We start from the raw sequence: 56812 nt of genomic DNA, 5'->3' as shown, positions 1-56812 counted from the left end.
GGCACGCCGGGCGGGTTGGGCGGCCACCCGTCGGTGGGCGCTCGGGGGTGGGTACTGCGGACGGGCCGAAAGGCGAGCCCTGTCGGGGGCGCGTCCGCGTCTCGTCGGCACGCCGGGCGGGTTGGGCGGCCACCCGTCGGTGGCGGGTTGGGGGCTGCCGGGGACGGTGTCATGTGGCCGGTCTCTGCCGGGTGGGTGTGGCGGCTTGTACCTGGTGGCAGGACGCGCGCGGGCGATGCGAGGTAGCCGGGCAGGGATGGCGGCACGTCCGAGGACAGGCGACGCGCGCCGGGGGAGGGCGCATGGCGGAGCCGCGCAACACACACCACACCGGTAACACCACCCCCATCACCCTCACCAGCCCCCTCAAACGGCACTGCACCCCACCCCACGAGCCCCGTGAGTCACACCAACACCACCCCACCAGGGAAAAGGAGGATCCCGGCCACCTTCAGGCGGGGACGGGCAGGTGGCAGGGGGCGGAGTGGCCCAGATCCTCCAAACACCACCCTGACACCCCGGACCACCACCACCTGAGCCCCACCAACACCACCCCTCCCCCAGGACACACCCCAGCCCCAGCCTTCAGCAGCCGAAACCCACTCACCCACACGCCGCGCCCCGCCCCGCCCCGCACGCAGGCGAGGCGATGCCGTGCCCGTCCCCAGGGCACGGCCCCTAACCCCCCACCGGCGGGTGGCCGCTGAGCCGTCCCGGCGTGCTAGCGAGGCGCGGATGCGGTGGCCGTCCGGTCGGGTCGATGCTGCGCAACGCTGCTGGGGCGTGAGTGCTGCCTGGCCCCCGCTTTCTCCGGGCCGTTCGCTCGCTTCTCTCCGCCGTGTGGCACGGGGCGGTTTAGGGTGGCCGCAGGGCCATCGCCGCAGGCGACGCGAAGCCGAAGGCGCAGCGCCCTTGACCCGCCCCGCGCAAGCACGACACTGCGAAAGAAGCGGGCGGCCCCACCCGGACTCCTCCCACACCGCCCCACACCAACACCCCTTCCACCCGCCTCGCGTCTCCCGGCCCGAACCCACGGCGAACGGCCCGTGCATCCAGCCCAGCTGCCCGGCCCTCACCGCCCAGCCCCGCCTCCACCGATGCTCCGCCCCGCCCCGCCCACGGCCCGGGAGTCGTCGCCGAACCCGCCGGGCGTGTCGGCGAGACCCTGATGCGCCAACCCGGCGGGGACCTGCCGCGCGATGCCCGCTTTCGGCTCTCACCCCCGGACGTCCCACCGACGGGTGGCCGCTGCACCCACCAGCGTGCAGGCGAGACGCTGATGCGCCTGCCCGGTCCGCTGCCACCTTTCGGCGCCCATTCCCCACGCTCATCCCCGGACGTCCCACCGGCGGGTGGCCGCTGAGCCGTCCCGGCGTGCTAGCGAGGCGCGGATGCGGTGGCCGTCCGGTCGGGTCGATGCTGCGCAACGCTGCTGGGGCGTGAGTGCTGCCTGGCCCCCGCTTTCTCCGGGCCGTTCGCTCGCTTCTCTGCCGTGCTGGAGCGGGGCGGGTCAAGGGTGGCCCGCAGGGCCATCGCCGCAGGCGACGCGAAGCCGAAGGCGCAGCGCCCTTTACCCGCCCCGCGCAAGCACGACACTGCGAAAGAAGCGGGCGGCCCCACCTGGACTCCTCCCACACCGCCCCACACCAACCCACCCGAACCTCACGTCCGGCGCGCCCGCCTCGTCCGGCGCGCCCGCCCCGTCCGGCGCGCCCGCCCCGACCCGCTGCCTCGTCGCGCGGAGTCGGCGCGGCCGGCCTTTGCGGCAGGCCGGCTTCGTCTCTCAGGCGTACCGCCGTGTGATGCCGAGGTCAGGAGGCATCCCGTGGCGGCAACTGCAGATGCGGGCGGTCGTACGTGCCGATGATGTCGCCGTCGGTGCCGTAGGCCACGCCCTGGAAGCTCAGCGACGCGTCTTCTGCCACGTGCCGGAAGCGCAGGATGATCCCGTCCGGGTCGGTCACGTCCACGAAGGTCCCGTCCGGGTCGGCCACGGGTCCCCGTGGGCTCAGCCCCATACCGCGTAGCCGTTCGGCCACGCCGTCGACGGACGCCCGCGACGGGAGAGCGAGTACGACCGGGCGGGCGCCCCGCAGGTCCTGTACCCCCGGCATGGTCCGTTTGTCCTGGAGGACGAACACGAAGTTCGCGTCGGTGTCGAGCAGAACGCCGCCCCAGGGTTCGCCGTCCACGGTGAACTCCCTGATGAAGTCCAGGTCGAGCACGTCGCAGTACCAGCGGGTGCTGACGGCGAGGTCGGTGACCAGGATGGTCACCGCGGCAACGCCGGAGACGCCGACTCCCATATGGCTCCTCCTTGGCAGCGGCAATGGCAGCGGCGGCGGCAGCGGCGGCGGCAGTGGCAGTCGTCCCCGGTCGGGGACGACTGCATGACCACTTCCCGGCCCGCGGCAGAGCCGCGATCAATGCAGTACAGCGTCCCCCGGCCCATCGCCGCGGGCTCTCCATTACGCCTTCAGCGGTATGTCGCGGGCACAGAGCCGCGGGCACAGAGCCGCGGGCACACACAGGTGCCCGTCAACCTCCAGGCTTCGCCCTCACCCGTCACCTTCTCCCACCCTCCCCACCACCGACCCGCACCTCCCCACCGCCAACCCCTACCGCCAACCCCCACCACCGACTCCCACCGCCGACCCCCACCCACCCCAGCCGCCCCGCCCGGTTCTACGATCACGGTCATGCCTCCGGCCAAGAAGCGTGTGCGTAGTTACGACCCCGTCAGGATCCGGGCTGCGGTGCTCGCGCAGTTCGGGCACGTGCGCCGGGCGGCGGGTGGGCTCACCGCCGAGCAGCTCGCGTTGCCGACGAGGCTGGGCGGGTGGACCGTACGGGAGCTCGCCGCGCACGTGGCCATGGCGGTGGAGGCCGTGTCCCGCGGGCTTGAGCAAGGGCACGCCGAGGGCGATGTCTCCGGTGCTCCGGCCCGGCCTCGGCTCGCTCTGCTGCAGTGGCCCGGGGCCACCGCGGCCCGTGCCGTCGGTATCGACGAGGCGACCCGCGCGCTCGCCGAGGCCTCTCCCGCCCCGGACGCCCTGGCCGACCTGTACGCGCGCACCGAGCAGCGGCTCACCGAGCACCTCGCCGCAGCGCCCGGCACCGCGCCGGTCACCTCACGCACCGGGGTGATGTCCCTGGACGACTACCTCGTCACCCGCACCGTGGAACTGGTCGTCCACAGCGACGACCTGAACGCCGCGGTTCCCGGGCTGGACATCGCGTACGACCGCCAGGCCCTCGCCGCGTGCACCCGGCTGCTGGCCGACGCGTTCGCGGCGAAGGCCCCCGGCGGGGCGACCGAGCTGCGCATCCCGCCGTACGCCGTCGTGCAGTGCGTGGAAGGGCCCCGGCACACGCGGGGCACCCCGCCCAATGTGGTCGAGGCCGACCCGATGACCTGGGTCCGGCTGGCCACAGGCCGCCTGACCTGGGCGGACGCGCTGGATGCGGCACAGGTCAGCGCCAGCGGCGAGCGCGCCGACCTCGGTGCGCTGCTGCCCCTGATGGGCTGACGGCCCCGCACCTGAAGGGTCTTCCCCCGAGCGGACACGCGGGAGATCTCTGCGGACGAGAGGAAGGCCTTCGCGGACACGCGGGAGGCCTTCGCGGACACGCGGGAGGCCTTCGCGGACGCGCGGGAGGGAGGCCTTCGCGGACGCGCGGGAGACCCGTGGGGAACCGTCCTTCCGCTCTCTCCGTCCGACCGGCATGGACAAGCAGAGGCTGACCCTGGCGTTCCTCACCGTGCTCCCTCTCCTCGCCGCCTGCGGCACCGAACACGCGGCCGGTGGCGCGGGGAGCGGCGGGTCGGGGGGCGGGTCGCGGGGAGGGAGCGGGTCCGCGGCGACCCCCGCCGTGGCCGGGGTGCGCTGGACGGTCGAGGAGGTCGTCGCCGACGGCGCGACGACGAAGGCCCCGCCCGCGGCGCAGCTGCGGATCGGTGAGGACGGCAAGGCCAAGGGCAACCTCGGCTGCAACGGCTTCGGCGGTGACGCGGTGCTGGACGGCACGCGGGTGTCCTTCCGCCGGCTGGAGGCGACGGAGATGGCCTGCGTGGACGTTCCGGCCGGTTTCGAGGAGACCCTGGCCGGAGTCCTCACCGACGGTGACCTCACCGCCCGCCGCGACGGGACGGTGCTGACCCTGACCACCGCGGGCGGCGACCGGGTCCGGCTCACCGTGCGGCGGCCGGTGCCGCTGACGGGGACGCGATGGACCGTGACCGAACCGGCTGCCGACGGCCGGGCGCATCTCACCTTCACCCGGGCCGACGGACCTGCGGCCGACACCGCCGCCTCGGCGAGCGCCACCGCCCCCACAACCCCCGCAGCCGACAGCCCCGCAGCCTCAGCAGCCCCCACAACCCCAGCAACCCCCGGAAGCCCCGGAAGCCCCGAGATGCAGGCGACCGTCTCCGGCTCCACCGGCTGCAACCGCTTCAACGCCCGCGCGACGGTCCGCGACGGCCGTATCACGCTCAGCTCGGCCGCCACCACCCGAATGGTGTGCGAAGCCTCACTCATGGATGCGGAGCGGCGTCTGCTGCGGGTCCTCGACGGCCCGGTCGGCTACCGGATCGATCAGCGCACCCTCACGCTGACCAGCGCAAACGGCGAGAGTGTGACCACGGTCGCAGCGGAGTGATCCACGGGCGGCGGTTTTCGTCAATTCGGACCAGTGGTCGATCTCGCCTACACTCGATGCCGTGCCACGTGGTGACGGTCGACTCAATCACGATCTGCTCCCCGGCGAGAAAGGCCCCCAGGACGCGTGTGGCGTCTTCGGTGTCTGGGCTCCGGGCGAAGAGGTCGCAAAGCTCACGTACTTCGGGCTCTACGCCCTCCAGCATCGGGGTCAGGAATCCGCGGGAATCGCGGTCAGCAACGGCTCCCAGATCCTCGTCTTCAAGGACATGGGCCTCGTCTCCCAGGTCTTCGACGAGACCTCGCTCGGTTCGCTCCAGGGTCACATCGCGGTCGGTCACGCCCGCTACTCGACCACCGGCGCCTCCGTGTGGGAGAACGCCCAGCCGACGTTCCGGGCCACCGCGCACGGCTCGATCGCGCTCGGCCACAACGGCAACCTGGTGAACACGGCGCAGCTGGCCGAGATGGTCGCCGCGCTGCCGGAAGGCAACGGCAACGGCAGCCGTTCCGGCCGGGTGGCCGCCACGAACGACACCGATCTGCTGACCGCGCTGCTCGCGGCGCAGGTCGACGAGGACGGCAAGCCGCTGACCATCGAGCAGGCCGCCCACCAGGTGCTGCCCTCGGTGCGGGGCGCGTTCTCGCTGGTGTTCATGGACGAGCACACCCTGTACGCGGGCCGCGATCCGCAGGGCATCCGCCCGCTGGTGCTGGGCCGGCTGGAGCGGGGCTGGGTGGTGGCGTCGGAGTCGGCGGCGCTGGACATCGTGGGCGCGAGCTTCGTGCGGGAGATCGAGCCGGGCGAGTTCGTCGCGATCGACGAGAACGGCCTGCGCACCTCCCGATTCGCGGAAGCGAAGCCCAAGGGCTGTGTCTTCGAGTACGTGTACCTGGCCCGTCCCGACACCGACATCGCCGGCCGGAACGTGTACCTCTCCCGGGTGGAGATGGGCCGCCGTCTGGCGAAGGAGGCCCCGGTCGAGGCCGATCTGGTCATAGCGACCCCGGAGTCGGGCACCCCGGCCGCGATCGGCTACGCGGAGGCGTCCGGCATCCCGTTCGGCGCCGGTCTGGTGAAGAACGCCTATGTGGGCCGGACGTTCATCCAGCCCTCGCAGACGATCCGCCAGCTCGGTATCCGGCTGAAGCTGAATCCGCTGAAGGAAGTCATCAAGGGCAAGCGCCTGGTCGTCGTCGACGACTCCATCGTGCGCGGCAACACGCAGCGGGCCCTGGTCCGCATGCTGCGCGAGGCGGGCGCGGCCGAGGTGCACATCCGGATCTCCTCGCCGCCGGTGAAGTGGCCGTGCTTCTTCGGCATCGACTTCGCCACCCGCGCCGAGCTCATCGCCAACGGCATGACCATCGAAGAGATCGGCACCTCGCTGGGCGCCGACTCGCTGGCGTACATCTCCATCGACGGCATGATCGAGGCGACCACCATCGCCAAGCCGGACCTGTGCCGCGCGTGCTTCGACGGCGAGTACCCGATGGAGCTGCCGGACCCCGAGCTGCTCGGCAAGCAGCTGCTGGAGACGGAGCTGGCCGCGGGCCCGGCCGCCACGGCCGCGGCCGACGCGATCCGTCGCCCGTAAGCCTCGTAGAAACCAACCCGAAAGATCCCAGGCAATGTCTGAGACTGCTGTTCCCGGTGCTTCCTACGCGGCTGCCGGAGTCGACATCGAGGCGGGCGACCGCGCCGTAGAGCTGATGAAGGAGTGGGTGCGCAAGGCCCGGCGGCCGGAGGTCCTGGGTGGCCTCGGCGGCTTCGCCGGCCTCTTCGACGCCTCCGCGCTGAAGCGGTTCGAGCGCCCGCTGCTGGCGTCCGCCACGGACGGTGTGGGCACGAAGGTCGACATCGCGCGGCAGATGGGCGTCTACGACACCATCGGCCACGACCTGGTCGCGATGGTCATGGACGACATCGTGGTGTGCGGCGCGGAGCCGCTGTTCATGACCGACTACATCTGTGTCGGCAAGGTGCACCCGGAGCGGGTCGCCGCGATCGTCAAGGGCATCGCCGAGGGCTGTGTGCTGGCCGGCTGCGCCCTGGTGGGCGGCGAGACCGCCGAGCACCCGGGCCTGCTGGGCGAGGACGACTTCGACGTGGCCGGCGCCGGCACGGGAGTGGTGGAGGCCGACCGGCTGCTGGGCGCGGATCGTATCCGTACGGGTGACGCGGTGATCGCCATGGCGTCGTCCGGCCTTCACTCCAACGGGTACTCCCTGGTGCGGCACGTCCTGCTGAACCAGGCCGGTCTCGCGCTGGACGCCCGGGTCGAGGAGCTCGGCCGCACGCTCGGCGAGGAGCTGCTGGAGCCCACCAGGATCTACTCGCTGGACTGCCTGGCGCTGACCCGCACCACCGAGGTGCACGCCTTCAGCCACGTCACGGGCGGCGGCCTGGCGGCCAACCTGGCCCGAGTGGTGCCGGACCGGCTGCACGCGGTCGTCGACCGGTCCACGTGGGCCCCTGGCGCGATCTTCGACCTGGTCGGCCGGACCGGCCGGGTGGAGCGCCTGGAGCTGGAGAAGACCCTGAACATGGGCGTCGGCATGATCGCCGTCGTGCCGCAGGAGTCGGTGGACGTGGCGCTGGCGACGCTGGCGGACCGCGGCGCGGACGCCTGGGTGGCGGGCGAGATCACGGACCGCGGCGACCACGGCACGGGCGCCGCGCTGGTCGGCGACTACGCGGGCTGAGCCCCGGAGGGCAGCACAGAACCCGGTCGGTGACCGAGGTCACCGACCGGGTGGGTGCTCAATGCGAGGTCAAGCGCCGCGACGCTGTTGTGAGGGACGCTCGTCCCCGTCGTCCTCGTCGTCGTCCTCATAGAGGTCGGCGTACCGGGAGTACAGATCGTCGTCGTCCTGCTCATCGTCCTCGAAGCGATCGCCGTTCGGCGACTGGTTCGACGTCGATGCGCCCAGCTCCTCGGCCAGGCGTGAGAGGTCCGTCCCACCGCTGTTGTACTTCAGCTGGCGGGCGACCTTCGTCTGCTTGGCCTTGGCCCGGCCGCGCCCCATGGCTCGACCCCCTCAACGACGGGGCTCGACGGCCCCAGAGTCTGACACGCGTTCATGATCCGGCACGGACTCTCCGCGGAGAGGCCGGTCCGTAGGGCTTCCACGGTACCTGAGCCCGCGCCCATACGGTACGTCGCCCGCAGCACGCGCGTGTGCACAGGACCTTCGAGGCGCCCCGTCCTCGCTGGTCAGTGGCGATTTTAACCACTTCTGCGCGGACGACCCGCCGGTTGAAGTGAGAGTTCTCTCTAACCGGTCCCCGGCGGGTACCGCGTGAACCCTTGGCCCACGCTCTCCGGAACGTCAGCGTCCGCGCGCGGCGGCCGCCTCCTGCATCCGCTGCTCGGCGATCCGGTCGGCCGCGGCGGCCGGCGGAATCCCATCAGTCTTCGCACGTGCGAATATGGCGAGCGTGGTGTCGAAGATGCCCGCCGCCTTCGCCTTGCATCGGTCGAAGTCGAAGCCGTGCAGTTCGTCGGCGACCTGGATGACGCCGCCGGCGTTGACCACGTAGTCCGGCGCGTAGAGGATGCCGCGGTCGGCGACGTCCTTCTCCACGCCCGGGTGGGCGAGCTGGTTGTTGGCCGCGCCGCAGACCACCTTGGCGGTCAGCACCGGCACCGAGTCGTCGTTCAGGGCGCCGCCCAGCGCGCAGGGGGCGTAGATGTCCAGGCCTTCGACACGGATGAGCGCCTCGGTGTCGGCGACGGCCGTCACACCCCGCGGATGCCGGTCGAGGATGCGGCGCACGGCGTCCTCGCGCACGTCGGTGACGACGACCTCGGCGCCCTCGGCGAGCAGGTGCTCCACGAGGTGGTGGCCGACCTTGCCGACGCCCGCGATGCCGACCCTGCGGCCGCGCAGCGACGGGTCGCCCCACAGGTGCTGCGCACTGGCCCGCATGCCCTGGTAGACGCCGAACGCGGTCAGCACCGAGGAGTCACCGGCGCCGCCGTTCTCGGGCGAGCGGCCGGTCGTCCAGCGGCACTCGCGGGCCACGACGTCCATGTCGGCGACGTAGGTGCCGACGTCGCAGGCGGTGACGTAGCGGCCGCCGAGGGAGGCCACGAAGCGGCCGTAGGCGAGCAGCAGTTCCTCGGACTTGATCCGGTCCGGGTCTCCGATGATCACGGCCTTGCCGCCGCCGTGGTCGAGACCGGCCATGGCGTTCTTGTACGACATTCCGCGGGAGAGGTTCAGCGCGTCGGCGACGGCCTCCTCCTCGCTCGCGTACGGGTAGAAGCGGGTCCCGCCGAGCGCGGGGCCGAGGGCGGTGGAATGGACGGCGATGACGGCCTTGAGGCCGCTGGCACGGTCCTGGCAGAGCACGACTTGCTCGTGTCCGCCCTGGTCCGATCGGAACAGGGTGCGCAGAACATCAGCAGGTGCGCCGGTCACGTCGGTCACGGTGGTGACTCCCGGGTAAGTAGCGGCGGACGGGACGGGGGTCCCGTGCGGGTGGCGGGCCCCGTTGGGCTGAAGAGTAGAGCCTGTCCCGGTGCGGCCACCCCGCAGTGCCCGGGATCACCTCCGCACGGAGTACCCCGTGCGACGATTCGTCGGGATTTCCCGCCTCCTCACCGGCGGGTCCGGCAGTTTTCCCCGGCCGGCGACGGGGGAGGGAGCAGGCGTGCCCAAGGTGTCCTCGGTGATCGTCCCCTACGCATCGTATCTGCGCGTGTACGAGCCGCTGGCCGCCTTTCCCGAATCCGAGCGCCGCCACTGGGCCCGCTACGCCCGCCGCGCCGAGCACCCGGGCTACCAGGACGAACTCCGCCGGTCCCTGGCCGATCTGCTGCCCACGCCGCCCATCGCGGTGCCCGTGCAGGAGAGCGCCGACGCCTTCCTCCTGGAGGTCGACGGCGTGGTGCACGTCTGCCCCTGGCGGACCCGGCTGCGCGGCTGGCAGGCGCTCGGCGAACTGGGCGAGGAACTGCCCGCGCCGGTCCTGGACGCCGTCCTGCCGCCGCTCGTGCGCCGCCAGGCCGCGCAGGACTACGAGCGCTGGCTGACCCGCAACCCCGACGCCCGCCCCTGGATCCGCACCGCGACCTGGCACGTGCCGCTGAACTGGTTCGTGCTCGTCGCCGACGAGGAGCGCGAGTACGCCGAGGGCTCGGCGCAGGAGGCGCCGCTGCTGCGCTACCGCACCCCGATGGTCCAGGCCCGGCGGCGGGTCGCGCGGGGGCTGCGGACGCTGAAGGACGCCATCGACGAGGGGCCGCTGATCGACGGCCTCGTGGACGTGGGGCGCTGGCTGGAGGAGTTCCACCCGCGCTCCCGGGTCGAGCTGGACTACGGCGGTCTCGTGCACGCCGTGCCGGCCGGCGAGCTGGAGGACGACCACTCGGCCGCGGACGTCGCCCGGGGCATCGACGCGCTGCGCCGGGGCGACGGGGAGGCCGCGGGGGAGGCCTACGGGCGGCTGGTGGAGCGCTGGCGCTCGGTGCGCGACCTGAGGTCGGCGAACTGAGGTCCGCGAACTCGGGGCCGGGACCCGAGGCCTGTGACCTGAGGCCTGTGACCTGAGGTCCGCGATCCGGAGTCCGGGGAACTGACCTGGCGGCAGCAGTGACGCACGTCACGGCCTGAACGGGCTCGGGCGGCGTACGGTCTACCCCACTTCAAGTAGTTGACGGGACGTTGGTCCCTATCCGGGCGTATGCCTCAAGCGTGACGGACCGCACGTACGCGGCCCTTGCATCCCTTGCCCCTCCTCGTGCCAAAATAGGACAAGGAGCCCGGGGAGGGCTCCGTCTCTGCATTGCATGCTTTGGGGGGTCTGGTGCCTCCTGATCGCCCTGTGACTGATCGTCACAGTGGCGTGACTGTCCGCTATGGCATGGTCCATCGGCTTCCGTCGCTGATGAACACCTGGGAGGGCAATTCCATCGGTTTGGCCGACGCGGCTGGACAGATGGTGTAGTTGTAGTGCCGAGGACAAGCCGTTCGTCCTATAACCGACTCGACTCGCGTCCGCCATTTCGGGCAACGCGGGTCAAGGTGCAGAATTTAGAGGAAAGAACCGAGAAGGTTCGGTTCTCCCGAGGAGGCCGCTCATGACCGCTCGCACCCCTGATGCCGAGCCGCTGCTGACCCCGGCTGAGGTCGCCACGATGTTCCGCGTCGACCCCAAGACGGTCACGCGGTGGGCGAAGGCCGGCAAGCTCACGTCGATCCGCACGCTCGGCGGGCATCGCCGCTACCGCGAGGCGGAGGTCCGCGCTCTGCTCGCGGGCATCCCGCAGCAGCGCAGCGAGGCCTGAACAACTTCATAACCGGACAAACCGGCTGGACCCCCAACCCCGCCGAGGCGTCCGGGCACCGCTAGCTCCAAGCGACGCGGGACCTGCCCCAACAGGCCCCACGCCCGAGCCACTCAGAACTTCACAGGCACAGCACAGGGTGCGTCGTCGATCGCGCTGGACTCCGCCGGGTCCAGCGCGATCTTTGCGTGCACGCAGTGTGACCGTGCTCGTCCCGGCACCGGCGTGAGAGGTGCGGATGCGGCCGCCGAGGGCGGCCGCCGGGTGGCGGAGGCGTGACCCGCGGGTGCCGGGCGGGTGGCCCGCCGGCGCTCCCAGGGTGTCCCGCGGGTGGCTCGGAGGTGTCTCACCTGTGGCCTGTGCGGGGCCTGGGTCGGGCCTGAGAGGCGCCTTCGGGGGGCCGGGGCACCCCTTCGGAGACTGGTGCAATTGCACATATTAAATTGACCAGTTGTAGGAGCAGGGTAAGAACCGCGCTTGCCGAAACCGGTCCGGTGACTCCCGTCACATGCCGGAGTACTTGTTGCCCCGGTGTCGCTGCGCTAAGGGAAGCACACGCTCCAGTGTGCCGCGCCCGCACGGGTGTTGGGGTGGCCGAACGTCACGACGCGCTGGGACCTTCGGCCCTGACCTGCTCCTCGGGCGCCTCTCCGCCCTCGGGCCCGGAGTCCATGGCCAGCCGCAGCAGTTGATGGCAGACCGGACAGTGCCGTGTCAGATGCCGGTACGACGACGCGGCCGCCAGATGCGCCCGCAGCAGCGCCCGCGTCTCATGCCTGGCCCCCGCACCCATAGGCCCCTCCCACGCCCCCACGGCCACGAACCTGTCCTTACACGGGGTACCGACAGGACGCCGGGCCGTCAAGGGGGACACGGAGCGGCGCCGCGGGCCGGGCGCACCGGACGGACCGGGCGGGACGGACCGGGCGGGACGGACTGGACTGGCGGGCCGGACCAGGCGGAGCGGACCGGGCCGAGGCCCGTGTGCTGCCCGGCAGGGCGCAGACGCGGGCGCGTGCGGGCGGGTGGGGCTCCTCGGTCGGCGGGGGCCCCGAGCGGAGGCGACGGCGGCGTCCGCGCCGCGGGTCGGCGTCGCCTGGCGGGGTGCGGGCGGAATCGGCAGGGCGCCCGGCGGGGCGCCCGGCAGGGCGCGGACGCGCGGGCGCGTGCAGGACGCGGACGGGGCGGAGCCGGGTTCCGGGACCCGGGACCCGGGGAGGAGGCTGCGCCGTGCACGCAGAAGGCCCGCTTCCGTTACGGGAAGCGGGCCTTGCCGATGACGCGGTCCTGACGGGATTTGAACCCGCGGCCTCCACCTTGACAGGGTGGCGAGCACTCCAAACTGCTCCACAGGACCTGGTTGCGCGGCGCTCGCTGCTCCGCGTTGCGCTGCGAGAAGGACTGTACAGGAGGGTGCGCCCGCTGGTCGAACTCACCCTGCGTCAGGGACCCGTCACGGTGCCGCCGCGTCGATCGCCTTCACGATGCGCTTGTCCGACACCGGGTACGCCGTGCCGAGAGCGTGGGCGAAGTAGCTCACCCGCAGCTCCTCGATCATCCAGCGGATCTCCCGCACGGCCTCGGGCACGGGCCGCCCCTGCGGCAGCTGCTCCAGCAGCCAGGCGTACTCGTCCTGCATGTCGTGGACCTTCTCCATGCGGGTGGTGTCCCGCTGGACCCCGGTCGGCATCTGCTGCAGACGCCGGTCGGCGGCCACCAGATAGCGCATCAGGTGCGGCAGCCGGGCGATCCCCGACGCGGTCACGAAGCCCGGCTTCACCAGCCCGTCCAGCTGGGTCCGTACGTCCGTCAGGTTCGCCAGCAGGGCGGGGCTGCGGACGGCCTTCAGGCGCCGTTCGCAGGCCTGCCAGGCCGCCAGCACCTGCTGCACCTGTGCGACCGTACGGACCGTCGTGTCCACGATCTCCGCCCGCACCGTGTCGTAGAGCTTGCGGTACGACTCCTCGTCCCACGCCGGACCGCCGAAGTCGGCGATCAGCTTGTCCGCGGCCGCGGTCGCGCAGTCGTCGAACAGCGCCTGGACCGAGCCGTGCGGGTTCGCCGACAGGGCGAGCTTCTGGGCGTTCGTCAGCCTGTCCGACGCGAACTTCGCCGGGTTCACAGGGATGTTGCGCAGGATCAGCCGCCGGGTGCCCTTCCACATGGCCTCCGCCTGCTCCGCCTCCGTGTCGAAGAGACGTACCGAGACCGTGTCGCCGTCGTCCACGAGTGCCGGGTACGCCTTCACCGGCTGCCCCGCCCGGCGCGTCTCGAAGACCCGGCTGAGGGTGCCCACGGACCAGTCGGTGAGCCCCGCGCGCTCCAGCGACGGGCCGCCCTCGCGGGACGCGGTCGCCGCCGCTGCCTGGGACAGCGCCTTGCGGGCCTTCGGCTTCAGCTGCAGCCGCAGCGCCTCCAGGTCCTTGTCCTCGGCGAGCTTGCGGCGCCGTTCGTCCACGATCCGGAAGGTGATCCGCAGATGCTCCGGGACCTTCGCCCGGTCGAAGTCCTCCGCCTCGAAGGGCACCCCCACCATGCGTTTCAGCTCGCGCGCCATGGCCGCCGTCAGCGGCTCCCGCGGCGCCGGCGATCCGTCGGGCCCCTGCGGGAGGGACACCGCGTTCAGGAAGCGGGCGGCGAAGTCCGGAGCGGGCACGTAGTTGCGGCGGATCGGCTTGGGCAGGGAACGGATGAGCTCGGTGACCAGCTCCTGCCGCAGGCCCGGGATCTGCCAGTCGAAGCCCTCGTCGGTGACCTGGTTGAGTACCTGGAGCGGGATGTGCACCGTGACGCCGTCCGCGTCCGCACCCGGCTCGAACTGGTACGTCACCCGGAACTTCAGCCGGCCCTGGCGCCACGAGTCCGGGTAGTCGGCCTTGGTGACCGCCTCCGCCGACTCGCGGATCAGCATCTCCCGCTCGAAGTCCAGGAAGTCGGGCTGCTCGTGCCGCTTGCGCTTCCACCAGGAGTCGAAGTGCGCCCCGGACACGACGTGCTCGGGGACCCGCTGGTCGTAGAAGTCGAACAGGGTCTCGTCGTCGACCACGATGTCCCGGCGCCGCGCCCGGTGCTCCAGCTCCTCGACCTCGCTGAGGAGGCGCCGGTTGTCGGCGAAGAACTTGTGGTGCGTGCGCCAGTCGCCCTCGACCAGCGCGTTGCGGATGAACAGCTCCCGCGAGAGCTCCGGGTCGATCCGGCCGTAGTTGACCTTGCGCTGGACCACGATCGGGACGCCGTACAGGGTGACCTTCTCGTACGCCATCACCGCCGCCTGGTCCTTCTCCCAGTGCGGTTCGCTGTACGTGCGCTTGACCAGGTGCGCGGCGAGCGGCTCGACCCACTCCGGCTCGATCCTCGCGTTCACCCGCGCCCACAGCCGGGACGTCTCCACCAGCTCCGCCGACATCACGAACCTCGGCTGCCTGCGGAACAGTGCCGAGCCGGGGAAGACCGCGAACTTGGCGTTGCGGGCGCCGAGGTACTCGTTCTTGTTGCCGTCCTTCACGTCCTTCATGCCGACGTGGGAGAGCAGTCCGGCGAGCAGCGAGACGTGGATGCGGTCGGCGGGGGCGTCGTCCTCGTCGAGGTGGATGCCCATCTGCTTGGCGACCGTGCGCAACTGGCTGTAGATGTCCTGCCATTCGCGAATGCGCAGGAAGTTGAGGTACTCCTGCTTGCACATGCGCCGGAACGAGCTGGAGCCGCGCTCCTTCTGCTGCTCGCGCAGGTACCGCCACAGGTTGAGGTAGGCGAGGAAGTCGCTGGTCTCGTCCTTGAACCGGGCGTGCTGCTGGTCGGCCTGGGCCTGCTTGTCCGCGGGCCGCTCGCGCGGGTCCTGGATGGACAGCGCGGCCGCTATGACCATGACCTCCCGGACGCAGCCGTTGCGGTCGGCCTCCAGCACCATGCGCGCCAGCCGCGGGTCCACCGGCAGCTGGGCCAGCTTGCGTCCGGTCTCGGTCAGCCGCTTGCGCGGGTCCTTCTGCGCCGGGTCCAGTGCGCCGAGCTCCTGCAGGAGCTGCACGCCGTCGCGGATGTTGCGGTGGTCCGGCGGGTCGATGAACGGGAACTTCTCGATGTCGCCGAGGCCGGCCGCGGTCATCTGCAGGATGACGGAGGCGAGGTTGGTGCGCAGGATCTCCGCGTCCGTGAACTCCGGCCGGGCGAGGAAGTCCTCCTCCGAGTACAGCCGGATGCAGATGCCGTCGGAGGTGCGGCCGCAGCGGCCCTTGCGCTGGTTGGCGCTGGCCTGCGAGACCGCTTCGATCGGCAGGCGCTGCACCTTGGTGCGGTGGCTGTAGCGGGAGATCCGGGCGAAGCCGGGGTCGATGACGTAGCGGATGCCCGGCACGGTCAGCGAGGTCTCGGCGACGTTCGTCGCCAGAACGATCCTGCGCCCGCTGTGCGGCTGGAACACGCGGTGCTGCTCGGCGTGCGACAGCCGCGCGTACAGCGGCAGCACCTCGGTGGAGCGGTACTGCTTCCTGGTGAGCGCGTCGGCCGTGTCCCGGATCTCGCGCTCACCGGACAGGAACACCAGGATGTCGCCCGGCCCCTCGGCCGTCAGCTCCTCGACGGCGTCGGTGATCGCGGTGATCTGGTCGCGGTCGGCGTCCTCGGAGTCCTCCTCCAGCAGCGGCCGGTAGCGCACCTCCACCGGGTACGTCCGACCGCTGACCTCGATGATCGGTGCGTCCCCGAAGTGCCGCGAGAACCGCTCGGGGTCGATCGTCGCCGAGGTGATGACGACCTTGAGGTCGGGCCGCTTCGGCAGCAGCTGTGCCAGGTAGCCGAGCAGGAAGTCGATGTTGAGGGACCGCTCGTGGGCCTCGTCGATGATGATCGTGTCGTAGGCGCGCAGCTCGCGGTCGGTCTGGATCTCCGCCAGGAGGATGCCGTCCGTCATCAGCTTCACGAAGGTGGCGTCCGGGTTCACCTGGTCGGTGAAGCGGACCTTCCAGCCGACGGCCTCGCCGAGCGGGGTGCGCAGCTCCTCGGCGACGCGTTCGGCGACGGTGCGCGCCGCGATCCGCCGGGGCTGGGTGTGCCCGATCATGCCGCGCACGCCCCGGCCGAGCTCCATGCAGATCTTCGGGATCTGCGTGGTCTTCCCGGACCCGGTCTCACCGGCGACGATCACGACCTGGTGGTCCCGGATCGCCTCGGCGATGGCGTCCTTGCGCTGGCTGACGGGCAGCTGCTCCGGGTAGGTGACCGCGGGCACCCGGGCACGGCGCGCGGCCATCCGCTCCTCGGCGCGGGCGACCTCCGTCTCGATCTCCCCGAGCACGGCGGTCCGGGCCTCCGGCTTACGGATCTTGCGCGCACCCTCCAGCCTCCGGCCGAGCCGGTGCGCGTCGCGCAGGGACAGCTCGGTCAGACGGGAGGCGAGGGAGCCGAGGGCGGGGGCAGGCTGCGTAGACATACGGGTCCCAGGATCTCATCCCCGTGAATTGCGTGGCGAACGCTTTTGACCGGGCCCTTCCCGGGGTGCGGCTCCGGGACGCGGACCCGCGGCTCAGGGTGCGGACCTGCGGTTTCGGCGCCTGTGGTCAAGGCCTGCGGTTCGGGGCCTGCGGTTCGGGGCCTGTGGTTCAGGGCCTGTGGTTCAGGGCCTGTGGTTCAGGGCCTGTGGTTCAGGGCCCGTGAGTCCGGTGGGGCTCACCGCCCCGGGGGGAGCCCCGTGCCCCGGCCGGTGTGCCCGCGGCGCCGTGCCCCGCCCGGCCGGCGCACCCTCGCCCTCCCGCTCAGCCGACCGGGTGCGGGCCTCGGGGGCCGGCCGGGCTGGGCACGGCGCCGGGGCCGCCCGGCGGGGCGGCCGCGGGCGGTGTCTCCCCGCCGGCCGGTGCGGCGGGGCTCACCGGCTCTGCCGGTCCTGCCGGTCCTGCCGGTCCGGTCGGCGCGGACAGCGAGGTCGGGCCGGACGGTGCGGGCGGGGTGGACGCACCGGGGTTCTGGAGCGGCCGGGTGCCGCCGGTCATGGCCATGTTCTGCGCGGTGTTCGACACGGCCTTGATGCCGAGGTAGGCCGTGGTGACGCCGGTGATCGCGGTGAAGGCCGTGGTCAGCACCCCCACGATCACGGCCTTCTCCCCGTCGAGCTGCCACACCCCGAACAGCGCGACGGCGACGATCGCGAGATTGCTCCCGATCACCGCGTGCAGCCCGTACCGGGCGCGCTGCTTCTCGACGTCGCCGGTGCTGCCCTCGATCTGACCCGCCACTGTCCCGTTCCCCCTCGGATGGTCGGTCGCCGACATCGTGTCAGCCCCGAGGGGGCGGAGGCGCAGGTTTCGCGGGGCGCGCCGGATGCCCGGGGACGGGCGTACCCGGCGGTGCCGGTGACAACGCAAAGCCCCTCTCCATCCACGATGAAGAGGGGCCGATGCCCTGCACTCAGGGCTGTGGTGGCTGGGGCCGGGGTCGAACCGGCGACCTTCCGCTTTTCAGGCGGACGCTCGTACCAACTGAGCTACCCAGCCACGAGGTTTCCGGGGAAACCTCAGCGGTCCTGACGGGATTTGAACCCGCGGCCTCCACCTTGACAGGGTGGCGAGCACTCCAAACTGCTCCACAGGACCAAGGATGCGTACGACAGTGTCGCACACGTTCTTGCGTGCCCCCAACGGGATTCGAACCCGTGCTACCGCCTTGAAAGGGCGGCGTCCTAGGCCGCTAGACGATGAGGGCTATCGGCCCGCCTGGGCGCTTCTCAGCGCGTCGGGGACGTGAGAAGCATATGGGATGGCGGGAGGTATCGCCAAAACGGTTTACGGGCGAGGCCGGGAAGGGGCACGGCCCTGGCCGGGGCAGGAGGCTCGGGACGGGCGTGGGAGGGGCGCGGGAAGGGCCTCGGGGGCGGGCGAAGGGCGCGGGGGGAGGCGAGGGAAAGGCGAGGGGGAGGCGAGGGGGAGGTGCCGGGAAGGCGCCGAGAAGGCGCCGAGAAGGCGCCGGGAGCCGCCGGACGGGCGTGGGCCGGGGCCGGCCTGGGCGCGGTTCGGGCGCGGCCGGGGTTGCCGGGTGCGGAGCCGCGGTGCGGAGCCGCGGTGCGGAGTACGGACCGGGAGTGGCGGGTTCGGACCGGGGGTGCGGAGTGCGGACCGGGGTGCGGTGTGCGGACCGGCCGCGGGCGGAGTTCACCGGCCCGGGTCGGGGGAGGGGGTGGCGCCGGGGTGGTTCTCCTCGGGCAGGTGTCTGCTCACCTCGGCCGTCGTGAGGCCCAGACCGCCCAGGCGGATGGCGTCCCAGGCCTGGAGGTGGCGGGTGTCCCGGTCGAAGTAGAGGATCGACGCCTCGATGGGGTCGGGGTGGTCGTCCTCGACGGCACGCAGCCCGCTGCCGCCGGTGGAGCCCTCGATGCGCAGCCGGGTGCCGTACGTGAGCACTTCCATCTCCTGGTGGTGCAGATGCCCGGCCAGGACCAGCGGGACCTCGCCGTCGGTCGCGCGGGCCGCGGACGGCTCGTGGGCGACGGCCACGTCGACGGGAGTGCCCGCCGCCCGCTGGTCGCGCAGCGCCGAGGCGAGGCGGGCGCCGGCCAGTTCCTCGGAGGCCTCCGCCCCGGGCTTCGAGGAGCGGTCCGGCGTGAACTGCGGGTCGCCGATGCCCGCGAAGCGCAGGCCCCCGACGGTCCTGGCCCGGCCGTCGTCGAGGACGTGCACGTTCCTCAGGCCCTCCAGGTAGCGCTGGGTGCCGCGGGAGTCGTGGTTGCCGCGGACCCAGACGTAGGGCGCTCCGAGATCCTCGATCGGGTCGAGGAAGCCGTTCTCGGCGGCGGTGCCGTGGTCCATGGTGTCGCCCGAGTCGACGATGACGTCGACCCTGTACTGCTCCACCAGCGAGGCGATGATCTTCCAGGCGGCCGGGTTGAGGTGGATGTCCGACACGTGCAGGACCCGGATGGTGCCGGGGTCGGGCGCGTAGGCGGGGAGCGTGGAGGTGGCGTCGTAGAGCTTGGTGACGTTGGTGACCAGGCGGGCCAGTTCCTGCTGGTAGACGTCGAACTCGGTGACGATGCTGCGCGCGTTGCCGACCAGCGAGGGCGCCGAGGTGAGCAGGCCGGAGAAGCGGGGCTCCAGAACGGACTTGGGGTTCCAGGTGGCGTACGCCGTCGCTCCCGAGGCCGCGAGCAGGGTGAGGGCGAGACCGCCGGCGGCCAGGGCGCGGCGCGGACGCCGGTAGACGACCAGGCCGAGGGCGGTGGCACCGGAGACGACGGCCACGCCGGAGCGCACCGCCAGCTCCCGCGCCCCGCGGGCGACGTCCTGGTCGACCTCGTCCTGGAGTCCGGACAGCCGCTCCGGATGGTCCACCAGGGCCTGGGAGCGGACGGGGTCGAGCTGGTCGACGTTGACGTCGAGGCGGACGGGTGCGACGTGGCTGTCCATGTCCAGCGCGCCGAGCGGCGACACGTTGATCTTCGTGCCGCCGGTGAGGGAGGGGCGCAGCGCCATGGTCGTGTCCATCGGTCCGACCGGGACCCGGACGTTCCCGACGACGAGCAGGCCCAGCCAGGCGCCGGCCAGGACGACGGTGAGCAGGCCGAGGGCGCGTATCCAGGGGTGGGAGCGGGCGCCGAGTTCCAGCCGGGGCGGGCGGCCGGTGCGGCGGCGAGGGGCGGTGACGCGGAGCATTGGGCTCGTATGCCCCGGGCCGTCGGGCCGTATGCGCCGGCGGCCGCGCGGAGCCACGGCAGGGTTCCGGGGGGAGCCGCGGGGCGGCCGGGCGGGACCGGGGGGCGGCCGATGACCGGACAGAATCCGCCACGAGCAGGCGAGCAGGCGAGCAGGCGAGCAGGCGAGCAGGCGAGGAGGGGGCGGAACGTGCGGCAGGCACGGCAGGCACGGCGGGCACGGCGGGGGCCGTAGGGGCTGTCGGCAGCGGTGGCAGCGGTGGCGGGGGTCGCAGGGGTCGCGGGGAGCGGAGGAGCGGCGCAGCAGAGGGCGCACGGCGTGCGGGCGGGCCGCAGGAGGGTGCGGGGCGGGGGCCGTGCCGGACAATGGCCGTGTGCTGGAGATGACGCGCGAGGAGTTCGAGGAACTGGTCGCGGAGGCGCTGGACCGCATCCCGCCGGAGCTGACGCGGCTGATGGACAACGTCGCGGTGTTCGTCGAGGACGAGCCGCCCGCCGACGATCCGGAGCTGCTCGGGCTGTACGAGGGGACGCCGTTGACCGAGCGCGGCGAGTGGTACGCCGGGGTGCTGCCGGACCGGATCACGGTCTACCGGGGTCCGACGCTGCGGATGTGCGACACGCGGGAGGACGTGGTCGCGGAGACCGAGATCACCGTGGTGCACGAGATCGCCCACCACTTCGGCATCGACGACGCCCGGCTGCACGCGCTGGGCTACGGCTGAGCCGCGCCTGCCGCCGCCCGCGTGTCCTCATGCGGGCGGCGGTAGTTGGGCAGCGTGACGTGTCGCCGTGCCCCCGGAGGTGGCTGCCGTGCGCCCCTTGTACGTTCCCGTCCGCCTGGCCGCCACGGTGGTGGCCGTGGCGGCCGCCGCCGGCTGCATGAGCGTGGGTGACGACGACGGCAGGCGGGCCCGGCCCGACCACTCGGCGGACGACCGCGGCGGCGACGCGCAGGACGCCGCCGTGCCGGTGCCGGGCGGGGGCGGCGCAGAGTACGGCGGTACGGCGGGCGGCGCGCGGGATCCGCGGCCCAAGGGCGGCGGCTCGGCGGAGCCCAGCGTGTCGGCGTCGCCGTCCGTCACGCCGTCCGGCAGCGCGAGCCCGTCCGTGCCGGTGTCCGCCCGCACGGTACGGCCCGACCAGCCGGGCGTGCCGGCGCCGACCCGGGTGGAGCCGACCCCGACGCGGACGGAGCCCTCGCCCGAGCCGCCGCCCCCGGCCTCGCCCGAGCCGCCGCCCCCTTCGCCCACGCCGACCGAGGCGGAGCCGTCGTCGTCGGCGCACCCGGACCCCGGACCGCAGCTGGAGCAGCGTGAACCGGCGCCGGTGGCGGGGACGCCGGCGTAGCGGCGTGGACGCGGAGACCAGGGGCCGGGCGGCGCGGGACGGGGGCGGGAGCTGTCGGCGGATATGGCCCGCGGGTGCTGTCGCCGGGGCGCTGTCGCGGGGCCCGCGACCTGCGCGGGACGGGACCGGTTTGCGTTCCGGGGTGGTGGGTGCGTATGGTGGTAGATCGTTTGATCCCATTTGCCCGGCGCCACCACAGAGCGCGCCGTGTGGCGCGTACTCTCCTTTGCCGTGGCGGACCGCATTGAGGCGGTCGTGTGCGAATCACGGAGTTGACGGGCGCGTGCCGATGAGACTCCGGAAGGTTTCGCATACGCATGTCCATTTCCAGCACTGATCACACCGTCCTGCCCGAGAACCTGACCGAGGGCGACGTCGTCGAGGCCGAGGCCTCCGACGCCCCCGAGATCACGTTCGCGGACCTCGGTCTGCCCGAGGGCGTCGTGCGCAAGCTCGCCCAGAACGGCGTGACGGTCCCCTTCCCGATCCAGGCCGCGACCATCCCGGACGCCCTCGCCGGCAAGGACATCCTCGGCCGGGGCCGCACCGGCTCCGGCAAGACCCTGTCCTTCGGTCTGCCGGCCCTCGCCCAGCTGGCCGGCGGCCGCACCGACAAGAAGCGCCCGCGCGCGGTCATCATGACCCCGACCCGCGAGCTGGCGATGCAGGTCGCCGACGCCCTCCAGCCGTACGGCGACGTGCTCGGCCTGAAGATGAAGGTCGTCTGCGGCGGTACGTCCATGGGCAACCAGATCTACGCCCTGGAGAGGGGCGTCGACATCCTGGTCGCCACGCCGGGCCGGCTGCGCGACATCATCAACCGCGGCGCCTGCTCCCTGGAGGACGTGCAGATCGCCGTCCTCGACGAGGCCGACCAGATGTCCGACCTGGGCTTCCTGCCGGAGGTCACCGAACTGCTGGACCAGGTTCCGGCGGGCGGCCAGCGGATGCTGTTCTCCGCGACGATGGAGAACGAGATCCAGACCCTCGTCGACCGCTACCTCAACGACCCCGTCTCGCACGAGGTGGACGCGGCGCAGGGCGCGGTCACGACGATGTCCCACCACATCTTCATCGTGAAGCCCAAGGACAAGGCGCCGGTCACCGCCGCGATCGCCTCCCGCAAGGGCCGCACGATCATCTTCGTCCGCACCCAGCTGGGCGCCGACCGTGTCGCCGAGCAGCTGCGCGAGGCGGGCGTGAAGGCCGACGCGCTGCACGGTGGCATGACCCAGGGCGCGCGCACCCGCACCCTGGCCGACTTCAAGGACGGCTACGTCAACGTCCTGGTCGCCACCGACGTCGCGGCCCGCGGCATCCACGTCGACGGCATCGACCTCGTCATGAACGTCGACCCGGCCGGCGACCACAAGGACTACCTGCACCGCGCCGGACGTACCGCCCGCGCGGGCCGCACCGGCACCGTGGTGTCCCTGGCGCTGCCGCACCAGCGCCGCCAGATCTTCCGTCTGATGGAGGACGCGGGCGTCGACGCCTCGCGCCACATCATCCAGGGCGGCGGCGCCTTCGACCCCGAGGTCGCCGACATCACCGGCGCCCGTTCGATGACCGAGGTCCAGGCCGAGTCGGCCGGCAACGCCGCCTCACAGGCCGAGCGCGACGTGACCCACCTGGCGAAGCAGCTGGAGCGTGCCCAGCGCCGCGCCACCGAGCTGCGCGAGGAGGCCGACCGTCTGCTGGCCCGCCTCGCCCGTGAGCGTGGCGAGGACCCGGAGGCCGTGGTCGCCGCCGCGGCGGTGGTCGAGTCCGCCGCGCCCGAGGGCGCCGAGTCCGGCGTGTCCGAGGCCGTGGTCCCGGAGCAGCCGGCCGCGCAGGACACCGACCGCATCGCCCGCGAGGACCGCCCGGCGGCCTCCGCGCCGTACGAGCGCCGCGAGCGCCGTGACGACCGCGGTGACCGGGGTGACCGGGGTGGCCGTTCCTTCGGCCGGGACGACCGTCGTGACGACCGGGGCGGCCGTCCGTTCGACCGGGACCGTGGCGCGCGTTCCTTCGACCGTCGTGACGACCGGGGTGACCGGGGCGGTTTCAACCGCGACCGTGACCGGGACCGTGGCGCCCGTTCCTTCGACCGCCGTGACGACCGCGGTGACCGGGGTGACCGGGGTGGCCGTTCCTTCGGCCGGGACGACCGTCGTGACGACCGGGGCGGCCGTCCGTTCGACCGGGACCGTGGCGCGCGTTCCTTCGACCGTCGTGACGACCGGGGTGACCGGGGCGGTTTCAACCGCGACCGTGACCGGGACCGTGGCGCCCGTTCCTTCGACCGCCGTGACGACCGCGGTGACCGCGGCGGCTTCAACCGCGACCGTGACGACCGGGGCGGCTTCCGCCGTGACGACCGCGGCGGCCACCGGGGCAGCGACCGCCCGTACAACCGCGACCGCCAGGGCGACCGCCCCGGCTTCCGCTCCGGCGGCCACGAGCGCCCCTACGGCCGCCGTGACGACCACCGTGGCTCCGGCTCCTTCGGCCGCCGCGAGGACAAGCCGCGCTGGAAGCGCAACGGCTGACGCCGACTGAGCACCACAGCGACCGCACCCGCGGCCGACCGCAGAGGGCCCGTACGGCACATCCGTACGGGCCCTCGCCCGTGCCCGCCCGGCACGCCCCCCGCCCGCCGCGGCCCGGCACGGCCCGCCGCGGCCCGACGCCCGCCCCACCACTCCGACAGCCCCGACAGCCCCGACAGCCCCGGCACGGCCCCACCCGAACCCGACCGCCCCGAACCGGTCGATCCCCGGCCTTTCCCCGGCCGACATGGCCGGGTCGCGCCCTACCCGATCGGAGACCCGGCCACGTCCGGCTATGCTCGGGTGGGCAACATCGCCAGGGCCCTTAGCTCAATTGGCAGAGCAGTGGACTTTTAATCCATTGGTTGTGGGTTCGAGTCCCACAGGGCCTACGGGTGCGGGGGAGGGGAAACCCCTTCTGACCTGCTACGCAGCGCTCGGGTCGGCTTCGGTCGGGTCGGGCGCTGTGGCGTTTTCGGGGTTCTGCGTGAGCGATGCGTGAGCGGATGTTCGGGATTCCCGCGCGTCGGTGCCTGCGCAACAGCTGGTCGGGGATCTGCGTGGCCGCCGGCACGCCGGTGACCACCCCGTTGTGTGAGGCTCACTGGATCTACGGTACGAGCGCGAGACGCACACAGCGGTGGCGGCAAGGGGGCGGTCATGGACGCAGCTGGGGAAACACTCCAAGCCGTCTTCTTCGTCGGAATCGCGGGATCGCTCAAGTCCGACGTTTGCCCAGGCGACGTGGTGGTTGCCCGTGAGGTGTATGCCTACCACGGGGGCAAGGAGAGTCCGGAAGGGTTCAAGGGGCGCCCGCGCAGCTGGGAAACTGCCCATCCGCTCCAGCAGGTGGCCATGTACGTCCACAGCGTGGATGAATGGCGGGGAGCCCTGTCGGAGGCGGAACGAGCCACGACCAAGGTGCACTTCAAACCCATCGCGGCGGGCGACCTCGTGCTGGACGCTCCGGCCGAGTCGCCGTCACGAGTCCACTTGGACCGGAACTTCAACGACGCCGTAGCTGTGGAGAGGGAAGGTGCGGGTTTCGCCAACGCCGCGACCAAGGCGGGGGTCCCCTTCCTTCTGGTCCGGGGGATCAGTGACTTGGCGAACGGAACCAAGCGGAGCACCGACGATGCCGGCATGCAGGAAACCGCAGCGCAGCACGCGGCTCTCCTCCTGACGGAAGTGATCACCAAGTTCAAACCCTCGAACGCAGCAGCCCTGCCGAAGGCGCTTTCTCGTCGAGACCTTGACGATCTTCTCTACGAGTGGGGAGCGGCTGTCAGCGTGGCGGGAGCCGGGGTGGATCACTGGGACGCCGCAAGTGTGGCGGCGGGGCGGCACGGTCGACCGAAGCGGGCGCATTTCTGCTCGAACCCTGGGGGGAGCCATCCGCCGCTCAGCAGGCGAGGATGCGCGGGAAACGCGGTGATGGCGGCGACAGCGAAGGCGAGGGACGCCCATGGTGTGTGCACCATCGTCGTCACCTGCTGGCCGCGCGTATTGACGAAGCTCGTCTGGAACGTAGCAACGCTCACGAGGTCGATCGCGCTGAGGGCCTTCCAGTCCAGTTCAAGCCCGATCGTGCTGCTCGCAAAGTGCAGCTTCTGACAGGTGATCGTCACCTCTCCCGGGCCATCGACCATCCATCGCGGTTGGGCGTCACGTGCTGCCCGGCGCCGCCTGGCAGAGTTGCCGACAGCGGAACCCACAAGGCTCCCGATGACGAACGCGGGACTGCCGACGGCGACCACATTGCTGTGCTGGTAGCCCCCGTTGCCCAGGGCTCGCCAGGTCGAACGCTGACCGGGACCGACAGCAAGGGCACGGTCGCCACGCTCCAGTCGCGCTGTCGTGGCGATCAACGGACGGTGAGCCAGACCACCTGTCATGAGATCCGCGACGATCTCGCATGAGTGCCACAGATGGTCGTCCAGGGACGACCACACCGGAGGGTTCACGTGCCCTGGTGGCGGCGCGAAGGGGTTGGCCTCTGTCACGCTGGGGGTCCGTTTCCCGAGGACACTCGATCACTTGGCGCGATCGAGTGTAGCCAGAGGGCTCCTCAGTCGGCAGAGACTCTACGGATCTTGCCACCGTGGCTGATCCTCGTGTTCGACGGTACGAGCGAGGCAGAAGGCGCACCTCCTCTTGGCCGCTACCGGCAACGCTGACGCCGTCAGACCACCCGCTCTGGTCTCAGTCTTGGTCTGATTCGCCCCCGTCCGGAGCCGTCCGAACCGCCCACCATCACCCTCTCCGTCGCAGGTCAGAACGCCCCCGTCCCTCGGGGAGAGGATGAGCGGTGAGCACATCCTACGGAGAGGTCGGGACGGCCATGACGACGAAGAGCAGACGACTGGTGGGCGGGATTCTCTCCTTGCTCGCCTTCATCGCCGCCGTGTACGGATTCGGCACCGCGCAGGCGAGCGGCTCCGTCGGGTCGGCTGTTGTCGTGGTGCTGCTCGCCGGAACGGGTTGGTACCGGGTCCGGAGTGCACGGAACGAGTGACGGCAGCCCAGGGCCGGCTGTCGCATCGTGCTGAACCTGTGCGAGGTGCCTTCGCAGCAGGGCCTTGAACGGGTCGACCTTTCTGGGTGCCGCGAGTGCGGCTGACGGGCAGGACCGCCAGACAGGTGCGAGCGCTGGTCGACCGGGTCGGCGCGGGGCGCAGGCTGACCCGGACCGGCCGGGTGACGCTTGAGTGGCTCGGACTCCGGGCCGCCACGGAGTTCCCCCCTGACCGTTTCGCGCCGGACCAGGCCAACGCGCGACTGCTGAGCCTCACGGCACCTTGAAGGGCATGGAGGACGAGCCGTCCAGCCAGGCCGCCCTTCGCGGCCCACCCTGGTAAGGGGGCTGATACCAGGACTTGCCCCGCGCGGTCCGGCCGGACCGCGCGGGGAAGTTGCGGAGAGCCGGCCCGCTGCGGCAGGCGTAGGACGCGCCCCGGGGCTTGCCCCGCTCTTCGGGGTGTCAGACGGCCGCTGCGGCCGGTTCGCCCGCGGTGTCGGTGTGGCTCAGGGCGGCGAGGTACCGCTCGGCGTCCAGGGCCGCCGCGCAGCCGGAACCGGCCGCGGTGATCGCCTGCCGGTAGGTGTGGTCGACCACGTCGCCGGCGCCGAAGACGCCGGGGAGGTTCGTGCGGGTGGAGGGGGAGGCGACCTTCAGGTATCCCTCGTCGTCGAGGTCGAGCTGGCCGGTGACCAGGTCGGTGCGGGGGTCGTGGCCGATGGCGACGAACAGGCCGGTGGCCGCCTGGCGGGAGGTCTCGCCGGTGTTCGTGTCGCGCAGGGTGAGTCCGGCGAGCTTGCCGCCGCCCTCGTGGATCTCGGCGACCTCGCGGTTGAAGGCGAAGGAGATCTTCGGGTCGGCGAACGCGCGGTCCTGCATGGTCCTGGAGGCCCGCAGGGTGCCTCGGCGGTGGACGACGGTCACGGAGCGGGCGAAGCGGGAGAGGAACGTGGCCTCCTCCATCGCGGTGTCTCCGCCGCCGACCACGACGATGTCGTGCTCGCGGAAGAAGAAGCCGTCGCAGGTCGCGCAGTACGACACGCCCCGGCCGGAGAGCCGGTCCTCGCCCGGCAGGTTCAGCTTGCGGTGCTGCGAGCCGGTGGCCACGATGACGGCCTTCGCCCGGTGGACGGTGCCGGCGCTGTCGGTGACGGTCTTGACGGTGCCGGTGAGGTCGGCCTCGACGACGTCGTCCGCGACCAGTTCGGCGCCGAAGCGCTCGGCCTGGGCCCGCATGTCGTCCATCAGCTCCGGACCCATGATGCCGTCGCGGAAGCCGGGGAAGTTCTCCACCTCGGTCGTCTGCACCAGCGCGCCGCCCGCCGTGACGGCGCCCTCGAAGACCAGGGGGCTCAGCGAGGCGCGGGCGGTGTAGAGGGCGGCGGTGTATCCGGCGGGGCCGGAGCCGATGACGATGACGTTGCGGACGTCCCCGGTCGTCTCGATCGCCCCGTTCACGCGCGGCGCTCCGGCGCGATCTCCTTGATCAGGCCCTCGACCAGCACCTTGATCTCGTCCCGGATCGGGCGGACGGCCTCGACGCCCTGGCCCGCCGGGTCCTCCAGCTGCCAGTCCAGGTACCGCTTGCCGGGGAAGACGGGGCAGGTGTCGCCGCAGCCCATGGTGATGCAGACGTCCGACTCCCGGACGGCGTCGACGGTGAGCATCTTCGGTACCTCGGCGGAGATGTCGATGCCGACCTCGGCCATGGCCTGAACGGCGGCCGGGTTGACGCCCGCTCCCGGGTCGGAGCCGGCGGAGCGGACCTCGACACGGTCCCCGGCCAGGTGGGTCAGCCACGCGGCGGCCATCTGGGAGCGGCCGGCGTTGTGGACGCAGACGAACAGCACGGAGGGCTTGTCGGGCATCGGGGTTCTCTCTTGTCGCACGACGGCATCAGGCGCGCAGGACTCGGCACCCGGTGGTGTCAGCCACCACTGATATGACAGTATCAGCACATGATGACGTCAGTCGACACTGATCTGATCCGGGTGCTGGCCGACCCGCTCAGGCTCCGGATCGTGACTCTGCTCGCCCGGGAGACGCTGTGCACCACCCACCTCGTGGAGGAGACCGGTGCCCGGCAGACCAACCTCTCCAACCACCTGAGAGTGCTGCGCGAGGCCGGGGTCGTCGAGACGGAGCCGTGCGGCCGGTACACGTACTACAGGCTGCGTCCCGACGTCATCGCCCAGCTCGCCGGCCGGTTCGCCGAACTGGCCGAGTCCGCCCGCGCCGCCGCAGAGAACAAGAGGGCCTGTCCATGACCCCCGCCGAAGCCACCCCGACCGCGGAGTACGCGCCGGCCGATCCCGCACCCGGGACCGTCGCACCCGCCCCGGGCGCCACCCCGCCGCGCACCCCGCTGGTCGCCCGGGCCGCCGCCGAGTTCATCGGCACCGCCCTGCTGGTGGCGGTCGTGGTCGGCTCCGGCATCCAGGCGACCGAACTCACCGAGGACGTCGGCCTGCAGCTGCTGGCCAACTCCACCGCCACCGTCTTCGGACTCGGCATCCTCATCCTGCTCTTCGGCCCGGTCTCCGGCGCGCACTTCAACCCGGTCGTCACCCTGGCCGAGTGGTGGACCGCCCGGCGCGGCGGGGACGGCGTCACACCGCGCGAGGTGGCCGTCTACCTGCCGGCGCAGATCGCCGGCGGGATCGGGGGCGCGATACTGGCGGACGCGATGTTCGGCCGGCCTCTGGTGGAGTGGTCCACCCACGACCGCTCGGCCGGGCACCTGCTGCTCGGCGAGGTGGTCGCGACCGCGGGCCTGATCCTGCTGATCTTCGGCCTGGCCCGCGCCCACCGGCTGCAGTACGCCCCGGTGGCCGTCGCCTCCTACATCGGTGCCGCGTACTGGTTCACCTCCTCCACGTCGTTCGCCAACCCGGCGGTGACCGTCGGCCGCGCCTTCACCGACACCTTCGCGGGCATCGCACCCGGCTCGGTCGCGGGGTTCGTCGGCATGCAACTCGTCGGTGGAGCAGTCGGCCTGGCCCTGGTCGCCCTCGTCTTCATGCCCGGCCGGAAAGCCGCCGGGTGACACACGTACGCCGGACGGGTCGTACGCCCGACGGGTCGCACGCCGGACGGCTTCGCACGTCGGACGGCTCGCGCGCCGGGTGACGCGTACGCCAAGGGGCCGGTACGCCGGGTGACGCGTACCACGAGGAAGGCGCGGGCGTCGGCGGCACGGCCCCAGGAACCGGCCCCCGGCCGGGCGGCCCGGCCGCCCGGCCGCGGTCTGCGCCGTTCAGCCGACGGTGGCGCTGCGGCGCTCGATGAGGACGACGTCCCGCCACCGGCCGTGATGCCGGCCGACGCGTTCGCGCATGCCGACGACGCGGAAGCCGCCCCGCCGGTGCAGCGCGAGGCTGGCGGTGTTCTCGGGGAAGACGCCGGACTGGATGGTCCAGACCCCGGCCGCCTCGGTGGAGGCGATGAGCGCCTTGAGAAGGGCGGAGGCCACTCCGCGCCCACGAGCGCCGGGGTCGACGTACACGGAGTGCTCGACGACCCCGGCGTAGGCGCGGCGGTCGGAGACCTTCGTGACGGCGACCCAGCCGAGCACCGTCCCGTGCCCGTCGAGGGCGACGAACCGGTGCTCGGACGACTTGGCCGCATCGAACGCACGCCAGTCCGGTACCGCCGTCTCGAAGGTGGCGTCGCCCTCGTCGATGCCCGCCTGGTAGATCGCCAGGACCTGACCGGCGTGCTCCGCCGCCATCGGTACGACGCTCGTCCCCGACGCGCCCGCCGCCCCGGCGGCCGTGGCCCCTCGGCCGCCGGTCACCCTCACACCGCCGTCGGCGTCAGGGTCAGCAGCCTGCCCATCGCGGCCAGCACGGACGGTTCCACCCGGTAGTAGACCCAGGTGCCGCGCCGCTCGGAGGTGAGCAGCCCGGCCTCCTTGAGCTTCTTCAGGTGGTGGGAGACGGTCGGCTGGGACACCCCGACGTCGGAGATGTCGCACACGCACGCCTCGCCGCCCTCGTGCGAGGCCACCGCGGAGAACAGCCGCAGACGCACCGGGTCGCCCAGCGCCCTGAACATCCGCGCGGCCGTCTCGGCCTCCCCGGCCGTGAAGGGGCGCTCGGTCAGCGGAGGGCAGCAGGGAGCCGCCGCCCCGGAGGCCTCGGGCTCCAGCAACGGAAGCACCTTGGTGTTCGACATGCATCTATGTTGACATACATCGATCCAGCCTGGCGAGGGGGTGCCGTGACTTTCGATTCGACGTATGTCTATGTTGACGATCGTCTAATCAAGTGCCATCCTGGCCGGACAATACATCGATGAACGTCGAAGCAAAGGGGAACTCCCGTGGCTGAGCCCAGCAACAACGTGCCCGCCGACGACGTGGCCACCGGCAGCGTCCCCGCCGGCAGCGTGCCCGCCGGCCACCGGCTGCCCGTCGTGGTCGTCGGAGCCGGCCCGGTCGGCCTGGCCGCGGCGGCCCGTCTCGTCGAGCGCGGCATCGAACCCCTCGTCCTGGAAGCCGGCCCCGCCGCGGGCAGCGCCGTGCGCGAGTGGTCCCACGTCCGCCTCTTCTCGGCCTGGGGCGAGGTCGTCGACCCGGCCGCCGAGAAGCTCCTCGCCCCGACCGGCTGGGTCCGCCCCGACGCCTCGGCGTATCCGACCGGCGGCGACTGGGCCGAGCGCTACCTTCAGCCCCTCGCCGACACCCTCGGCGACAAGGTCCGCTACGGCACGACGGTCACCGGTGTCGCCCGCGCCGGCCGCGACCGCGTCGTGGACGCCGGGCGCGACGGGCAGCCCTTCACCGTGCACGTCCGGTCCGCCGACGGCCACGAGGAGCGGATCACGGCACGCGCCGTCATCGACGCCACCGGCACCTGGTCCGTCCCGGGCCCGATGGGCGCGGACGGCCTGCCCGCCCTCGGCGAGAAGGCGGCCGCCGACCGCATCTCCTACCGCGTCCCGGACGTGGGGGACCCGGACGTACGCGCCCGTTACGCGGGCCGGCGCACCGCCGTCGTCGGCTCCGGCGCCTCCGCCTTCACCGCCCTGGCCCTCCTCGCCGCCCTCGCGAAGGAGGAGGACGGCGACGGCACGCACGCGGTGTGGATCCTGCGCCGCGGCATCGGCGCGAACACCTACGGCGGCGGCGAGGCGGATCAGCTCCCCGCCCGGGGTGCCCTGGGCCTGCGCGCCAAGGAAGCCGTCGAGGCCGGCCACGCGAGTGCGGTCACCGGCTTCCGTACACAGGCTGTGGAACGCGACGGCGACCGGCTCGTCCTCGTCGCCGAGGACGGCCGCCGCCTCGACCCCGTCGACGAGGTCATCGTCCTGACCGGCTTCCGTCCCGACCTGTCCTTCCTGTCCGAACTGCGGCTCGGCCTCGACGAGCGCCTCCAGGCGCCCACCGCCCTGGCGCCGCTGATCGACCCCAACGTCCACTCCTGCGGCACCGTCTACCCGCACGGGGTGAACGAGCTCTCCCACCCCGAGCAGGGCCTCTACCTGACCGGCATGAAGTCCTACGGCCGCGCGCCCACGTTCCTCGCCATGACCGGCTACGAGCAGGTCCGCTCCGTCACCGCCGCCATCGCGGGCGACCGGGAGGCCGCCGAGCGCGTGGAACTGACCCTGCCGGAGACCGGTGTGTGCGGCGGCGCGGGCCTGTTCGACGAGCCGGAGAGCGCCGAGCAGTCCGGCGGCGGATGCTGCGCCGCCCCCGCCACCCTGCAGATCGGCAACGCCGGTGCCGGTGCCGGTGCCGGTGCCGGCGCCGGTGCCGGTGCCGGTGGCGGTGCCGGTGCCGGTGCCGGTGGCGGTGCCGGTGCCGGTGCCGGTGGCGGTGCCGGTGGCGGCGCCGGCCTCACGACGCCCTCGTCCGGCACGCCGGAGGCGCAGGAACCGGGCGCCGCAGGCGGCTGTTGCTGACCGCCGGCGGTCACGTCCCCGTCCCCGTCCCCCTGCCGCCCCCCCCGATGCCACGCCGACGACGGGGTCCTCGTGACGGCTGTCCGGCGCCGCGCCCATCGTCCAGCCGCCCCGCACGCCCGGCCGCACGCCCGGCCGCACGCCCTCCCGGCCGGCCTCCCGGCACCGGCGGCACCCACGGCCACGGAGCCCGCCCGGAACAGGCGCGCCGCGGGCAGGCCCTCGGCCGGCCCCGGGCGACGGGACGCCGACGTGCGGCGCCCACCTCCGGGGGAGTCTGCCCCCGTTCGGCAGCCACACGTCACGCGGATGGGCCACTCTTGGACCTTGGCGGGTCCGCCGGCCCCGGTCCGCCGAGATCCCGATCCCGTGAGGTGTCCGTATGAAGTCCCGATCGACGCTGACGGCATGGCTGGGCAGCCTGGACAGCTCCCGTCTGGCCCAGGTGCTCGGGGCCCGAAGGGACGCCATGGCTCCTCCGGAGCCACGCTCGGTGGGGGAACTGGCCGACCGGCTCCAGCGTCCGGGATCGGTGGCGCTGGCGCTGCCACGGCTCGCGCTGCCGCACCTGCAGGTGGCCGAAGCCCTGGCGGCGTTGCGCGGGCCGGCCTCACGGAAGGCCCTGGCGGAACTGCTGGGGGCGTCGGACCGCGGCGCCCGTCGCGAACTGGAGGCGGTGCTGGAGCACCTGGCCGGCCTCGCGCTGGTCTGGCCCGACGGCGCGGGCAGGCTCCGGATGGCCGCACCGCTGCGGCAGGCCTGGGACACGCCCCTGGGAATGGACGGCCCGCTGGAGGAACTGCTCATGAGCATGGCCTCCGAGGAACTGCGCGGAATGCTGATCGCCCTGGGCATCAAGCCGCCTGGCACCAAGGCGCGGCGGTTGGCCGCGCTGGTGGAGCACCACAGCGACCCGGAGCGGATCGTCGCCCTGGTCGCCGAGGCCCCTGCGGAGGCCCGCAGGCTGCTGGAGCGCCGCGCAGGCATCGCTCCTGAGGAGCCCGGGCCGGAGGAATCCGGGCCGGAGGAATCCGTGTGGGGCGTCATGTCCGCGCGGCCGGGCTTCGCCGTGGAGCCGAGCGCCCGATGGGCGCGCGAGCGGGGACTGCTGATCCAGGACCGTCACGGCTACGGTCCGGCCCGTATGCCCGCCGAGGTGACGCGCGCCCTGCGCGGGCCGGACTGGCACGCCCCCTTCCGTCCCGCCCCGCCCGCCGTCGAACTGACGGCCGTCCCCCGGGGAGAGGTGGACCGTGAGGCGTCGGCCGTGGCCTCGTCGTTCGCCGCTGCCGCCGCCGCGGTTCTCGCGGCGTGCTCGGCGACCCCGCCGGCCCGGCTGAAGTCCGGCGGGATCGGTGCGCGCGAACTGGCCCGCATCGGCAAGGCGGCACAGGCCGACGACGCCGTCGTACGCCTCACCCTGGAGACCGCGCACGCCGCCGGCCTGCTGGCCCGGGACGACGATCGCGTGGCGCCCACCGAGGCGTACGACGCCTGGGCGGAACAGGAACCCGCGCAGCGGTTCGCCGTACTGCTGCGGGCCTGGCGGAGCCTGCCGCTCACTCCGACCCGGGCGCGCGACGAGGACAACAAGGCGCTCGCCGCGCTCGCCGGCGCGCCGCCGTGCGGCGGCTGCGTACAGGCCCGCCACGGGCTGCTGGCCGCGGCCGCACAGCTCCCGGCGGGGCAGGGGGTGCGCGTCGCGTCGGATCTGGGGCCGCTGATCGCCTGGCACCGCCCCCTCGCCGACTCGCCCCCGGGCGAACCGCCGTTCGCCACCGTGATCCGCGAGGCCGAACTCCTCGGCGTCCTCGCCCGGGGCGCCCTGTCCGCCCTCGGCACCCACCTGCGCGCCGAGGCCGCCGAGGCCGCCGAGGGGCTGGACAGGGAGTGCCGACGGCTGCTGCCCTCCGCCGCCACGACGGCCCGGATCGGCGCCGACCTCACCGCCGTCGTCACCGGGACACCGTCCGCGCGACTGGCCTCACTCCTGGACTCCGTCGCCGACCGGGAGACCAGCGGCACGGCGTCGGTGTGGCGGTTCAGCACCGGCAGCATCCGACGGGCGCTGGACGCCGGCCGGACCGCCGCCGACATCACCACCGACCTGGCCGCTGTCGCCACCGAGCCGCTGCCCCAGCCGCTGTCGTACCTGGTCGGCGACGCCGCACGCGGGCACGGACGGGTACGCGTCGCCTCCGCGGCCTGCGTGCTCCACGGCGAGGAGCCCGCGCTCCTGGCGGAGATCGCCGCCCACCGCAAGCTCGCGGGGCTCGGGCTGCGGCGGTTGGCGCCGACGGTACTGGTCAGCCGCAGCCCGCTCGACACCACTCTCGCCGCGCTCCGGGCCGAGGGATACGCCCCCGTCGCCGAGACCTCCGACGGCACGGTACGCATCGACCAGGTCCGGCCCCGTCGGGCCCGCACGGCCGTTCCGGCACCGCGCTCGCACGGCTCCGGTGGGCGCGGCCGCGGCCGGACCGCCGCCGCCCGTGCGGCGGAACAGCCCGCCGCGGTCGATGCGGGCGCGCTGGCGGCCCGGCTGCTGGCCGCCCCGCCGACTCCTCCGGAACCGGCGCCGTTCGACGGCGGAGTGCCCTTCGCCACCGCCACCGCCGACTCCTCCGACACCGGCACCGGCACCGGCACCGGCACCGACACCGACACCGACACCGACACCGAGGAGATCGTCGCAGCGTGGGCGAAGCACCTCTCCTACAGCGATGTCCGCCAGCTCGCCCACGCCGTCGACGCCGGCCTGGCCATCACCGTCGAGTACGTCGCCACCTCGGGCAACCGCACCGTACGCACCCTCAGCGACCTCGAACTCGATCCGCCCTACCTGGAAGCCTGGTGCCATCTCCGGGACGCCGAGCGGGTCTTCACCCTCTCCCGCATCCACGGCGTCATGAGCGTCGGGCCCGGATAGGGGCCGGGAGGGGTGCGGCGAGGCGCCGGCCTCCGCCGGGGGCCGAGACGCCGCCGGGAGATGAGGCACAGCCGGGGTTCCCGTCGCCGCGGGAGCTGCCTCGCCGACGACGCCTGCCCGGGGAGGCGGGACCGGTGACGGTGAGGGACCGCGTAGACCCCGGGCCCTCCGGGCGCGTCAGCGGATGACGCGGAGCGGCGCGGTCTCGCTGATCTGGTCCACCTCCGAGACCCGCACGGTGACCTTCACGGTCCAGGTGCCCGGCAGGGGCAGGTCGAGGGAGTCGGTTGCCCAGTAGCCGCCGCGGTCCTTCACCCGCGCGTCGATCGGGCCGACGTCCTGCGCGGGCAGGGTGAGGGCGAGCCGCAGTTCCGGCACGGTGATCAGAGCGCCGTCGGCGCCGAACGCCACGGCCTGCACCGAGTTCTCGCCGACCCGTGCCGGGTCCAGGGTGACCTGGACGGTGCCGCGCCCCCCGGGGATGCCCACGTCGAACGGGACCGTCGCCGTGGAGGTGGCCGGCGGAGCCGCCACGGAACCGACCGCCTCCTGAGCGGCCCTGCCCGGAACGGTGCCGGTGAGCACCGTGGTGAGCACCAGCACGACGACGGCGACGGTCGCCTCCACGAGCACCGACCGCCGGAGGAGTCGCGTCGGGGGTGGTCCCGGGGGCTGCTCCGGAGCCCGGCCCGAGGGCCGTTCCGGCCCGCCCGTGGCCGTGTCCGTGTCCGTCTCCGTGTCCGTCGGGACCGGACCGGGGGTCGGCGCGGAGCCTCCGCCGAGGTCCTGTGCGGATGCCGGTGCGAGCGCCGGTACGAGGGTCAGTACGGGTCCTCGTGCGAGCTGCGGGGCCTCTGCGGGCGGTTCGGAGGTCTCGGCCGACGGACGGCCGGCCGGCTCGGGGACCCGCAGGCGTACGAGGGCCGCCGGGGCCGCCGGAGCCGTCGACCGCACCGGCACCGACACCGACACCGGCGCCGACACCGGCGCCGTTGCCGCTGCCGTCGCCGTCCTCGGCACCGCATCCGTCGCCGCACCCGCCGCGGTCGTTGTCTCCTCCCCTGTCGGCTCCTCCGCTGTCGACTCCTCCGCGGCTGGCTCCTTCGCTGCTGGCTCCTTCGCTGCCGACCGGGTCGCTGCCGGCTCCGTCGCGGTCGCTGTCACCAGTCGGGCCGTCCAGCGCCGCGAGAGGGACGCCGCCGCGAGCAGTACGGTGACCGCGGCCAGCTTGGCGAGCAGGATGCGGCCGTACGAGGTCCCGGTCAGGGCGTCGTAGGAGCCGAGGCCGCGCCAGGACTGGTAGACACCGGTCACCACGAGGACGGCGACGCAGCCGAGGGCGAGCCGGGAGAAGCGGGCGGTCGTCGCCGCGGCGGGGGTGGCGCGCAGCAGGGCCGCCAGGCCGCCCAGCCAGACGGACATGGCCAGCAGGTGCAGGACGGACGACGCCATCGCCGCCGGGACCTGGATCCCCGCGGAGGCGTGTTCGGCGGCGGCCCACGTCAGGGCCAGCCCCACGGCCAGCGCGGCACCGGCGGCCCGCGCGGCGGCGGTCCGGCACTCGGGCAGAGCGCGCCGCAGGTACCGGGCCGCCGCTGCGAGCAGGACCAGCCTGGCGAGCAGGGCCTGTCCGGGGCGGGCGGTCAGGGTGCGGGAGAGCGTGTCCGGGTCGAGCGCGGTCCATGGGGCGGTTCCCGCCTCGTACGGGGCGCGCAGCGCCAGCAGGGCGAGCGTGGTCGCGAGGAGCGTCCACCAGCCGATGTGGGCCAGGGGCGCCAGCCGGCCGGGGTCGGGCGGGCGGCAGAACACGGCGAACGCGGCCGTGCCGAGAAGCAGGGCGACGGCGAGGTAGGCGAGGTAGCGGGCCGCGTTGTGCAGGGCGGTGGTGACGGGGTGCTCGGGCGGTGCGGGGTCGGCGGCGGCCGCGGCGGGGGTGGGCTCCCCCACCGAGAAGGTGAACGCGCCGGAGACCGGGTGGCTGTCCGCGGACACGACGCGCCAGGCCACCGTGTAGGTGCCTCGGCTCAGGTCACCGGGCAGGCCGACCCGGACCGTGTCGTCCCCGTCCGGCCCGTGCACCGGTTCCGCTGTGCGTACCCGGTGGTTGTCGGGGGACAGGACGCGGATCGAGCCGTCGAGCAGGGCCACCGACTCCGAGAACGCCAGCGTCATCTCGCGCGGCGCGGTGTCCAGGACCGCTCCCTCGGCGGGGGCGGAGGTGCGCAGGACGGCGTGGGCCGCGGCGGGGGTGGCCGGCGTGAGCAACAGCGTCAGGAGCAAGGTGACCAGGAGGAGGGCATGCCGAGTACGCACGTGGAGGTATACGGGAACGGACCGCGTTCTGCTCAGACCGCGCGGCGGGCGGCGGAGGCGGGCCGCTGAGGCGGCGACGAGGGCCCGGCGCGGACGGCCCACAACGACCACCGGCGGAAGAGCCCCGATGGAAGACGCCTCCGACACCCGACCGCAGCGGCAGCCCACACCCCCACGCCCCCGCCGACGGCCACCAGCGGCACCGACGGCACCGACGGCACCGGACACGAGCGGCAAGCGGTACCTGCGCCCAGCCCGCTCCGGCGGCGCTCGCGTGGAGAGGCCGGTCCGGGCGGGGGATGATCGAGGGCATGGAAGCCACTCTCCACCTCGCCCAGGACACCGAGGCCGACGCGCTGCTCGGCCGCAGCCCGCTCGCCGCGCTGGTCGGCATGCTGCTGGACCAGCAGGTCCCGATGGAGTGGGCGTTCAAGGGGCCGTACACCATCGCAGACCGGCTGGGCTCGGACGACCTGGACGCCCACGCCATCGCCGCCCAGGACCCCGAGGACTTCGCGGCCCTGCTGTCGGCGAAGCCCGCCGTCCACCGCTACCCCGGGTCCATGGCCCAGCGGGTCCAGCAGCTCTGCCGCTATCTGGTCGAGCACTACGACGGCAACGCCGAGCTCGTCTGGAAGGGCGTCGCCGACGGCCACGAGCTCCTGCGCCGCCTGGAGGACCTGCCCGGTTTCGGCGAGCAGAAGGCCCGGATCTTCCTCGCCCTGCTCGGCAAGCAGCTCGGCGTGCGGCCCAGCGGCTGGCGGGAGGCTGCCGGAGCCTACGGGGAGCCGGACTCCTTCCGCTCCGTCGCCGACATCACCGGGCCGGAGTCCCTGGCCAGGGTCCGCGCCCACAAGCAGGAGATGAAGGCGGCGGCGAAGGCGGCCAAGGCCGCGAAGAAGGGCTGAAGCCCCTCCTTCCCGCGTCTCCGTCCGGCCACCCGGCCTTCCGCGCCCGGCCGGCCCACACCTCCGGCGCCCATCCGGCCCACACCTCCGGCGCCCGTCCGGCCCACACCTCCCGCGCCCGTCCGGCCCACGCCTCCCGCGCCTCCGGGCAGCGCCCCGGCGACGCACCGGCCAGGCGTTCCACAAGTCACCAGGGGAGCCACCACGGAAGCCACCACGGGAGCCACCGCGGGAACCACCGCAGAATCACCCCGCAGGACACAGGCAGGGCACGCACGGGGCATGCGCGGGGCAGCCCCCGCACCCCGCCGGCCTCCCGCCCGGGGAGCCGTCATCCGAACGGACACCGTCGGGTGGTGCCCGTCCGGCCGCCGTTCGCAGCATGGGTCATGGCTCAGGCACCCACCGGCTCCCCCTGGGGCAAGGAGTACGACGACCGCGGCGTCCACGCGGGGGCGGCGTCCCCGCGCGGCACCGCGCACGCCCCCGAGCCGCCCTTCGAGGGGCCCCTGCACGCGCTGTCCAGGGCGGCCTGGCAGGTCGTGCTCCTGACCGGCGTCGCCTCGCTGGTCCTCGGTGTCCTGGTGCTGGCCTGGCCGGGCGCCTCCCTCTTCGCGGCGGGCATCCTGTTCGGCGTCTACCTCCTCATCAGCGGCGTCTTCCAGCTGGTCGCCGCGTTCGGCACGCACCGGACCACCTCGCTGCGCGTCCTCGCCTTCCTCAGCGGTGCCCTGTCGATCGTGCTGGGGCTGTTCTGTTTCCGCGGCCCGATGCAGTCGACCCTGCTGCTCGCCCTGTGGATCGGGATCGGCTGGCTGATCCGCGGCATCACGCAGACCCTCGCGGCCGCCTCGGACCGTTCGATGCCGGCCCGCGGCTGGCAGATCCTCCTCGGCGTGACCACGTTCGTCGCGGGCATCGTGCTGATCGACTCGCCCTTCGAGTCGGTCTCCGTGCTCACCCTGGTCGCCGGAGTCTGGCTGGTCGTGGTCGGCGTCGTGGAGACCGTCACCGCGTTCGTCATCCGCGGCCGCGCCCGGCGGGTGCCGCGCGCACTGTGAGGCCGCGCGTGTGGTCCGACCGGGTGTATCCCGGCCCCGGTGTGCTGACCACCGGGGCCCCGCCGGGCAGAGCACGGGGCGTGAGCACCGCACCCGGCATCGGCGCAGAACCCGGCAGGCGCACCCCGCCCGCCCCGAGCGCCTCGTCGCGCGCCGCCCGCGGGCGTGCCTGGCCGCGGGTGCTCGTGCTGCTGCTCGCCCTGTTCCTGGGCGCGCCTCCGGCCGCGCTCGCCACCCCGGGTGCGGTCCCCTTCCCGGCCGGGGAGAGCGTCGAGTACGACGTACCGGACACGGCCGTACGGCCCCCGGGCCGCTCCGTGCACCGGCCCGCCGCGCCACCGCGCCCCGTTCCCGCACCGGCCCCGCGAGGCCCGGCCGCGCTCTGCGCCGGACCGGGCCTCGGGCCGGTCGGGGCGTCGCCGCGGCCGCCGTACGCCCTGCGGGGTCTGCGCACGGTGGTGCTGCGCTGCTGACAGGGCCGCTGTGTCCGGTCCCTGTCCCCCTCTGACGCAAGGAGCACCGAGATGCCCTCGGACCCCTATGCGGTCCTGCGCGCCCTGCTGCGCGCCGAGGCCGCGCGCGGCGCGCCGCGGCCGGAGCGGAAGCGGCCCGAGCCGCGGCCCGCGGTCGACCAGCGCAAAGGCCGGTGACGGCCGACGGCTGCCACGGCTGCCGACGGCTGCCGACGGCTGCCGACGGCTGCCGACGACGACCGACACTGCCGGTGGCGGCCGACGCTGCCGGTGGCGGCCGACGCTGCCGGTGAAAGCGGCTGCGGGTTCGGCGGCCGCTGGAGGCCGGTGACGGCGGCGGAAGCCGCTCAAGGCCGCTGACCGGTCGGGCCGGGTGTCCTCACGGGCACTCGGCCCCCGGCGCCTTCTGCGGGAGCACCGAACAGCGTCCGGGTGGTCGCGCGGCCGCTCCGGCCCGGTGGCCGTCGCCCGGACGCCCGGCTCCGCCCTTCGTGCAGAGGCCGTTGCCGGGGCACCCCCACCGCGGGACCGGCGACCGGCTCTCCCGTACGCCGCCGCCCGGTCCACAGCCTGTGCACAGCGTGCGTGCGCGCGGCCTCACCGGCGCCGGTGCCGGCACGGGCGATGGTGCCGGCGAGAGGTTCCCCCAGGCTCCTGCGCCGGGTCGGGGGACCGCCGCGCCGTGGCCCTCAACGCCTTCCGGCCGTCGGGCCGGTGAGCGCGCTGCGCGGGCCCCGCACGGTCGCCGAGCCGGGCGAGCGCATCGGCGGGGACGTCCGTCCCGGGTCCGCACGACGGAAGAACACCCCCGTCCTCCCCCCCTTTCGGGGGAATCAGGCGCACCGTCGGCGCGACCGCCCGGAGGAACGCCGGGGGACGGGGCCTCGAACAGCGGCCGCCCGACGCTGAAGAGGCCGCCCGTCACCTGCGCCCCGGAAAGGGGGCGGCGACCGCAGATCACCCGGTGGTGGCTCCGGAGGGCCCGCCCACGGCCCGCCTTCCGAGCCTGGCGTCCCGGGCCGTGACGGCGCAGACGTCGTCCGCGCCGTCACGGCCGCCGCGGACGCGGTCTCATGGCCTCTCGGGGCAGGCCGTGATCCGTTTCGCCCTGGTTCGCGGGGACTTTTCCGAGGCCACACTGCTTCTCCGTGGCTGCGCCCGGAACGTCTGGGCCGGTAGGCTTTCCGTGTGATCTTCAAGCGCATCGGAAACGGCCGGCCGTACCCCGACCACGGCCGGGAAAGCACCCGGCAGTGGGCGGACGTCGCGCCGCGCCCGGTCCGCCTCGATCAGCTCGTGACGACGAAGCAGCAGCTCGACCTGGAGACCCTCCTCGCCGAGGACTCCACGTTCTACGGCGACCTGTTCGCGCACGTCGTGAAGTGGCAGGGGGACCTCTACCTGGAGGACGGCCTGCACCGCGCCGTCCGTGCCGCGCTCCAGCAGCGCCAGGTGCTGCACGCGCGCGTCCTCGAACTGGACTGACCGGGCCGTGCCCGTCCGCGGACCGACCGGGCACGGTCGAGCGCCGGACCGGCCGTAGCCGGGCTTCGGCACACCGTCCGGGTACCGGCACGCCGCCCGCCGGTACGCCGACGCGCGCGGCGTTCGGCTGTCTCGCCCGTGCGCCGGACGCAACAGCGGTCCTGCGGCGGCCGGCACCGCCGTGCGTACTCGCGGGCCCGCACGCCGGGGACTGCGACGGTCCGGGCCGCCGAGGGACGCCTCCCGTGCGCGCGTCGCGCCCGGCGGCGGCTTCCACGCCCGCGGCCACCGCCCGCTCCCCCGCCGCTCCCGGTCACGGATTGGCCCTTTCGGGTTGGACCGCAGTGTCGAATGATCATCTAGTAGGCATCGCCGCCGCGCCGCACTACGCTGCGCTCATGAGCATGCTGACTCCCCCCGGCATGGGCGGCCAGTACCGGATCACGGGGGACAAATACCCGCGAATGCGTCGCCCCCGACGACGCGCCAGGCGCGTCCTCGCGGCCGCCGCCTCCCTCGTCGTCCTCGGTACGGCGGGATGGGGCACCCTGCAGCTCATCGACGTCTTCTCCGGGGGCGGCGGCGACAGCGCCAGCGCGGCCGGGGCCTCGTCCGGCTGTGCCGGCCGGCCCAGCCCGTCCCCCAGCCCCGTGAAGGCCCTGACCGAGCCGCGCCGCATCACGGTCAACGTGCTCAACGCCACCACGCGCGCGGGCCTGGCCAAGCAGACCGCCGACGCACTGGAGAAGCGCGGCTTCCGCATCGGCGACATCGGCAACGCGGACGCGAAGTACGACAAGAAGGTGAAGGGCACCGCGATCCTGCTGGGGCCCGCCTCGGCCGCGGACAGTTCGCTGCCGGTGCTCGCCGCCCAGATCGGCGGCGCCGAACCGCGCACCGAGGCCGGCCGCAAGGGCGCCACCCTCGACCTCATCATCGGTGACGGCTTCCGCGCCCTGACGGCGAAGGCGGACGCCGAGCGGACGCTGACCGCACTGACCGCGCCCGCGCCGACGCCCGCCACTGCGCGCAAGGACTGCTGAACCACCGGCCCGTGGAAGCCCCGTGCCCCCGTGCCCCGGGACCGCCGAACCGGGGAACGGCTGAACCGCCGAGCGGAGCCGGTGGTGCGCACGACATGGACGGTACGGACGGCACGGGGCACGGACGGCACGGGGCACGGACGGCACGGGGCACGGACGGCACGGGGCACGGACGGTGCGGACGGCACGGACGGTGCGGCCGCACGGAGGGTGGCTCCGGCTCGTAGGGCTCGGAGAGGTCGGGGCGTTCAGAGGCCCGCCCGCCCGGAGGTGCCGCGGGGCCCGGAGGCCGGCGGCCCCGGGCAGGACCGCTCAGAACACCACGGGCGCCTGCGGCACGGAGGGGGCTACTCGGCCGCCCCGTACATGCGGTCGCCCGCGTCGCCGAGGCCCGGCACGATGTAGCCCTGCTCGTTCAGGCGCTCGTCGACCGACGCCGTCACCACCGTCACCGGCGTGCCCGCCAGTTCCCGCTCCATCAGCTCGACACCCTCCGGCGCGGCCAGCAGCACGACCGCCGTCACGTCGTCGGCGCCGCGCTTGATCAGCTCCTGGATCGCCGCGACCAACGTGCCGCCGGTGGCCAGCATCGGGTCCAGGACGTACACCTGACGGCCGGAGAGGTCCTCCGGCATCCGGGTGGCGTAGGTGGAGGCCTGGAGCGTCTCCTCGTTGCGGATCATGCCCATGAAGCCCACCTCGGCCGTCGGCAGCAGCCGGACCATGCCCTCCAGCATGCCGAGACCGGCGCGCAGGATCGGCACCACCAGCGGGCGCGGGTGGGAGAGTTTGACGCCGGTGGTCCGGGCGACGGGCGTGGTGAGATCGACCTGCTCGGTGCGCACGTCGCGGGTGGCCTCGTAGGCGAGCAGGGTGACCAGTTCGTCGGCGAGACGCCGGAAGGTCGCGGAGTCGGTGCGCTGGTCGCGCAGCGTGGTGAGTTTGTGAGCGACCAGAGGGTGGTCGACGACGTGGAGACGCATGGGCACAACAGTAACCGCGCCGCCTCCCGCTCCGCGCTGGCGTCGAACCACCTGACCGGGGGAAGGTGGGGAGGCACGGACTGGGGTGATGTGGCGATGCCGGATCTGCCGGAGGACGAGGGTCGCGAGAACGCCGGCGGTGCCGCCGGGAGCCGGGGCGCGCGCCGGACCGGTGCCACGGGCCGGGCCACGGCCGTGGACCGGGACACGCCCGGGGACCGTGGCACCACCGCGGACCGGGACGCACACGCGGGCCGTGACACACGCGCGGACCGGGGCACACCCGCCAACCGGGCCGGGAGCGGTGACCCGGCCGGGAGCGGTGACCCCGCCGGGAGCCGGGGCGGGATGCGGGCCGGGCGCGGGACCCGGGAGCCGGACGGCGGGCGGGCCCGGTCGCGGAGCCCGGAGGAGTCCGACGGGCCGACCGGACACCGCGCTCCGTCAGCGGCGGCGGACCGCACCCGTCAGGCGGCGGCCGGCCCCACAGAGGAAACGGGGGGCACGGGGGGCACGAGGGACACGGGGGACACGGGGGGCACGGGGGACACGAGGGAGGCGGCTGCCGAGCGCACCGAGGAAAGGACCGGCGGCCGGACCGCAGGCCGGGCCCCGGGCAGGACCGGTGCGGCCGGGGCCGCGGACAGGGGTGCCGTGCTCGACGTCGAAGGCGGGAGCACCGCGGGCCGGGCCGGGGGCAGGGCCGCGGGCAGGGCCGGGGGCAGGGGCACCGCGGGCCGGACCATCGGCGGTGGCTCCGCGGGCCGGGTCGACGGCGGGGCCGCCGGCACGGGCACCGCACACCCGGCCGACGGCGGCGGCTCCACGGGCCGTGCCGACGGGGTGGACGGGGCCGATGGAGTGGAGGCCGACGGAGCGGGCGGGGCCGACGGAGTGGAGGCCGAGGGGGTGGAGAGTGACACCGATCGGCGGCGCCGACGCGCCCGGTTTCTGCGCGAACTCGCCGAGGCACGCGAACTGCGCGCCCGGGTGCAGCCGCGGCGCGCCAAGGCGGCCCGGCTGCGGCACGCCATGCGCATGCGGACGTTCCGCTGGTAGAGAACCCCAGGTCGGAAGTCCGCGCCGGACACGGGAAGATCCATGCCCGTCAGGGGTGTTGAGCGGACGGGCGTGCGCGGCTCGGGCGGAGACACGCGTACGATCCGCGGGTGGCGGCAACGCGTGCGCCGGTGAGTCGATCGTGTGCCCGCGATCGAAACTGCCGGACACAGGGAGCCGAAGACGTCCCCTGAACGACTTGTTTCTGCCACGATTCCGAGTGGGTGGGGCTCGGAGCCCGAGCTCTCCCCACCCGTAACCTCCGCCGGGGGGACCCCCAACCGGCACGCCTCTGACCAGTGGGAGAGTCACGGTGTACTTCGCCGCACTGCTCGCGCGCACCGAAGACGGGTGGGAAGCGAGCGACACAGAGCTCGACGATGTGGAGACCCTGTCCGATCTGGCCGACCTGGCCCGGGAGTCCTCTCCCGACGACGACACCGTCCTCGTGCTGATCGAACAGGAGGAGTCCTGGTTCGGTGTCGTCCGCGTGGACGGCGAGGACGACCCCCGCATCTACGTCTCGGACGCCGCCGCGGCGGCGCGCAGTTCGTACGGCGAGATCCTCCTCACCGACGAACTGCTCGGCCGGGATCCGGACGACGACGACCTGGACTCCCTCGACCTGGACGGCACCGAGGACGGCGACGGCGAGGACGGCGACGCGGACGCGGACGGCGCCTCCGCCGAGTCCGTGCCGCACGGCCCGGTCGGCGACGCGGCCGTCCTGGACGACCTCGGAGTGACGGAGAAGGAACTCAGATCGCTGTCCCAGGACGCCCTCGGCGTGATCGCCGAGGCGCTCGGCGCCTCGGAAGTGCTGGAGACCGTCCGCTGACCACACCGGAAGAGGAGGGCCGCGGCCCCGGGACCCCGCCGGGCCCCGCGGGCCCCGACCCCGTGCGCGACCCGTGGCGGGCCCCCATGCGCCTCGCCCTGGAGGAGGCCGAGCGAGCCGTCCGGGGCGGGGACGTCCCCGTCGGCGCGGTCGTCCTGGGCCCGGACGGGCGGACCGTCATCGCCGTCGGCCACAACGAACGCGAGGCCGGCGGCGACCCCACGGCCCACGCCGAGGTGCTCGCCGTGCGACGGGCCGCCGCACGGCTGGGCGAGTGGCGGCTGACCGGCTGCACCCTCGTGGTCACCCTGGAGCCGTGCACCATGTGCGCGGGCGCGATCGTCCTCTCCCGCCTCGACCGCCTCGTCTACGGCGCCCGCGACGAGAAGGCCGGCGCGGCCGGGTCGCTCTGGGACGTCGTCCGCGACCGGCGGCTCAACCACCGGCCCGAGGTCGTCGAGGGCGTCCTGGCGGAGGAGTGCGCGCAGCGGCTCACCGAGTTCTTCCGCACCCGCTGAGTTCTTCCGCACCCGCTGACGGGCCCCGGGCTCCCCGCCCCCGCGGACCCCGTCATCGATTTCGGACCTGGCCGCCGGGTGCTGTAAGGTCTCCCTCGGTAGCGTGTCCGAGCGGCCGAAGGAGCTCGCCTCGAAAGCGAGTGTGGCGCAAGTCACCGAGGGTTCAAATCCCTCCGCTACCGCTTCGGAGAGGGGCTCCGCCGGTCGGCGGGGCCCCTCTCGCGTGCCGCGCGGGCGGGTGCGCCGGTCAGTGCGGGGCGGGCGGCCGCGGGTCCTCGCCCAGGTGGGCGCGGGCCACGGACGCCGGGACGCACAGGCGCCACGCCTCGGTGACCAGTTCGGCGAGCTCCGTGACGCCGAGGGCGCCGAGGCGGGCCTCGGCCCAGTTGTAGCGCAGGTCCGAGGCGCGCGGCAGGGAGAACTTCTCCGGTGCGGAGGCGACCAGCGCCGGGCGCTCCTCCTTGGGGAAGGCGAAGCCGAGGACGGTCTCGTCGCGGGAGAGCGCCAGGTACACGATCCTGCCGATGCGGAACTTCACGCGGTCCCGGATCAGGTGCTCCTCGGTCCGCGGCAGCGCGAGCGCGAGACGCCGTACGTCGTCGACGGTGGCCATGCCCCGTCCCCCTCCCCGGTTCCCGGTCGTGCCGGACGCCCGCCCCGGCCGGCACCCGGCTCCGCGGGTCCGGCCCGTCGTGGCCACCGTACGCCTGGCCGGGGTGTCACGGGCGGGTCCGACCGCCGCGGGCCGGGGCGGTGCGCCCCGCGGGTCCGGCGGGGTATGCGGGGGCGAGACGGGCGGGGTATGCGGGGGCGGGACGGGCGGGGGGGGAGACGGGGTACGGGGCGGGCGGGGGAGGCGGGGTACGGGGGCTGCCCGCGCTCCCCCGGCGGGGACCGGCCCTCGAACGCGTGCCGGAACGACGGGGAGTGGTGCCGGCGTGCGCCCCGCAGTGAGGGCCTGTCCCGGCCCCTCCGGTCTTCCTCCCGGATCCGGTGGGGCCGGACTCCATCCTCCACGCGCGCCGCTGCACCGAGGGGAGGCGAACGGCCCCGGCGGGTGGGCCGTTGGTCCCCGAACACGGCGTGAAGTTACACTCGCCGCCGGCGGACAGGGGGCCCGCGGGCCAGGGCAGGCGACAGGGGAGGCCGCAGTGGCGGTGAATGCTAAGAAGATCGCCGTCTATGTACTCGTGGTCTTCGCCCTCTACTTGATCATCACCGACCCGGCCCGTGCGGCCGACTACGTGCAGATAGTGTTCGAGGGCATATCGGAGGCCGCCAAGGCCATCGGCGACTTCATGACCTGGGTCGCCCACGGAGGTACGTCATGATCCGCCATCTGGTCCTCTTCAAGCTCAACGAGGGCGTCGGCCGCGACGACCCGCGCGTCGCCGAAGGCGAGAAGGCCTTCCGCGCCCTCGACGGCGAGATCGCCGGGATCCGCCACTGGGAGCTCGGCTGGAACGTCAGCGACCGGCCCATCGCCTACGACTTCGCGATCAACTCGGCGTTCGACGACGCCGAGGGGCTGCGCCGCTACGTCGAGCACCCCGCGCACCAGGCGGGCGTGGCCCTCTGGCGCGAGTTCGCCACGTGGGTGATCGCCGACTACGAGTTCTGATCTCACGCGCGACGGCCCCGCACCTGGACGGTGTGGGGCCGTCGCGCGTTTTCCGTGCCTCTTCGCCCCCAACACGGAGATTTGCGGTGCTTGCACACAGTGGGCATGTCTTGTGATGCTATGACCGCTTTTGACGGATGAGTTGACCGATGAAGAGGTGGCGTTGACCGTGTCGGCCAGTACTGCGCCGCCCCAGGAAGAGGCTCCCGCTCCGCAGCGCAGCCGCGGCGCGGACACCAGGGCGCTGACACAGGTGCTCTTCGCCGAGCTCAAGGAGCTCCAGCCCGGTACGCCGGAGCACAACCGGGTGCGCACCGCGCTCATCGAGGCCAACCTCCCGCTCGTGCGCTACGCGGCCGCCCGCTTCCGCTCCCGCAACGAACCCATGGAGGACGTCGTCCAGGTCGGCACCATCGGCCTCATCAACGCCATCGACCGCTTCGACCCCGACCGGGGCGTGCAGTTCCCCACCTTCGCCATGCCGACCGTGGTCGGCGAGATCAAGCGCTACTTCCGCGACAACGTCCGCACCGTGCACGTACCGCGCCGGCTGCACGAGCTGTGGGTGCAGGTCAACAGCGCCACCGAGGACCTCACGACGTCCTTCGGCAGGACGCCCACCACCGCGGAGATCGCCGAGCGGCTGCGCATCACCGAGGAGGAGGTGCTCTCCTGCATCGAGGCGGGCCGCTCCTACCACGCGACCTCGCTCGAAGCCGCGCAGGAGGGTGACGGCCTGCCCGGCCTGCTGGACCGCCTCGGCTACGAGGACCCTGCCCTCGACGGCGTGGAGCACCGCGACATGGTGCGCCACCTCCTGGTCCAACTCCCCGAACGCGAACAGCGCATCCTGTTGCTGCGGTACTACAGCAACCTCACCCAGTCCCAGATCAGCGCCGAGCTCGGGGTGTCCCAGATGCATGTGTCGCGGCTGCTCGCCCGCAGCTTCCAGCGGCTGCGGTCCGCCAACCGCATCGACGCGTAGGGCGGCCGGGGGTCGGAGTCGGGACCCGGAGTCAGGGCCCGGAGTCAGGAGCCGGGGTCAGGAGCCGGGGTCAGAGGGCAGAGGGCAGGGCCGGGGTCAGGTGCCGGGGCCGGAGGCCGGAGGCCGAGCCGGGTCAGGTGCCGGGGCCGGAGGCCGGGCCGGGGTCGAGGAATCGGGACCCGGCGCCCAGCGCCGCCCGGGCTGCCGGCGCCCGTCCGCCGTTCCCGTCGGCCACCGCGGGTGCCCCCGCCGGACCCCGGGGTGGTCCGCCGGACTTCGCGGGTCCTCGGCGCAACGGTCCGCGCGCCGTCCGCGCGCCGCGTCCCCGCGCTGCCTCGCGACCCGCTTGAGCGCCGGTCCGGGCGCCCCTGCACGCGCCTTGAACGCATGAGCGACGCATAACCCGCGCGAGCGAATCGCTCACCAGCGCCGTTGTGCGGAGATTCCGCCTGAAGAACCGTCACACCCCCTGCATCCAGGGCGGATTCGGATACTGGATGTCGACATGTCTCTACAGCGTGTTGCCGACATGTGACATTCTGCGGGAAGCGCGTTTGCCGGAGCTCCGGCTCCGGTATTCAGGTGAAGGCTGCGCTCCTCACCACGAGGGGCCCGCCGCGACCGTCCGCGACCCAGAGGGGGTGGCATGTCCGCAGATCAGGGCAGCTCGAAGGTGCTCACGCTCACGAAGAGCGAGTCCGCGCCCGACGCCGCGTTCGACGACTCCGCGGCCCTCGCGGCGACGCCGGCCCAGAACCCCGAGGCCGACGCCGTCCCGGCCCCACCGGCCTCGGGCGACATCGACACCCGCACCCTCTCCCGCTCTCTGTTCCTGCGGCTCGCCACCCTGGCCGAGGACAGCCCCGAGCGCGCCTACGTCCGGGACACCCTCATCGAGCTCAACCTCCCGCTCGTGCGCTACGCGGCCGCCCGCTTCCGCTCCCGAAACGAGCCCATGGAGGACATCGTCCAGGTCGGCACCATCGGGCTGATCAAGGCGATCGACCGGTTCGACTGCGAACGGGGCGTGGAGTTCCCGACGTTCGCCATGCCGACCGTGGTCGGCGAGATCAAGCGCTTCTTCCGCGACACCTCCTGGTCGGTCCGCGTCCCGCGCCGTCTGCAGGAGCTGCGGCTGGCCCTGACCAAGGCCAGCGACGAGCTGTCCCAGAAGCTGGACCGCTCACCGACCGTCGGTGAACTCGCCGCCGTCCTGGGCGTGTCGGAGGAGGACGTCGTCGACGGACTCGCCGTCGGCAACGCCTACACCGCCTCCTCGCTCGACTCCCCGGCCCCCGAGGACGACGGCGGCGAGGGCTCGCTCGCCGACCGCCTCGGCTACGAGGACACGGCCCTGGAGGGCGTCGAGTACCGCGAGTCCCTCAAGCCGCTGCTGGCCAAACTCCCGCCCCGCGAACGGCGGATCATCATGCTGCGGTTCTTCGCGAACATGACCCAGTCCCAGATCGGCGAGGAGGTCGGCATCTCGCAGATGCACGTCTCCCGGCTGCTGACGCGCACCCTGGCCCAGCTGCGCGAGGGTCTGATCTCCGACTGACCGGCCCCAGGGCGAGCACCGTTTCCCTTACGGGGCTTCCTATTTGACGGTACGTCAGTCACATTGGCGCGATGCTGAGAGCGACGGGACCGGCACGGGTGCCCCACGGCCGCCGACGCGCCCTGCTGGGCGCCTCGGCGGCCGTCGTCTGCGCGGGCGGGCTGAGCCTGGCCGCGTGCGGCGGCCCCAGCACCGGCGGACACACGGCGGTGGGAGCGGCAGCGGCGGGTACGGCGACGGCGTCCGCGGGCGCGGTGACGCTGGTCCCGCTCGACGGGCCGGACGGCACGGACGTCACCGACGGGCGGCACGGACGGGCCGGCGGGCCGGGCCCCGCGGCCACGGCGGACCCCGCGGGCCCGGAGAGCGGGGCGGGGGACGACGGCCGGCCCGCCGGAGCGGCACCCCCTGCCTCACCCAAGGGCGGTACACCCGCGACGCGGGACACCGGGACGCGCGGGCACGGCGGCGAGGCCGGCCCCCCGGGCGGTACGACGCCGGGGACCTCCTCGCCGGCGCCGGGCACTGCGCCCCGACCGGGCGGGCGGCCCGTACCGGCGGGCCCGTCGGCCTCGGCCCCGCCCACCACGGCACCGGCTCCGCCTTCGCCACCGGCGGCCACACCGGCCCCCTCCGGGCCCACGGCACCACCGCCCGGCACTCCGGCCGCTCCGGCGCGGCTGACCGTGAGCGCGCCCGAGCGGGCCCCCGAGGGCCGCCGCTGGTGCGAGAGGGTGACGCTGGAACTGCGCAACACCGGGGGAAGAGCGGTGCGTTCGGGCACGGTCACCTTCGGCACGCACATCATCGGCGCGCTCGGCGTCGACTGGGCCACGGTCGGGTCGACCGAGGAACTGCCGGTGCCGATCGCGCCGGGGGCACACCGGAGGCACACCTGGACGGTGTGCGTCGACGCCTGGCGCGTGCCGCTCGGCATGCACGTCGAGACCCGGGACGTCCGGACGGACTGGAGCTGACCCGCGGCCGGGCGGCACCGGACCGGGCGGGGGCTACTTCAGGGCGAGCCAGGCGACCGCGGCGACGACCGCGAGGGCGGCGACCACGCCGACGATCAGACCGATGCGCGGGCCGGACGACGCCTGCGGCGCGGGGGCCTGAGGGGCCTCGTCGACGAACGCGCGGAACATCTGGGTGCTGCCGGCGGGGTCGTGGTTGCCCTGCGGGTTCTGGGTGTTGGCCATGGCCCGGGAGCCTAGCGAATACCCGGCGGGACGCCCAAGTGCGGGGCCCGGGATGCCCCGGGGCCGACCGCCCGCCCCGCCGGCCCCCCCTCAGCTGCGGGTTTACGCCCGCAATACTTGCCTTTGCCAACTTTTTGTCGCCTCACCCCCCATTCATTTGCCTTCAGCAACCATCTTCCGTCTATGGTTGCCCTAAGCAACAAAAGGAGCTGCCATGGCCGAGCAGGAGCTGTACGAGGAGCTCGCCCGCCAGCTCAGCGCCATCGGCGCCGTGAAACGGGGCATGGCACGGATCCTGCCCGCGGACTGCCCGCCCGGCTCGGCCGCGGTGCTGGCACTGCTGGAGCGCTACGGCGCCATGCGGATGAGCCGCCTCGCGGAACTGCTCTCCGTGGACCTGTCCGTCACCAGCCGGCATGTGGCGCACACGGCCGCGCGGGGCTGGATCGTCCGCTCCCCCGACCCGGCGGACAAGCGGTCCCGCATCCTGCGCCTGACCGCCACGGGCCGCGCGGAGCTCGACGAGCTGTCCCGGCGCACCAGCCGCCTGCTGGCCACGCGGCTCGGTGACTGGTCCGACGACGATGTCGGCCGGCTCATCCGCCTCCTGACCCGGCTGCGCGACAGCTTCGGCGACTGCCGGGCCACCCGCCCGGAGCCCGCGGAGCCCGCCGTGACCGTGCCGGCCGCTCCGGCCCGACCCACCGGTGCCCCCTGACCCGGGACCACCCGTCACCACCCGTACACCCCTGCGCGCGCACCGCGCCGACGTAAGAGAAGGAAGCCCATGGCAACGACCACACCAGCCGGTGTGCGGGCCCACGCCAAGCACGGGGGAGGCTCCTCCGACGGCGCCGCGATGTCCCACCGGCAGATCATGGAGGCGCTCTCCGGGCTGCTGCTCGGCATGTTCGCCGCCATCCTGTCCTCCACCATCGTCTCCAACGCCCTCCCCGAGATCATCAAGGACCTCGGCAGCGGTCAGAGCGCCTACACCTGGGTCGTCACGGCGGCCCTGCTGTCGATGACCGCGTCCACCCCGCTGTGGGGCAAGCTCGCCGACCTGGTGAGCAAGAAGGCGCTGGTGCAGATAGCCCTCGTCGTCTACATCGCGGGCTCGGTCGTCGCCGGCCTCGCGCCGACCGCCGGCCTGCTCATCGGCGCCCGCGTGATCCAGGGCATCGGCGCCGGCGGTCTGACCGCCCTGGCGCAGATCATCATGGCGGCGATGATCTCCCCGCGGGAACGCGGCCGCTACTCCGGCTACCTCGGTGCGACGTTCGCGGTGGCGACGGTCGGCGGCCCGCTGGTCGGCGGCGTGATCACCGACACCGACTGGCTCGGCTGGCGCTGGTGCCTCTACGTCGGGGTGCCGTTCGCGCTGATCGCCCTGGTCGTGCTGCAGAAGACACTGCACCTGCCGGAGAGCCGGCGCAGGGTCAAGGTCGACTGGGCCGGCGCCCTCTTCATCACCGCCGCCGTCAGTCTGCTGCTGATCTGGGTCACCTTCGCGGACGACAAGTACGCCTGGCTGTCCTGGCAGACGTACACGATGGTCGGCGGCGCGCTCGCCCTCGCCCTGGTGTTCCTGCTCGTCGAGACCCGGGCCGCCGAACCGATCATCCCGCTGCACCTGTTCCGCAACCGCACCATCACGCTGGCCTCGGTCGCGTCCCTGTTCGTCGGCATCGCGATGTTCGCGGGCACGGTCTTCTTCAGCCAGTACTTCCAGCTGGCCCGCGACAAGTCCCCCACCATGTCCGGCGTCATGACCATCCCGATGATCGCCGGCCTCTTCGTGTCGTCCACCGTCTCCGGCCAGGTCATCACCCGGACCGGCCGCTGGAAGGCGTGGCTGGTCTGCGGCGGCGTGCTGCTCACGGCGGGCCTCGGCCTGCTGGGCAGCATGCGCTACGACACCGCCTACTGGAAGGTCGCCGCGTTCATGGCGGTGCTCGGGCTCGGCGTCGGCATGATGCTGCAGAACCTCGTCCTGTCCACCCAGAACCAGGTCGCCCCGCACGAACTCGGCGCCGCCAGCTCGGTCGTCACCTTCTTCCGCTCCCTCGGCGGCGCGGTCGGCGTCTCCGCGCTCGGCTCGGTGATGACCACCCGGATCTCGCACTACGCCGCGGACACCGTCGGGCAGCTCACCCCCGAGCAGCAGGCGGCCGCCGCCAAGGTCGCCGGCTCCGGCCGGATCCCGGACATGGACCTGCTGCCCGCGCCCGTCCGCGCCTGGCTGGAGAGCGCGTACGGCCACGGCATCGCCGACGTGTTCCTGTACATCGCCCCGATCGCCTTCCTCGCCTTCGTCGTCACCCTGTTCATCAAGGAGGTGCCGCTGCGCACGAGCGGCGCCCTGGCACAGGCGGCCGAGGCTGCGGGCAGCGCCCCGGCCGACGGGACCGGAGCTGCGGGGGCGGCCGCTCCGGGGCACACGACGGCCCCGACGAGTGCGACGAGCGCGACGAGTGCGACGAGTGCGACGAGTGCGACGAGTGCGACGAGTGCGACGAGTGCGACGGTTGGCAGTACGGGTGGTACGGGTGCTGCGACGGCGGGTACGGCTGCTCCGGCCCGGGCCGCGACGGCGGCCGGGGACGCCGTCGGCCCGGACGGTGGCACCGGGCACGGCGGTGCCCGGGCCGCGGACTGACAGCGCTCCGGCGCGGCGGACCGCGGCCGGCCCGCGTCCCTCGGGGGCGGGGGTGCCGGCCGCGTTCCGCCATCGCCCCGACGCCCGCGACCACCAGGTCGAGGGCGAAGCCGAGGTCGTGGTCGAGGACGTCCTGCGACTCCGCGACGGCCCCGGCGTGGAACTCGTCCGGCGTCATGCCGGCCGCCGCGACCCGCGACAGGAAGTGCGCCTGCGGTCCCGTCCGGCCCCCGGCGCCGGGCACGGAGCCGCGCCGCCTTGCCGGGACCGTCCGCGAACGCCCCGTGCGCGGAGGGCCCGTGTGCGACGGCTCCCCGCCGTGCGAGGCACCGCATCGGACGCCGCGGGCCCCGCCCTCCGGACGGGCGACGCCCCGTTCGGGACACGCCCCGGGGCGGCACACAGAGCGGTACCCCGCGGAGGGCTTCCTCCGCGGGGTACGTCGTGCCCTCCGGGGCGGGTCAGCTGCCGTCGGCCTCCTGCGTCAGGTCGTAGAAGGTGGCCGAACCAGCGGTGACCTCCTTGAAGTTGGCCTGCACCCAGTCGCTGATCTCGGTGGACGTGCCCGCCCCGCCGCCGGGACCGCCGCCCGCGCCGCCGCCGACGATGAAGTAGTGGATCCTCCCGTCGGCCACGTACTGCTGGAACTCGGCCAGCGTCGGGGACGGGTCCGTGCCGTTGAAACCGCCGATCGCCATCACGGGCTCACCGGTGGCGAGCTGGTAGCTCGCCGCGTTCTGGGAGCCGACGGCCGCCGCGACCCATGTGTAGCGGTCGGCGTCGGTCTCCACCAGTTCCTTGGCCTCGTCGTCCACCTGGGCACCGTTGAGGAGGCCGCCCATACCGCCGCGGCCGCCGCCCGGCCCGTTCCCGCCGGCACCGCCGCCGGGCATGCCGGGCTGGTTCCGGCCCTGGCCGTTCTGGCCCTGGCCGTTCTGCTGGCCCTGACCGTTCTGCTGGCCCTGGCCGTTCTGCCGACTCTGGCCGTTCTGGCCGTTCTGGCCGGGGAGGCCTCCGCCGAAGCCGCCGGCCGGGGGCCCGCCCTGCACGCCGCCCTGGCCGCCCTGGCCGCCCTGCTGGTTCTGGCCGCCCGCTCCGGGCGGGGCGCCACCGGGTCCGCCGCGCATGCCGCCGCCACCGGGACCGCCCCGGCTGCCCGCAACCGCCGGGCCGGCCGTGACGAGGGAGCCGGAGTGGCCTTCGTCGAGCGTGGTCAGCGTGTACGCCGCCGGCCCCGCGAGGGCCGCGACGAGACCCAGGCCCAGCACGCCCCGGGTGAGCGGCCGGCCGAGCCGGGTGACGAAGAGCAGGCCCAGCGCGGCCGTCAGCCCGCCGACCAGGACCAGCCACTTCAGCCAGGGGAGGTAGTCGGTGGACCGGTTGAGCAGCACGTACCCCCATGCCGCGGTCGCGGTCATCGCGCCGGCCAGCGTCAGCGAGGCCCACGCCCGGCCGCGCTCCTCCCACAGCACCGCCGCGCCCATGCCGATCAGCGGCGCGATGTACGGGGCGAGGGCGACCGTGTAGTACTCGTGGAAGATGCCCTGCATGTAGCTGAAGACCACCATGGTGATCAGGAGCGAGCCGCCCCAGAGCAGGAACGCGGCCCGGGCGGTGTCCGTGCGCGGTGCCCTGCGCAGCAGCCACACCGCGGCGACCAGCAGGATCAGCGCGGCCGGGATCAGCCAGGAGATCTGGCCGCCGATGCCGCTGCCGAACATGCGGTCCCAGCCGGTCTCGCCCCAGCGCCCGCCGGCTCCGCCGCCGCCCCCGCCGCCGACGCTGCCGGTCTCGTTGCCGTTGATCCGGCCGAGACCGTTGTAGCCGAAGGTCAGGTCCAGGAAGCTGTTGTTCTGCGAGCCGCCGATGTACGGCCGCGAGGACGCCGGCCACAGCTCGACGACCGCCACCCACCAGCCGCCCGCGACGACCACCGCGAGCCCGGCCAGCAGCACCTGGCCGACGCGCTTCTTCAGGGACGCCGGCGCCAGCACGGTGTACACGGCGGCCAGCACCGGCAGGATCAGGAACGCCTGGAGCGTCTTCACCAGGAAGGCCAGGCCGATCGCCGCACCCGCCCAGAGCAGCCACCTGGTCTGCGCCTTCTCCAGCGCCCGCAGCGTGCAGTACACGGCGGTCGCCATCAGCAGGGCGAGGGCCGCGTCCGGGTTGTTGAAGCGGAACATCAGCGCGGCGACCGGGGTCAGCGCGAACACCGCGACGGTGAGCAGACCCGCCGTCGCGCTGAACCGGCGGCGTACGGCGGCGTAGAGCACACCCGCGGTCGCCACGGCCATCAGGACCTGCGGGAACAGGATCGCGAAGGAGTTCAGGCCGAACACCCGCACCGACAGCGACATCGGCCAGAGCGAGGCCGGGGGCTTGTCCACGGTGATGGCGTTGGCGGCGTCCAGCGAGCCGAAGAAGAACGCCTTCCACGACTGGCTGCCCGCCTGTACGGCGGCGGAGTAGAAGGAGTTGGCGTAGCCGGAGGCCGTCAGGTTCCAGGTGTAGAGCGCCCCGATGAGCAGGAGCGCGCCGAGGAGGGCGGGGCGGACCCAGTGCGGGTCCTCGGGCCGGCCGCGCCACAGCCGCCGCGGGAAGGGCGGCTCGGCGGACGCGGCGCCGGGCCGGGCGGCCGTCGGCACGTGGTCCAGCTGGACAGTCATCGGGATTCCCCCTGGTGGTGGTCGGTGTCGTGGCGGCGGTGGGTGCCGCAGGGGTTGCGGGAGCCGTGCGGGCTCCGGCCGTCGTACGGGCTGATGAAGTCGTCGGTGCGGTAGGGATCGTGGCGCTGCGGGTCGTGGGGGTTCTGCGGGTCGTGGGAGCGGTACGGGGCGGAGTCGTGGGAGCCGTGCCGGTCCTGGGAGCCGTACCGGTCGCGGGAGCTGTACGGGGTGTCCGGCGGCTGCGTCTCGTACGCCTGCGCCGCCTCGCGGAACGGGGCCGCCCCGTGTCCGGGCGCCGGGCCGGGGCTGTGGTGGGCCGGTGCCGAGGGGTACGCCGGTGCCGGGCCGGGTGCCGGTGCCCAGGCGGGTGCGGGTGCGGGCCAGGCCTCCTGCCGCGGCCGCGCGCTCGGGTGCGGTGGCGGGGTGTCGTAACCGCGGTCGGGGAACACCCAGGCCCGGAAGAGCAGGAAGCGCAGCACGGTCGCGGCGAGGTTGGCGGCGACGAGGACGGCGAGTTCGGTGGAGTGCGCGGGGTCCGTGCTCGCCGTGTTCAGCGCGGCGAGGGAGCCGCTGGTCAGGGCGAGACCGATACCGAACACGACGAGGCCCT

The 56812-nt window shown here is 73.5% G+C and carries 46 protein-coding genes, 6 tRNA genes and 3 pseudogenes (1 of these 55 cut by a window edge); 33 read left to right on the top strand and 22 right to left on the bottom strand.

Annotation, left to right across the window (positions count from 1 at the left end; genetic code table 11):
* Window positions 1-1811: 1811 nt before the first annotated feature.
* On the bottom strand, window positions 1812-2306 hold the full coding sequence (locus AC5K6T_RS24020; protein ID WP_493212052.1) for a VOC family protein: 495 nt from the start codon (window positions 2304-2306) through the stop codon (window positions 1812-1814).
* 393 nt (window positions 2307-2699) lie between these two features.
* Here AC5K6T_RS24020 and AC5K6T_RS24015 point away from each other — a divergent pair, with 393 nt between their 5' ends.
* From AC5K6T_RS24015 to purM, 4 genes are all read left to right on the top strand, one after another.
* Window positions 2700-3530, top strand: coding sequence for a maleylpyruvate isomerase family mycothiol-dependent enzyme (locus AC5K6T_RS24015; protein ID WP_493212050.1), 831 nt, complete (start codon window positions 2700-2702; stop codon window positions 3528-3530).
* Window positions 3531-3726: 196 nt separating this feature from the next.
* A complete protein-coding gene (locus tag AC5K6T_RS24010; RefSeq protein WP_493212048.1) occupies window positions 3727-4662 on the top strand; it encodes an META domain-containing protein in 936 nt (311 codons plus the stop codon).
* Window positions 4663-4723: 61 nt separating this feature from the next.
* Window positions 4724-6259, top strand: a complete 1536-nt coding sequence (gene purF, locus AC5K6T_RS24005; RefSeq protein ID WP_493212046.1) for an amidophosphoribosyltransferase — start codon at window positions 4724-4726, stop codon at window positions 6257-6259.
* A gap of 34 nt (window positions 6260-6293) precedes the next feature.
* Window positions 6294-7367, top strand: coding sequence for a phosphoribosylformylglycinamidine cyclo-ligase (gene purM, locus AC5K6T_RS24000; protein WP_493212044.1), 1074 nt, complete (start codon window positions 6294-6296; stop codon window positions 7365-7367).
* Between the two features lie 69 nt (window positions 7368-7436).
* On the opposite strand, the gene AC5K6T_RS23995 is transcribed toward purM, so the two are convergent.
* Window positions 7437-7691 carry a DUF3073 domain-containing protein gene (locus AC5K6T_RS23995; RefSeq protein ID WP_493212043.1) on the bottom strand — a complete coding sequence of 85 codons (255 nt, stop codon included), beginning with the start codon at window positions 7689-7691 and terminating at the stop codon, window positions 7437-7439.
* A gap of 303 nt (window positions 7692-7994) precedes the next feature.
* Window positions 7995-9098: a Leu/Phe/Val dehydrogenase gene (locus AC5K6T_RS23990; RefSeq protein ID WP_493212042.1), complete on the bottom strand. Its 1104-nt coding sequence runs from the start codon at window positions 9096-9098 to the stop codon at window positions 7995-7997.
* Between the two features lie 223 nt (window positions 9099-9321).
* Between AC5K6T_RS23990 and AC5K6T_RS23985 the strand changes: the two genes are divergently transcribed.
* Complete coding sequence (locus AC5K6T_RS23985; protein WP_493212040.1) at window positions 9322-10164, top strand: DUF8083 family protein; 843 nt, start codon at window positions 9322-9324, stop codon at window positions 10162-10164.
* Between the two features lie 586 nt (window positions 10165-10750).
* Window positions 10751-10957 carry a developmental transcriptional regulator BldC gene (gene bldC, locus AC5K6T_RS23980; protein WP_003949541.1) on the top strand — a complete coding sequence of 69 codons (207 nt, stop codon included), beginning with the start codon at window positions 10751-10753 and terminating at the stop codon, window positions 10955-10957.
* Between the two features lie 601 nt (window positions 10958-11558).
* Here bldC and AC5K6T_RS23975 read toward each other — a convergent pair.
* The 8 genes from AC5K6T_RS23975 to AC5K6T_RS23940 form a co-directional block, all read right to left on the bottom strand.
* A complete protein-coding gene (locus AC5K6T_RS23975) occupies window positions 11559-11750 on the bottom strand; it encodes a DUF6274 family protein (RefSeq protein WP_493212212.1) in 192 nt (63 codons plus the stop codon).
* 489 nt (window positions 11751-12239) lie between these two features.
* Window positions 12240-12314, bottom strand: a tRNA-Asp gene (locus AC5K6T_RS23970).
* 96 nt (window positions 12315-12410) lie between these two features.
* Window positions 12411-16382, bottom strand: coding sequence for an ATP-dependent RNA helicase HrpA (gene hrpA / locus AC5K6T_RS23965; protein ID WP_493212038.1), 3972 nt, complete (start codon window positions 16380-16382; stop codon window positions 12411-12413).
* A gap of 322 nt (window positions 16383-16704) precedes the next feature.
* Entirely contained in the window at window positions 16705-17181 is a 477-nt protein-coding gene (locus AC5K6T_RS23960) for a hypothetical protein (protein ID WP_493212037.1), read from the bottom strand.
* 181 nt (window positions 17182-17362) lie between these two features.
* Window positions 17363-17439 (bottom strand) — tRNA-Phe (locus AC5K6T_RS23955).
* A 24-nt stretch (window positions 17440-17463) separates the two neighbouring features.
* Window positions 17464-17538, bottom strand: a tRNA-Asp gene (locus tag AC5K6T_RS23950).
* A 36-nt stretch (window positions 17539-17574) separates the two neighbouring features.
* Window positions 17575-17647: transfer RNA gene (locus AC5K6T_RS23945), tRNA-Glu, on the bottom strand.
* A gap of 446 nt (window positions 17648-18093) precedes the next feature.
* Complete coding sequence (locus AC5K6T_RS23940; protein WP_493212035.1) at window positions 18094-19590, bottom strand: metallophosphoesterase family protein; 1497 nt, start codon at window positions 19588-19590, stop codon at window positions 18094-18096.
* 373 nt (window positions 19591-19963) lie between these two features.
* On the opposite strand from AC5K6T_RS23940, the gene AC5K6T_RS23935 reads away from it, so the two are divergent.
* From AC5K6T_RS23935 to AC5K6T_RS23910, 6 genes are all read left to right on the top strand, one after another.
* Complete coding sequence (locus tag AC5K6T_RS23935; RefSeq protein WP_493212034.1) at window positions 19964-20314, top strand: metallopeptidase family protein; 351 nt, start codon at window positions 19964-19966, stop codon at window positions 20312-20314.
* Between the two features lie 88 nt (window positions 20315-20402).
* Window positions 20403-20939, top strand: a complete 537-nt coding sequence (locus tag AC5K6T_RS23930; protein WP_493212032.1) for a hypothetical protein — start codon at window positions 20403-20405, stop codon at window positions 20937-20939.
* Between the two features lie 317 nt (window positions 20940-21256).
* Window positions 21257-23473: a DEAD/DEAH box helicase gene (locus tag AC5K6T_RS23925; RefSeq protein WP_493212030.1), complete on the top strand. Its 2217-nt coding sequence runs from the start codon at window positions 21257-21259 to the stop codon at window positions 23471-23473.
* Between the two features lie 319 nt (window positions 23474-23792).
* A tRNA-Lys gene (locus AC5K6T_RS23920) sits at window positions 23793-23865 on the top strand.
* A gap of 268 nt (window positions 23866-24133) precedes the next feature.
* The gene (locus AC5K6T_RS23915) at window positions 24134-25087 is read left to right on the top strand and encodes a 5'-methylthioadenosine/S-adenosylhomocysteine nucleosidase family protein (RefSeq protein ID WP_493212028.1); all 954 of its coding nucleotides are present in this window, start codon (window positions 24134-24136) and stop codon (window positions 25085-25087) included.
* Window positions 25088-25781: 694 nt separating this feature from the next.
* Window positions 25782-25988, top strand: coding sequence for a hypothetical protein (locus AC5K6T_RS23910; RefSeq protein ID WP_493212027.1), 207 nt, complete (start codon window positions 25782-25784; stop codon window positions 25986-25988).
* 465 nt (window positions 25989-26453) lie between these two features.
* On the opposite strand, the gene trxB is transcribed toward AC5K6T_RS23910, so the two are convergent.
* Together trxB and AC5K6T_RS23900 are read right to left on the bottom strand one after the other, a co-directional pair.
* Window positions 26454-27437 carry a thioredoxin-disulfide reductase gene (trxB, locus tag AC5K6T_RS23905; protein ID WP_493212210.1) on the bottom strand — a complete coding sequence of 328 codons (984 nt, stop codon included), beginning with the start codon at window positions 27435-27437 and terminating at the stop codon, window positions 26454-26456.
* An 8-nt stretch (window positions 27438-27445) separates the two neighbouring features.
* Complete coding sequence (locus AC5K6T_RS23900; protein ID WP_493212026.1) at window positions 27446-27859, bottom strand: arsenate reductase ArsC; 414 nt, start codon at window positions 27857-27859, stop codon at window positions 27446-27448.
* A gap of 90 nt (window positions 27860-27949) precedes the next feature.
* Here AC5K6T_RS23900 and AC5K6T_RS23895 point away from each other — a divergent pair, with 90 nt between their 5' ends.
* On the top strand, window positions 27950-28258 hold the full coding sequence (locus AC5K6T_RS23895; protein ID WP_493212024.1) for an ArsR/SmtB family transcription factor: 309 nt from the start codon (window positions 27950-27952) through the stop codon (window positions 28256-28258).
* Window positions 28255-29037 carry an aquaporin gene (locus AC5K6T_RS23890; protein ID WP_493212022.1) on the top strand — a complete coding sequence of 261 codons (783 nt, stop codon included), beginning with the start codon at window positions 28255-28257 and terminating at the stop codon, window positions 29035-29037. The genes AC5K6T_RS23895 and AC5K6T_RS23890 overlap by 4 nt, the downstream gene beginning before the upstream one ends.
* 210 nt (window positions 29038-29247) lie before the next feature.
* Here AC5K6T_RS23890 and AC5K6T_RS23885 read toward each other — a convergent pair whose 3' ends face one another.
* Both AC5K6T_RS23885 and AC5K6T_RS23880 read right to left on the bottom strand, forming a co-directional pair.
* On the bottom strand, window positions 29248-29721 hold the full coding sequence (locus AC5K6T_RS23885) for a GNAT family N-acetyltransferase (RefSeq protein WP_493212021.1): 474 nt from the start codon (window positions 29719-29721) through the stop codon (window positions 29248-29250).
* 68 nt (window positions 29722-29789) lie between these two features.
* Complete coding sequence (locus AC5K6T_RS23880) at window positions 29790-30167, bottom strand: ArsR/SmtB family transcription factor (protein ID WP_493212019.1); 378 nt, start codon at window positions 30165-30167, stop codon at window positions 29790-29792.
* A 183-nt stretch (window positions 30168-30350) separates the two neighbouring features.
* On the opposite strand from AC5K6T_RS23880, the gene AC5K6T_RS23875 reads away from it, so the two are divergent.
* Together AC5K6T_RS23875 and AC5K6T_RS23870 are read left to right on the top strand one after the other, a co-directional pair.
* Window positions 30351-31898 (top strand): NAD(P)-binding domain-containing protein, encoded by a 1548-nt coding sequence (locus AC5K6T_RS23875; protein WP_493212208.1) that lies wholly within the window; start codon window positions 30351-30353, stop codon window positions 31896-31898.
* Between the two features lie 382 nt (window positions 31899-32280).
* Window positions 32281-34827 carry a helicase-associated domain-containing protein gene (locus AC5K6T_RS23870; RefSeq protein WP_493212017.1) on the top strand — a complete coding sequence of 849 codons (2547 nt, stop codon included), beginning with the start codon at window positions 32281-32283 and terminating at the stop codon, window positions 34825-34827.
* A 177-nt stretch (window positions 34828-35004) separates the two neighbouring features.
* Here the strand turns inward: AC5K6T_RS23870 and AC5K6T_RS23865 are convergent, their stop codons facing one another.
* Window positions 35005-37140 carry a copper resistance CopC/CopD family protein gene (locus AC5K6T_RS23865; protein WP_493212015.1) on the bottom strand — a complete coding sequence of 712 codons (2136 nt, stop codon included), beginning with the start codon at window positions 37138-37140 and terminating at the stop codon, window positions 35005-35007.
* Window positions 37141-37451: 311 nt separating this feature from the next.
* On the opposite strand from AC5K6T_RS23865, the gene AC5K6T_RS23860 reads away from it, so the two are divergent.
* The 4 genes from AC5K6T_RS23860 to AC5K6T_RS23845 all read left to right on the top strand — a co-directional run bounded on the left by AC5K6T_RS23860 (window position 37452) and on the right by AC5K6T_RS23845 (window position 39759).
* The gene (locus tag AC5K6T_RS23860; protein ID WP_493212013.1) at window positions 37452-38048 is read left to right on the top strand and encodes an HhH-GPD-type base excision DNA repair protein; all 597 of its coding nucleotides are present in this window, start codon (window positions 37452-37454) and stop codon (window positions 38046-38048) included.
* Between the two features lie 389 nt (window positions 38049-38437).
* On the top strand, window positions 38438-39109 hold the full coding sequence (locus tag AC5K6T_RS23855) for an HdeD family acid-resistance protein (protein WP_493212012.1): 672 nt from the start codon (window positions 38438-38440) through the stop codon (window positions 39107-39109).
* A gap of 80 nt (window positions 39110-39189) precedes the next feature.
* Window positions 39190-39582, top strand: coding sequence for a hypothetical protein (locus AC5K6T_RS23850; RefSeq protein WP_493212010.1), 393 nt, complete (start codon window positions 39190-39192; stop codon window positions 39580-39582).
* Between the two features lie 51 nt (window positions 39583-39633).
* Complete coding sequence (locus AC5K6T_RS23845) at window positions 39634-39759, top strand: hypothetical protein (protein ID WP_493212008.1); 126 nt, start codon at window positions 39634-39636, stop codon at window positions 39757-39759.
* A gap of 420 nt (window positions 39760-40179) precedes the next feature.
* Here AC5K6T_RS23845 and AC5K6T_RS23840 read toward each other — a convergent pair.
* Window positions 40180-40446: pseudogene (locus AC5K6T_RS23840) on the bottom strand (helicase HerA-like domain-containing protein); the annotation flags it as partial.
* Window positions 40447-40770: 324 nt separating this feature from the next.
* On the opposite strand from AC5K6T_RS23840, the gene AC5K6T_RS23835 reads away from it, so the two are divergent.
* Both AC5K6T_RS23835 and AC5K6T_RS23830 read left to right on the top strand, forming a co-directional pair.
* The gene (locus AC5K6T_RS23835) at window positions 40771-41067 is read left to right on the top strand and encodes a type II toxin-antitoxin system VapB family antitoxin (protein WP_004943146.1); all 297 of its coding nucleotides are present in this window, start codon (window positions 40771-40773) and stop codon (window positions 41065-41067) included.
* A 422-nt stretch (window positions 41068-41489) separates the two neighbouring features.
* On the top strand, window positions 41490-42110 hold the full coding sequence (locus tag AC5K6T_RS23830; protein WP_493212207.1) for a LytR C-terminal domain-containing protein: 621 nt from the start codon (window positions 41490-41492) through the stop codon (window positions 42108-42110).
* 347 nt (window positions 42111-42457) lie between these two features.
* Here the strand turns inward: AC5K6T_RS23830 and upp are convergent, their stop codons facing one another.
* Window positions 42458-43093, bottom strand: coding sequence for a uracil phosphoribosyltransferase (gene upp / locus AC5K6T_RS23825; protein WP_386980158.1), 636 nt, complete (start codon window positions 43091-43093; stop codon window positions 42458-42460).
* A 654-nt stretch (window positions 43094-43747) separates the two neighbouring features.
* Here upp and AC5K6T_RS23820 point away from each other — a divergent pair.
* From AC5K6T_RS23820 to AC5K6T_RS23805, 4 genes are all read left to right on the top strand, one after another.
* Complete coding sequence (locus tag AC5K6T_RS23820) at window positions 43748-44152, top strand: response regulator (RefSeq protein ID WP_493212006.1); 405 nt, start codon at window positions 43748-43750, stop codon at window positions 44150-44152.
* A gap of 313 nt (window positions 44153-44465) precedes the next feature.
* Window positions 44466-44990, top strand: a complete 525-nt coding sequence (locus AC5K6T_RS23815) for a tRNA adenosine deaminase-associated protein (protein ID WP_493212004.1) — start codon at window positions 44466-44468, stop codon at window positions 44988-44990.
* A gap of 86 nt (window positions 44991-45076) precedes the next feature.
* A complete protein-coding gene (tadA, locus tag AC5K6T_RS23810) occupies window positions 45077-45508 on the top strand; it encodes a tRNA adenosine(34) deaminase TadA (protein ID WP_493212002.1) in 432 nt (143 codons plus the stop codon).
* A 97-nt stretch (window positions 45509-45605) separates the two neighbouring features.
* Window positions 45606-45690 (top strand) — tRNA-Ser (locus AC5K6T_RS23805).
* Window positions 45691-45755: 65 nt separating this feature from the next.
* Here the strand turns inward: AC5K6T_RS23805 and AC5K6T_RS23800 are convergent.
* Window positions 45756-46121 (bottom strand): MmcQ/YjbR family DNA-binding protein, encoded by a 366-nt coding sequence (locus AC5K6T_RS23800; RefSeq protein ID WP_493212000.1) that lies wholly within the window; start codon window positions 46119-46121, stop codon window positions 45756-45758.
* 538 nt (window positions 46122-46659) lie between these two features.
* On the opposite strand from AC5K6T_RS23800, the gene AC5K6T_RS23795 reads away from it, so the two are divergent.
* The 5 genes from AC5K6T_RS23795 (at window position 46660) to AC5K6T_RS23775 (ending at window position 50649) form a co-directional block, all read left to right on the top strand.
* On the top strand, window positions 46660-46839 hold the full coding sequence (locus tag AC5K6T_RS23795) for a hypothetical protein (RefSeq protein ID WP_493211999.1): 180 nt from the start codon (window positions 46660-46662) through the stop codon (window positions 46837-46839).
* Window positions 46836-47129 (top strand): Dabb family protein, encoded by a 294-nt coding sequence (locus tag AC5K6T_RS23790; RefSeq protein WP_493211997.1) that lies wholly within the window; start codon window positions 46836-46838, stop codon window positions 47127-47129. Before AC5K6T_RS23795 ends, AC5K6T_RS23790 begins: the two co-directional genes overlap by 4 nt.
* A gap of 130 nt (window positions 47130-47259) precedes the next feature.
* Complete coding sequence (locus AC5K6T_RS23785) at window positions 47260-48114, top strand: RNA polymerase sigma factor SigF (protein WP_493211995.1); 855 nt, start codon at window positions 47260-47262, stop codon at window positions 48112-48114.
* Between the two features lie 646 nt (window positions 48115-48760).
* Window positions 48761-49672: an RNA polymerase sigma factor SigF gene (locus AC5K6T_RS23780; protein WP_493211993.1), complete on the top strand. Its 912-nt coding sequence runs from the start codon at window positions 48761-48763 to the stop codon at window positions 49670-49672.
* A 686-nt stretch (window positions 49673-50358) separates the two neighbouring features.
* The gene (locus AC5K6T_RS23775; protein WP_493211991.1) at window positions 50359-50649 is read left to right on the top strand and encodes a hypothetical protein; all 291 of its coding nucleotides are present in this window, start codon (window positions 50359-50361) and stop codon (window positions 50647-50649) included.
* 33 nt (window positions 50650-50682) lie between these two features.
* Here the strand turns inward: AC5K6T_RS23775 and AC5K6T_RS23770 are convergent, their stop codons facing one another.
* Window positions 50683-50874 (bottom strand): hypothetical protein, encoded by a 192-nt coding sequence (locus tag AC5K6T_RS23770; protein ID WP_493211989.1) that lies wholly within the window; start codon window positions 50872-50874, stop codon window positions 50683-50685.
* Between the two features lie 214 nt (window positions 50875-51088).
* Here AC5K6T_RS23770 and AC5K6T_RS23765 point away from each other — a divergent pair, with 214 nt between their 5' ends.
* Window positions 51089-51592 carry a MarR family winged helix-turn-helix transcriptional regulator gene (locus AC5K6T_RS23765; RefSeq protein ID WP_493211988.1) on the top strand — a complete coding sequence of 168 codons (504 nt, stop codon included), beginning with the start codon at window positions 51089-51091 and terminating at the stop codon, window positions 51590-51592.
* Between the two features lie 141 nt (window positions 51593-51733).
* A pseudogene (locus AC5K6T_RS23760) lies at window positions 51734-53261 on the top strand (MDR family MFS transporter); the annotation flags it as partial.
* 733 nt (window positions 53262-53994) lie between these two features.
* Here the strand turns inward: AC5K6T_RS23760 and AC5K6T_RS23755 are convergent.
* A pseudogene (locus tag AC5K6T_RS23755) lies at window positions 53995-56244 on the bottom strand (mannosyltransferase YkcB-related protein); the annotation flags it as partial.
* Window positions 56199-56812 carry the final stretch of a bifunctional glycosyltransferase family 2/GtrA family protein gene (locus AC5K6T_RS23750; RefSeq protein WP_493211986.1) on the bottom strand. It continues 1060 nt past the right edge of the window, so 614 of the gene's 1674 nt are visible here — the last part of the coding sequence; its start codon lies beyond the right edge, outside the window; the stop codon is at window positions 56199-56201. The pseudogene AC5K6T_RS23755 and the gene AC5K6T_RS23750, both read right to left, overlap by 46 nt.

It is taken from the genome of Streptomyces sp. B8-7, from assembly GCF_058833805.1.
Note: the sequence above shows the minus strand (reverse complement) of the source record. Positions and strands in the feature narration are given on the sequence as shown.

Bases quoted from the DNA above. Each gene is read 5' to 3' on its own strand.
- AC5K6T_RS24020 (WP_493212052.1), bottom strand. From the start codon at position 2,306: ATGGGAGTCGGCGTCTCCGGCGTTGCCGCGGTGACCATCCTGGTCACC.
- AC5K6T_RS24015 (WP_493212050.1), top strand. From the start codon at position 2,700: ATGCCTCCGGCCAAGAAGCGTGTGCGTAGTTACGACCCCGTCAGGATC.
- AC5K6T_RS24010 (WP_493212048.1), top strand. From the start codon at position 3,727: ATGGACAAGCAGAGGCTGACCCTGGCGTTCCTCACCGTGCTCCCTCTC.
- purM (WP_493212044.1), top strand. From the start codon at position 6,294: ATGTCTGAGACTGCTGTTCCCGGTGCTTCCTACGCGGCTGCCGGAGTC.
- AC5K6T_RS23995 (WP_493212043.1), bottom strand. From the start codon at position 7,691: ATGGGGCGCGGCCGGGCCAAGGCCAAGCAGACGAAGGTCGCCCGCCAG.
- bldC (WP_003949541.1), top strand. From the start codon at position 10,751: ATGACCGCTCGCACCCCTGATGCCGAGCCGCTGCTGACCCCGGCTGAG.
- AC5K6T_RS23975 (WP_493212212.1), bottom strand. From the start codon at position 11,750: ATGGGTGCGGGGGCCAGGCATGAGACGCGGGCGCTGCTGCGGGCGCAT.
- hrpA (WP_493212038.1), bottom strand. From the start codon at position 16,382: ATGTCTACGCAGCCTGCCCCCGCCCTCGGCTCCCTCGCCTCCCGTCTG.
- AC5K6T_RS23940 (WP_493212035.1), bottom strand. From the start codon at position 19,590: ATGCTCCGCGTCACCGCCCCTCGCCGCCGCACCGGCCGCCCGCCCCGG.
- AC5K6T_RS23925 (WP_493212030.1), top strand. From the start codon at position 21,257: ATGTCCATTTCCAGCACTGATCACACCGTCCTGCCCGAGAACCTGACC.
- AC5K6T_RS23915 (WP_493212028.1), top strand. From the start codon at position 24,134: ATGGACGCAGCTGGGGAAACACTCCAAGCCGTCTTCTTCGTCGGAATC.
- AC5K6T_RS23900 (WP_493212026.1), bottom strand. From the start codon at position 27,859: ATGCCCGACAAGCCCTCCGTGCTGTTCGTCTGCGTCCACAACGCCGGC.
- AC5K6T_RS23895 (WP_493212024.1), top strand. From the start codon at position 27,950: ATGATGACGTCAGTCGACACTGATCTGATCCGGGTGCTGGCCGACCCG.
- AC5K6T_RS23890 (WP_493212022.1), top strand. From the start codon at position 28,255: ATGACCCCCGCCGAAGCCACCCCGACCGCGGAGTACGCGCCGGCCGAT.
- AC5K6T_RS23885 (WP_493212021.1), bottom strand. From the start codon at position 29,721: ATGGCGGCGGAGCACGCCGGTCAGGTCCTGGCGATCTACCAGGCGGGC.
- AC5K6T_RS23880 (WP_493212019.1), bottom strand. From the start codon at position 30,167: ATGTCGAACACCAAGGTGCTTCCGTTGCTGGAGCCCGAGGCCTCCGGG.
- AC5K6T_RS23870 (WP_493212017.1), top strand. From the start codon at position 32,281: ATGAAGTCCCGATCGACGCTGACGGCATGGCTGGGCAGCCTGGACAGC.
- AC5K6T_RS23860 (WP_493212013.1), top strand. From the start codon at position 37,452: ATGGAAGCCACTCTCCACCTCGCCCAGGACACCGAGGCCGACGCGCTG.
- AC5K6T_RS23855 (WP_493212012.1), top strand. From the start codon at position 38,438: ATGGCTCAGGCACCCACCGGCTCCCCCTGGGGCAAGGAGTACGACGAC.
- AC5K6T_RS23845 (WP_493212008.1), top strand. From the start codon at position 39,634: ATGCCCTCGGACCCCTATGCGGTCCTGCGCGCCCTGCTGCGCGCCGAG.
- AC5K6T_RS23830 (WP_493212207.1), top strand. From the start codon at position 41,490: ATGGGCGGCCAGTACCGGATCACGGGGGACAAATACCCGCGAATGCGT.
- upp (WP_386980158.1), bottom strand. From the start codon at position 43,093: ATGCGTCTCCACGTCGTCGACCACCCTCTGGTCGCTCACAAACTCACC.
- tadA (WP_493212002.1), top strand. From the start codon at position 45,077: ATGCGCCTCGCCCTGGAGGAGGCCGAGCGAGCCGTCCGGGGCGGGGAC.
- AC5K6T_RS23800 (WP_493212000.1), bottom strand. From the start codon at position 46,121: ATGGCCACCGTCGACGACGTACGGCGTCTCGCGCTCGCGCTGCCGCGG.
- AC5K6T_RS23790 (WP_493211997.1), top strand. From the start codon at position 46,836: ATGATCCGCCATCTGGTCCTCTTCAAGCTCAACGAGGGCGTCGGCCGC.
- AC5K6T_RS23780 (WP_493211993.1), top strand. From the start codon at position 48,761: ATGTCCGCAGATCAGGGCAGCTCGAAGGTGCTCACGCTCACGAAGAGC.
- AC5K6T_RS23770 (WP_493211989.1), bottom strand. From the start codon at position 50,874: ATGGCCAACACCCAGAACCCGCAGGGCAACCACGACCCCGCCGGCAGC.
- AC5K6T_RS23765 (WP_493211988.1), top strand. From the start codon at position 51,089: ATGGCCGAGCAGGAGCTGTACGAGGAGCTCGCCCGCCAGCTCAGCGCC.